The 52960-nt window shown below is 70.5% G+C and carries 40 protein-coding genes and 4 pseudogenes; 22 read left to right on the forward strand and 22 right to left on the reverse strand.

The genetic code is table 11. The features are described from left to right. The 3 genes from CKY47_RS35325 to CKY47_RS35335 form a co-directional block, all read right to left on the reverse strand. Window positions 1-1557, reverse strand: a 1557-nt coding sequence (locus tag CKY47_RS35325) for a transposase domain-containing protein (RefSeq protein ID WP_306750741.1), incomplete at its 3' end; no start/stop codon positions are given. A 27-nt stretch (window positions 1558-1584) separates the two neighbouring features. Continuing rightward, the gene (locus CKY47_RS35330) at window positions 1585-2154 is read right to left on the reverse strand and encodes a hypothetical protein (protein WP_306750742.1); all 570 of its coding nucleotides are present in this window, start codon (window positions 2152-2154) and stop codon (window positions 1585-1587) included. Between the two features lie 681 nt (window positions 2155-2835). After that, window positions 2836-3090, reverse strand: a complete 255-nt coding sequence (locus CKY47_RS35335; RefSeq protein WP_306750743.1) for a WGxxGxxG family protein — start codon at window positions 3088-3090, stop codon at window positions 2836-2838. A 623-nt stretch (window positions 3091-3713) separates the two neighbouring features. Between CKY47_RS35335 and CKY47_RS35340 the strand changes: the two genes are divergently transcribed. Continuing rightward, window positions 3714-3905 (forward strand): hypothetical protein, encoded by a 192-nt coding sequence (locus CKY47_RS35340; RefSeq protein ID WP_306750744.1) that lies wholly within the window; start codon window positions 3714-3716, stop codon window positions 3903-3905. A gap of 862 nt (window positions 3906-4767) precedes the next feature. On the opposite strand, the gene CKY47_RS35345 is transcribed toward CKY47_RS35340, so the two are convergent. Next, complete coding sequence (locus CKY47_RS35345) at window positions 4768-5040, reverse strand: GlsB/YeaQ/YmgE family stress response membrane protein (protein ID WP_306750000.1); 273 nt, start codon at window positions 5038-5040, stop codon at window positions 4768-4770. Between the two features lie 357 nt (window positions 5041-5397). Between CKY47_RS35345 and CKY47_RS35350 the strand changes: the two genes are divergently transcribed. The 3 genes from CKY47_RS35350 to CKY47_RS35360 all read left to right on the forward strand — a co-directional run bounded on the left by CKY47_RS35350 (window position 5398) and on the right by CKY47_RS35360 (window position 9009). Then, complete coding sequence (locus tag CKY47_RS35350) at window positions 5398-5562, forward strand: hypothetical protein (protein ID WP_306750745.1); 165 nt, start codon at window positions 5398-5400, stop codon at window positions 5560-5562. Between the two features lie 769 nt (window positions 5563-6331). Beyond that, complete coding sequence (locus CKY47_RS35355) at window positions 6332-7852, forward strand: protein kinase domain-containing protein (protein WP_306750746.1); 1521 nt, start codon at window positions 6332-6334, stop codon at window positions 7850-7852. 11 nt (window positions 7853-7863) lie between these two features. Further along, window positions 7864-9009, forward strand: coding sequence for an FHA domain-containing protein (locus tag CKY47_RS35360; protein ID WP_306750747.1), 1146 nt, complete (start codon window positions 7864-7866; stop codon window positions 9007-9009). A 72-nt stretch (window positions 9010-9081) separates the two neighbouring features. Here CKY47_RS35360 and CKY47_RS35365 read toward each other — a convergent pair. The 3 genes and pseudogenes from CKY47_RS35365 to CKY47_RS35375 form a co-directional block, all read right to left on the reverse strand. Continuing rightward, a pseudogene (locus CKY47_RS35365) lies at window positions 9082-9219 on the reverse strand (transposase); the annotation flags it as partial. Continuing rightward, window positions 9171-9437 carry a hypothetical protein gene (locus CKY47_RS35370; RefSeq protein ID WP_306750748.1) on the reverse strand — a complete coding sequence of 89 codons (267 nt, stop codon included), beginning with the start codon at window positions 9435-9437 and terminating at the stop codon, window positions 9171-9173. The pseudogene CKY47_RS35365 and the gene CKY47_RS35370, both read right to left, overlap by 49 nt. Further along, entirely contained in the window at window positions 9386-9589 is a 204-nt protein-coding gene (locus tag CKY47_RS35375; protein ID WP_306750749.1) for a hypothetical protein, read from the reverse strand. The genes CKY47_RS35370 and CKY47_RS35375 overlap by 52 nt, the downstream gene beginning before the upstream one ends. Window positions 9590-10905: 1316 nt before the next feature. Between CKY47_RS35375 and CKY47_RS35380 the strand changes: the two genes are divergently transcribed. Together CKY47_RS35380 and CKY47_RS35385 are read left to right on the forward strand one after the other, a co-directional pair. Then, a complete protein-coding gene (locus CKY47_RS35380; protein WP_306750750.1) occupies window positions 10906-11169 on the forward strand; it encodes a hypothetical protein in 264 nt (87 codons plus the stop codon). A gap of 195 nt (window positions 11170-11364) precedes the next feature. Beyond that, complete coding sequence (locus CKY47_RS35385) at window positions 11365-12135, forward strand: Calx-beta domain-containing protein (protein WP_306750751.1); 771 nt, start codon at window positions 11365-11367, stop codon at window positions 12133-12135. Here CKY47_RS35385 and CKY47_RS35390 read toward each other — a convergent pair. Continuing rightward, entirely contained in the window at window positions 12119-15064 is a 2946-nt protein-coding gene (locus CKY47_RS35390; protein ID WP_306750752.1) for an AfsR/SARP family transcriptional regulator, read from the reverse strand. The two genes, CKY47_RS35385 and CKY47_RS35390, sit on opposite strands and share 17 nt — an antisense overlap. Before the next feature lie 90 nt (window positions 15065-15154). On the opposite strand from CKY47_RS35390, the gene CKY47_RS35395 reads away from it, so the two are divergent. Continuing rightward, window positions 15155-16390, forward strand: coding sequence for a hypothetical protein (locus tag CKY47_RS35395; RefSeq protein WP_306750753.1), 1236 nt, complete (start codon window positions 15155-15157; stop codon window positions 16388-16390). Between the two features lie 1006 nt (window positions 16391-17396). Here CKY47_RS35395 and CKY47_RS35400 read toward each other — a convergent pair. Further along, window positions 17397-18338 carry a LysR family transcriptional regulator gene (locus CKY47_RS35400; RefSeq protein ID WP_306750754.1) on the reverse strand — a complete coding sequence of 314 codons (942 nt, stop codon included), beginning with the start codon at window positions 18336-18338 and terminating at the stop codon, window positions 17397-17399. Window positions 18339-19785: 1447 nt separating this feature from the next. On the opposite strand from CKY47_RS35400, the gene CKY47_RS35405 reads away from it, so the two are divergent. Further along, the gene (locus tag CKY47_RS35405) at window positions 19786-24987 is read left to right on the forward strand and encodes a type I polyketide synthase (protein ID WP_306750755.1); all 5202 of its coding nucleotides are present in this window, start codon (window positions 19786-19788) and stop codon (window positions 24985-24987) included. Here CKY47_RS35405 and CKY47_RS35410 read toward each other — a convergent pair. After that, window positions 24965-25219, reverse strand: a complete 255-nt coding sequence (locus CKY47_RS35410; RefSeq protein ID WP_306750756.1) for a hypothetical protein — start codon at window positions 25217-25219, stop codon at window positions 24965-24967. The two genes, CKY47_RS35405 and CKY47_RS35410, sit on opposite strands and share 23 nt — an antisense overlap. 89 nt (window positions 25220-25308) lie before the next feature. Here CKY47_RS35410 and CKY47_RS35415 point away from each other — a divergent pair, with 89 nt between their 5' ends. Next, complete coding sequence (locus tag CKY47_RS35415; RefSeq protein ID WP_306750757.1) at window positions 25309-25908, forward strand: hypothetical protein; 600 nt, start codon at window positions 25309-25311, stop codon at window positions 25906-25908. Window positions 25909-26245: 337 nt separating this feature from the next. On the opposite strand, the gene CKY47_RS35420 is transcribed toward CKY47_RS35415, so the two are convergent. Together CKY47_RS35420 and CKY47_RS35425 are read right to left on the reverse strand one after the other, a co-directional pair. After that, the gene (locus CKY47_RS35420; protein WP_306750758.1) at window positions 26246-26677 is read right to left on the reverse strand and encodes a DUF6892 domain-containing protein; all 432 of its coding nucleotides are present in this window, start codon (window positions 26675-26677) and stop codon (window positions 26246-26248) included. 244 nt (window positions 26678-26921) lie between these two features. Further along, window positions 26922-27071 (reverse strand): annotated as a pseudogene (locus CKY47_RS35425) (ATP-binding cassette domain-containing protein); the annotation flags it as partial. A gap of 236 nt (window positions 27072-27307) precedes the next feature. On the opposite strand from CKY47_RS35425, the gene CKY47_RS35430 reads away from it, so the two are divergent. Further along, complete coding sequence (locus tag CKY47_RS35430; protein WP_306750759.1) at window positions 27308-28234, forward strand: NADP-dependent oxidoreductase; 927 nt, start codon at window positions 27308-27310, stop codon at window positions 28232-28234. Window positions 28235-28252: 18 nt separating this feature from the next. On the opposite strand, the gene CKY47_RS35435 is transcribed toward CKY47_RS35430, so the two are convergent. The 4 genes from CKY47_RS35435 to CKY47_RS35450 all read right to left on the reverse strand — a co-directional run bounded on the left by CKY47_RS35435 (window position 28253) and on the right by CKY47_RS35450 (window position 30106). Beyond that, window positions 28253-28660 (reverse strand): MerR family transcriptional regulator, encoded by a 408-nt coding sequence (locus tag CKY47_RS35435; protein ID WP_306750778.1) that lies wholly within the window; start codon window positions 28658-28660, stop codon window positions 28253-28255. Window positions 28661-28931: 271 nt separating this feature from the next. After that, window positions 28932-29135 (reverse strand): hypothetical protein, encoded by a 204-nt coding sequence (locus tag CKY47_RS35440; protein WP_306750760.1) that lies wholly within the window; start codon window positions 29133-29135, stop codon window positions 28932-28934. A 185-nt stretch (window positions 29136-29320) separates the two neighbouring features. Continuing rightward, entirely contained in the window at window positions 29321-29608 is a 288-nt protein-coding gene (locus CKY47_RS35445; protein ID WP_306750761.1) for a hypothetical protein, read from the reverse strand. A 78-nt stretch (window positions 29609-29686) separates the two neighbouring features. Next, a complete protein-coding gene (locus tag CKY47_RS35450; RefSeq protein WP_306750762.1) occupies window positions 29687-30106 on the reverse strand; it encodes an acyltransferase domain-containing protein in 420 nt (139 codons plus the stop codon). Between CKY47_RS35450 and CKY47_RS37145 the strand changes: the two are divergent. Next, a pseudogene (locus CKY47_RS37145) lies at window positions 30073-30213 on the forward strand (hypothetical protein); the annotation flags it as partial. The gene CKY47_RS35450 and the pseudogene CKY47_RS37145 sit on opposite strands and share 34 nt — an antisense overlap. 133 nt (window positions 30214-30346) lie before the next feature. Here CKY47_RS37145 and CKY47_RS35455 read toward each other — a convergent pair. Next, window positions 30347-31381: a LacI family DNA-binding transcriptional regulator gene (locus CKY47_RS35455; protein WP_306750763.1), complete on the reverse strand. Its 1035-nt coding sequence runs from the start codon at window positions 31379-31381 to the stop codon at window positions 30347-30349. Window positions 31382-31825: 444 nt separating this feature from the next. Here CKY47_RS35455 and CKY47_RS35460 point away from each other — a divergent pair, with 444 nt between their 5' ends. Both CKY47_RS35460 and CKY47_RS35465 read left to right on the forward strand, forming a co-directional pair. Then, complete coding sequence (locus tag CKY47_RS35460; RefSeq protein ID WP_306750779.1) at window positions 31826-34441, forward strand: exo-rhamnogalacturonan lyase family protein; 2616 nt, start codon at window positions 31826-31828, stop codon at window positions 34439-34441. A 36-nt stretch (window positions 34442-34477) separates the two neighbouring features. Next, window positions 34478-36370: a DUF2264 domain-containing protein gene (locus tag CKY47_RS35465; RefSeq protein WP_306750764.1), complete on the forward strand. Its 1893-nt coding sequence runs from the start codon at window positions 34478-34480 to the stop codon at window positions 36368-36370. Between the two features lie 10 nt (window positions 36371-36380). Here the strand turns inward: CKY47_RS35465 and CKY47_RS35470 are convergent, their stop codons facing one another. The 3 genes from CKY47_RS35470 to CKY47_RS35480 are packed head-to-tail and all read right to left on the reverse strand — an operon-like array spanning window position 36381 to window position 39944. Then, a complete protein-coding gene (locus CKY47_RS35470) occupies window positions 36381-38024 on the reverse strand; it encodes an extracellular solute-binding protein (RefSeq protein ID WP_306750765.1) in 1644 nt (547 codons plus the stop codon). Window positions 38025-38070: 46 nt separating this feature from the next. Further along, entirely contained in the window at window positions 38071-38958 is an 888-nt protein-coding gene (locus tag CKY47_RS35475) for a carbohydrate ABC transporter permease (RefSeq protein ID WP_306750766.1), read from the reverse strand. After that, a complete protein-coding gene (locus CKY47_RS35480; protein WP_306750767.1) occupies window positions 38955-39944 on the reverse strand; it encodes an ABC transporter permease in 990 nt (329 codons plus the stop codon). Before CKY47_RS35480 ends, CKY47_RS35475 begins: the two co-directional genes overlap by 4 nt. Window positions 39945-40178: 234 nt before the next feature. On the opposite strand from CKY47_RS35480, the gene CKY47_RS35485 reads away from it, so the two are divergent. The 4 genes and pseudogenes from CKY47_RS35485 to CKY47_RS35495 all read left to right on the forward strand — a co-directional run bounded on the left by CKY47_RS35485 (window position 40179) and on the right by CKY47_RS35495 (window position 44163). Continuing rightward, window positions 40179-41192 (forward strand): hydroxyacid dehydrogenase, encoded by a 1014-nt coding sequence (locus tag CKY47_RS35485; protein ID WP_306750768.1) that lies wholly within the window; start codon window positions 40179-40181, stop codon window positions 41190-41192. Between the two features lie 100 nt (window positions 41193-41292). Then, complete coding sequence (locus CKY47_RS35490; RefSeq protein ID WP_306750769.1) at window positions 41293-42081, forward strand: sugar phosphate isomerase/epimerase family protein; 789 nt, start codon at window positions 41293-41295, stop codon at window positions 42079-42081. A gap of 216 nt (window positions 42082-42297) precedes the next feature. Further along, window positions 42298-42567 (forward strand): annotated as a pseudogene (locus CKY47_RS37150) (discoidin domain-containing protein); the annotation flags it as partial. A 444-nt stretch (window positions 42568-43011) separates the two neighbouring features. Continuing rightward, on the forward strand, window positions 43012-44163 hold the full coding sequence (locus CKY47_RS35495; protein ID WP_306750770.1) for a glycosyl hydrolase 53 family protein: 1152 nt from the start codon (window positions 43012-43014) through the stop codon (window positions 44161-44163). Between the two features lie 248 nt (window positions 44164-44411). Here CKY47_RS35495 and CKY47_RS35500 read toward each other — a convergent pair whose 3' ends face one another. Together CKY47_RS35500 and CKY47_RS35505 are read right to left on the reverse strand one after the other, a co-directional pair. Then, window positions 44412-44645: a hypothetical protein gene (locus tag CKY47_RS35500; RefSeq protein ID WP_306750771.1), complete on the reverse strand. Its 234-nt coding sequence runs from the start codon at window positions 44643-44645 to the stop codon at window positions 44412-44414. Between the two features lie 300 nt (window positions 44646-44945). Continuing rightward, window positions 44946-47192 (reverse strand): rhamnogalacturonan lyase family protein, encoded by a 2247-nt coding sequence (locus tag CKY47_RS35505; protein ID WP_306750772.1) that lies wholly within the window; start codon window positions 47190-47192, stop codon window positions 44946-44948. A gap of 1154 nt (window positions 47193-48346) precedes the next feature. Between CKY47_RS35505 and CKY47_RS35510 the strand changes: the two genes are divergently transcribed. The 5 genes from CKY47_RS35510 (at window position 48347) to CKY47_RS35530 (ending at window position 52901) form a co-directional block, all read left to right on the forward strand. Beyond that, the gene (locus CKY47_RS35510) at window positions 48347-49549 is read left to right on the forward strand and encodes a family 43 glycosylhydrolase (RefSeq protein ID WP_306750773.1); all 1203 of its coding nucleotides are present in this window, start codon (window positions 48347-48349) and stop codon (window positions 49547-49549) included. A gap of 530 nt (window positions 49550-50079) precedes the next feature. Continuing rightward, complete coding sequence (locus tag CKY47_RS37155; RefSeq protein ID WP_371320792.1) at window positions 50080-50232, forward strand: carbohydrate-binding protein; 153 nt, start codon at window positions 50080-50082, stop codon at window positions 50230-50232. A gap of 11 nt (window positions 50233-50243) precedes the next feature. Further along, complete coding sequence (locus tag CKY47_RS35520) at window positions 50244-52481, forward strand: CBM35 domain-containing protein (protein WP_306750775.1); 2238 nt, start codon at window positions 50244-50246, stop codon at window positions 52479-52481. 118 nt (window positions 52482-52599) lie between these two features. Then, entirely contained in the window at window positions 52600-52758 is a 159-nt protein-coding gene (locus CKY47_RS35525) for a twin-arginine translocation signal domain-containing protein (protein WP_306750776.1), read from the forward strand. A 5-nt stretch (window positions 52759-52763) separates the two neighbouring features. Further along, entirely contained in the window at window positions 52764-52901 is a 138-nt protein-coding gene (locus CKY47_RS35530) for a hypothetical protein (protein WP_306750777.1), read from the forward strand. Window positions 52902-52960 lie beyond the last annotated feature (59 nt).

Genomic DNA, 52960 nt, shown 5'->3' on the forward strand with positions numbered 1-52960 from the left:
GATCGGGGATCTGCCCTTGCGGGTGCTCACGCGTGGGTGTCGGGGCGGAAGGAGTGCGGTCAGGAGACGATGCGCGATGACCCCGGATTCTTCGTTGCCGTCGACGATGATTCCTGTCGCCTGGACGGCCTGGTCGCGGGCGGCGTGCGGGGCGATGGTGAATCCGCAGCGGTCGGGATCGGTGCCGGGCAGGGATTGCGCGGTGTCGACCATGACGGTGCGCAGGAGTTGGTGGAGCGTGAGCAGGGACCACATCTCCTGCTCGAGCCCGGCCCGGTCGCCCGAGCGCAGGACGCGTCCGGCGGTGATCGTGTGGCGCAGGGCGTAGTACGCCGATTCGTGTTCCCACCGCTGGTGGTGGAGGGCGACCAGGGCGGCGGCCGGGTGGCGGCGCGCGTCGGTCGGGGTCGTGACCAGACGGTAGGTCCCGGTGAAAGTGGTCCCTCCCTTTATGGTGACGGTGATCCGCGCGTCGATGACCCGTACCCGGAGGGATCCGATGGTCGACAGGCAGGAGCCGTCGCCGAGACGGGCCAGGACGGGGATGCGCCGGTTGTCGCGCAGCCGGCCCAGGATCCGCGCTCCGGTGGCGTGCACCTCGGAGAGGAAGGCGTTGCTGTCGAAACCCTTGTCCCACAACACGAGCATGTCCGGCTGCAGGAGGTGCAGCAGGCGGCTGGCGTAGTCGGTCTCGCCTTCACGCGTGGGACCGAACACCGCGCCGATCAGCGCTCTCGTGCCGGTTTCGACCAGGGTCATCAGCTCCCCCAGGGGGTGGCCGCCGTTGCCTGGTGAATCGAGCCAGGCCCGGTTGCGGGCGGTGTCGGCGACCTTGATCGAGCTGCAGCCGTCGAAGGAGACCGTGCGGTAGGACCCGAACCGCACACCGGGCGTGCGGGGTCGGGCCAGCGGCCCGGACAGCACCTCGAACAGGCGGCGCATCGGCGCGCCGCCGAGTCCGCGACGCAGGTCCCGCAAGGCTTTCGCGGACGGCTCGGCCACCGCAAGACCGGCCAGTCCTCCGGTCAGTTTCTGCCAGACCAGCCGGTAACCGACCTCGGGGAACAGGCACATCGCCAACAGGAAGTAGACACCGACCCGCGAGGGCAGGTCCCGTAACCGACGCTGTACGCGCCGGGTTTCCCCAGGATCGCGTCGACGAGTTCGAACGGGACCACCCGCGTCAGTTCCCGGGTGCCCGGAGCGAACCGGCCCGCTGCCACGGTGATCGTGCGGGTGATGGCCGTCAGCGCAGGCGGCAGGACACAATGAGAGGGCAACGGAGCTCCTTGGGACAAGCTGTCCTGGTCGACTTCCTGTACCAACGAACTCCGTTGTCCTGCGTCGTGATTCCTGCAGCTCGGTCGTGTGACCAGCAAAACGCTGACTACCCGGCCTTGGGTCATGTCCCGTGTACGGGAGGGACGTGATCACCCGGACATGCTCCCGGCACCGTAGTACCCGCTCTGCCGGCGATGATGACCTTTCGAGCGGCACAACCCACTCTTCGGGCCATCGTCGTCTGGACTGCCTTCGCGGTGGACCGTCGTGACGCACCGGTGCGGCCGGATCACCGCGGCCGGCTCACGCTCCGCGGTGGAGCCACCGCACCTGCTTGTCGGACATCCCGCCCGACCGCTGACCCGGCCGCAGCTGCTCCCCCGCCAGGGCCGTGAGCACCGAGATCCCGCCGGTGAGGGCCGGGATCAGCCATTGGCAGATGTCCAGTTGCCGCTGGGCGTTCGCGATTTCCGGCGGGGTGGATTCCGCCGGGGTGGTGCCGCCCTCGACCACGACGCCGTCGGCGGCCTGCAACTTCTTGCCCAGTACCCTGCTGTAGCCGGTCACCGCCAGCGCGGCTCCGGTCAAGACGAGCTTGGCCCCGGTCTGTGCCGCTACTCCGCGCTGACCGGCGACGCGGTCCCTGTCGGCCCGCAGCAGCGCCGTCCCGCCCACCAGGTGCATGCCGATGGCCACTGCGTTCACCGGTGTCCAGCGCGCCCAGCCCGCGTTGGCCACTTTCAGCCGCAGCCTGTGGTCCGGGATGTCGGCGGCAGCCCCGTTGACGGCCACCGCCCCGGCGAGAGACCCGCCGAACCAGGCGGCGAGGCCGATGTCGTGCATGGCTCGGACGAGAGTGTTGCGCTGGGACATGATCTTCCTTCGGCTTGGGCCGCGTGCGTCGGCGCACGCGGGAATTCACACGATCGGGATGACACGACTGACACCGGGTGGCGGGACCCGGTCGGTCGGGTGCACAGCGGGTGGCGGGGTGCGACCGCGGTGGAGCCGCATTCCCGCCCGTCTCGGCTCTGCGCCGAGGTAGTCCGAGTCGCCTGCTCTTCGTGCCGCCGCGTCGGGGTTAGGGTTCGACGGTGCCAGGTACGACCGGCGCGGTCGTCGATCCGTCGGGTGCTTGTAGCCACGTGGCAGGGGTGTGATCATTTCATCGCCTCGATAGGGGCCATCGACGAATCAACAGCACCGTCGTCCGTCGCAGCACAGCGCGGAGGTGGGGGCAGGTTGCGACCTCTGGTTCATGGCCGGTACTGGGCGCAGGTAGGCGGCAGGCGGGTGCATTGGATTGCTCGGTGTACGGCTTCGGTGGTCCGAGTAGTGCGGAAAGGATTAACGGACAGCCCCGGAGCCACGTCTCGGCGGCATCCCGTGCTGAAGCCTGACGGGCGGGTCGTCACAGCAGGGCATTGAGCAGGATGGTGAGCAGGACCGACGCCACGACCGAGATGCCAGCATCGTCAGGCAACCGGCGCGGCCGCCCAGGAATTCGATGCGAGTGTTGCCGAAGCGCATGACGAACCTGCAGTCCTGCTCAGGTCACCGCCCGGTGGTGTGGCGGTCGGTGACGTCGTGCTTCTTGCGGCCCGCCAGTCCGGCCAATCCCAGCAAGCCGAGGAGACCCCACAGCCCCCAGTTGCCGCTGTCGTCATCGGTGTTGTTGTCATCGTCCTGGCCCATCAGCACTACCGTGGTGTGCGGCTCGATTGCATCGGCAGATGCGGCAGCAGTCGGAACAGCCGTCAGGGCTGCCCCGACGGCAAGTGCCGCTATGAAGTACTTGATGTTGCCCATGTCGTTTCCTCCGGTCTGTCAGTGGTCGAGACGCTGTGGGTACCGCCGGAGAGTTCACCCATGCAATCCTCCGCGAGATACACCCCTTCAGGTGAAGGCGGCACTGCGTGTGGGGACCGCGCGTGTACGCTGATGCCGGTGTCAGCGCCCGGTGTGCCGATGGTGCCACGGGCAATGAAATCATCGCGTCTTGCGCGCGGGCCGGATGCGCTGATGGTCACGTCGGTGCGCGGTTATTCGGTGGCCGCCGACTTCGCGACATCGTCCGCGGCCGGCGCCGACGGGATGCCGTCCTGGCCGGGTTCGTTCTGCCTTTGCCCATAGATCAATCGATGACATCCCGGCAATGGCTCCATCGCATCGAGTACTGGGATGGCGTCGAATCAGCGGTGAATTCGGCGCCGAGGCGGTTGGCCTGTGCCGCTCGGAAGTTTCCGCTGCTGGTCAGGCGGCCTGTCTGTATTCGTTGACGAGGCCGCCGAGGATGCGGGTGCGGAGCACTGTGCGGGTGTCGAGGTCGTGTGCCGCGGCGGGGTGCTGCTGGGCCTCGGGTGGTGGTTGGTGGCGGGCCTGGTGGGGTCGGTGCCGGTTGCAGTGGTGTTCGTAGGTCTTGGGGACGTGTCGTGCGTGGCCTCTCCCGTGATGAGGATGTGGTCGAGGGGTTCGCGTCGGATGGTGCCGATGACCCGTTCGCAGTGGGCGTTCATCCGCGGTGCCTGTGGTGCGCTGTTGATGATGCGGAGGTCGTCGGCGTGGAAGACGGTGTCGAACGTCCGGCTGCACTTGCCGTCGCGCTCGCGGAGCAGGAAGCGTAGGGGGTTCCATGCGGGCTCCGAGGTCGGAGGCGAGGTTCCTGGCCTGCTGGGTCGTCCATGTCTGCGTCGGGTGGGTGGTGACGCTGGTCATGTGCAGACGTCTGGTGCCGTGTTCGAGGAACGCCAGTGCGTAGAGACGTGTGCCGAACACGGTGTCGAGGTGGAGGAAGTCCGCCGCGATGATGCCCTGGGCCTGGGCGGTGAGGAATTCTCGCCAGGTCGGACCGCACCGGCGTGGTGCCGGGTCGATGTCCGCGTCGTGCAGGATCCGCCAGGTGGTCGAGTGGGCGATCCTGTGGCCGAGTCGGCCAGTTCGCCCTGTACCCGGCGGTGCCCCATCGTGGGTTGTCCTCGGCGAGTCGCGGCACGAGCGACTTGACCGCCGCTCGTGCCGGTGGGCGTCCGATGCGTCGACGCGCGGAGCAGTCCACTTGCGGGCCGCGAGTCTGCGGTGCCGGCCGGGCAGGGTGCCGGCGTGACCGGAAAGACCTCCCGCCACCGGCGACGATCCACCAACCCGGACAGGGCGGCGAACCGGAACCGATCGGCGGGCTCGCAGCGGACCGGACCCGCGAGCTGCCGGCGCAGGACGGCGTTCTCGTGCCGCACGACGAGCAGTTCGGTGTCCTTCACCGTCTCGCTGCGGAGAAGCACCGCCGGGACGGACAGCAGCTTCCGGGTCACCTTGGGGCATCGGACCTTGGTCGACTGCTGTCCTGCCGGGAGCCTCACCCACTCCGCTCCCCACCGCTCAGCCCACGCCGCGACCTGCGACGTCACGATGGAACGGCTCAGTGGTGCGCGGTGTTGAACACAGGCCGGGCCCGCCGGTGGCTGACCGGCGGGCCCGAGTGGTGTGGTGTCAGCGGTGGGCGCGGTGGCCCCGCTTGGTGACGACGTGGTAGACGCCGAGCACGATCAGCGAGCCGAGGATGGCCAGCAGCCAGGTGCTCAGGTCGAAGAAGCTGCCGATGTCGGAGCCGAAGATCGCGCGGCCGATGAACCCGCCGAGGATGGCGCCGACGATGCCGAGCAGCATGGTGATGACGATGCCGCCGGGGTCCTTGCCGGGCATGACGGCCTTGGCGATGGCGCCGGCGATGAGACCCAGAACGATCCAACCCAGGATGCCCACGGTGCTTCCTTGTCCTCGTGCCACGCCGTCTCCTGTGACGCGGCGTGATCGTTACCGGCACCGGGTTGCCCATCCCGCACGGATTTCACACCTGCGTGGGTACTTCGCGGTGGAGGCGATGCCGAACCTGGCCTGTCAGGCCGGGCGGGACGTGGTACGGGTGCCTCCCGGTCGGGTGGCGTGTCGTGGGACGAGTTGCGGGCGGAGTCGGGTCTGTAGTCGCCGGTGGTCGGGGCGGCGGTCGACGACGATCACGGCGCACACCCTCGACATCGATCCTGACGCGCGGGGCAGATCCAGGCCCTTCCCTCCGAGGCGCTTGCCGCGCTCGGTGAGGCGTTCGAGGTCCTGACCCCGGTGCCCGAGCGGGCCGGTCCGCTCGACCCGGACGATCCGGATGGCGGGCTGTTCCACCTGACGCTCGACCAAGGGCGTGGAGTGATCACCTACCTGCTGCTGACCACGCACGACCGGCTGGACGTGTTGCTGGTGACCCGGGTGTCGTTCGACCACGACTCCTGATCCGGTCGACAGCCCTCGCAAGGCCCCGGCAGGTAAGGGGAGTGGTCGACGTGTCTGCTACGGACTTCCGGAAGTCGGCTACCTCCCTGAACGGTGCAGCGGGCTGCTGCGGATTCGTGCCCGTTGATCAGGCAGTCGAACCTTCGGCGTGACGCTGGTCGGGTTCGTCGCATCGGGTGCCGGTTCGAGTCCTCAAGGAGCGGGTGGGAGCGGGTCGGGGAGCAAATCGGGGGCCGTCGGAGGCGTTCAACGGCATTGAACTGCGTTCAACGGCTCCCGGTAGTCGTAGCCAGGCGTCAAGTGCTGGAACCCCACGCGTCCGCGAGTTGCCGCGGGGGACCGCGTTCTCGGGGTGTAGTACAACTTCGGCGTTCTCCGCAGCCTTGCCGCGCTGCAGCGCTGACGGCCCGGACAGCGACTTCCGGGGCATCTCGGACAGTGGAGACGTGATCATCGAGCATGTCGCTTAAGCGGATGTCTGCGCCGCTCTGCCGGCAACGACAATCTTCCGGCGGCACGGGTCCGGTATCCGCAATTCGGCGTAGACGTCGAGCGACCTCGACACGATGGTCTACTCCACTGGCAGGGAATCCACTCCGCGGCACTCGGTGTGCACGGTCGGCGTGCTACACATGTGTGTTCGCCTTGTCGATCACGCTTGGTGGATCAGCACCCCGGTTCGGGATGCCCCCGGGTTCGCGTCCGGACTCCAACTGCGGCCCTGTCCTGCACGGCCCGGTCATCACTGCAAGGAGCGGAAGCACGCGGTATGGAGAGCTTCTTCGTAGGGCCTGACGGCAGCCCTGACAAGTACCAGCTGTTTCACCACGTCGGTGGGGGCGGCGAGGCGACCCTGTGGAAGGCGTCCGTAACGCTCGCCGGCGAAGAAGAGCTGGTCGCGGTGAAGATACTGAGGATTGATCACCTTGGTGACATCGACCGCTGGCGAGCGCGCTGGCAGGAACAGGTCGACCTGCTGCGCCTGGTGGCGAGGCCGGGGGTCGTGGGGGTGCACGACAGTTTCGAAGGCGACTCGATGCACCCCCGCGGCCGGCCCGGTTCGGGTGAACGCGCGCTGTACCTCGTCATGAACTGGGTAGAGGGCGTCACAGTCCAGGACTGGGTCTCACAGGGGCCGACGACGGGGGAGCGGTTCCGGCACTTGGGACAGGTGGCGGAGACCCTTGACGCGCTCCACGGGGGTCAGGCGACCCCGTCGGGTAGGCCGGTCGTGCACGGGGACATCACCCCTGCAAACATCATCATCAATCGGCGCGGACAAGCCACGCTGGTCGACTTCGGCCTGTTCCGCGTCGCACGCCACGTCACCGAGTTCCCAGCCGGCACACCCGGCTACCACGCTCCGGAGGTCGCGAGGTCGGGGGAGTACACCCCGGCCGCGGACAAGTACTCGTTCGGCGCCCTCACCTACTTTGTGCTCACCGGTGGATACCGGCCGTTGTCCCCGCCCGACATGCGTCACGGCCTCGCGCGACAGGGGCTGTTCGAGGGGGACGAGGCCCTGGACTGGTTCATGGCGATCCTCGACGACAACCCCGAGCGGAGGCCTGACGCGGGCGCGTGGTTGCGTGGCCTGCGAGGTGCGACGTCCACCGCTCTGCCCCGATCCGGTCCGCTCCCACCGCCTCCCGCCCCCGCTCGGACCACCGATGCGCTGCGGCCTCCGGCACCGAACTCTCGTGCCGGCGGGTGGCTCACGCCCGGTCGCAAGAGAGGGCTCGTCGCGTTGGGCGCCATCGCTGCCGCGAACATCGCTTACGGGGCATTATCGGGATCGTCGGACCGCGGCGCGGAGCCTGGGGGCTCGACGGAGACCACCACCGCCACGGTGACCCCCACCTCCGGCACGACTGGTCAGCTACCCGCCACCGTCAGGAACGACGGCCCGAGGTCGTTGATCGACATGGCGGTGATCGAGGACGAGAACTCCTATGACATCGGGCCGGCCCGGGTCGACAACAAAGTCTTCCCCAGGACGCTGATCAGCGGCGCGACCAACTACTGCGGCTCCCGCTCGACGTGGGACCTGGGGCGTGCCTTCACGAAGTTCGACACGGCGATCGGCCTGGACGACAAGACCACGGGATCGGCGCCCATGGTGTTCACGGTCTGGCTCGACGGTGAGCAGCGCGTCGCGGAGACGATCTCGGTGGGGGAGGTCCGCACCCTTCGCCCTCTGGACGTCACCGGTGTCTCCCGGATCGCGCTGGACATCGACACCGACTGCGCCTCGGGCCAGGGCGTATGGATCGACCCGACGGTTTCCTAGGCTGGAGTGTTGTGGGAACGCTGGTTTTGGAGTTCGACGGTCAAGTGAGGGAGTTGCGCGACGGGGCCGCGGTGTTCGGGCGCGATCCCACCTGCGCCGTGGTCGTAGGTGCTCGCGACCACGGTGTCAGCCGTCGGGCAGGGCGCGTGAGCAGGAGCGGCGAGTACTGGGTCCTGACCAACCTCAGCGACAAACGCGTGCTGCACGCGGCCGACCCGACCGGTTTGGTAGTGCCTCTGCCGGTCGCCCTCCCGGGTGGCCCGCCGGTCCGCAGGTTGATCGATCAATCACCCTTGACGGTGCTGGTGCCCGGGGACGAGGCCACCTACCCCCTCACGGTCACCGTCGACGGCGTCGGTGGCGCGCAGCGCAGCGACTTCGAACCCGAGAGCGTCGACAGCACCCGCGCGCAAGCGCCCCTCCTCGACGAAAGGCAGAAGGAGGTCGTGGTGGCGCTCGCTCGCGGCTACCTCAGACCGTTGCGGGAATACGATCCCCGACCTGCCGGTTACTCGGAAGTCGCTGCTGCCCTCGGCCTCACCCGAGCCCAGGTCGAACACCGCCTCCGGACCGTCCGCGACGCGATGGAGCGCACGGGCATCCGACTGCCCGGCGACGCTGACTCCGCCTCCCGGCGGCAGATGTGCGAGTGGCTGCTGGCGCTCCGCGCGGTGACCCCCGCTGACCTCGCCTGGTTGGAAGGGCGCACAGCCGACCACTCGTCTGTGGCGACGCCCGCCGACCTGGCCCGCGCCGCGGCACCGGCATGGCCGTCGTCCACCGACTTGTCCCAGCGTCCGCACGCCAAAATCGTCAGGTCGGCCGAACGGGCGGGCGCGGTGGTCAAACCCGTCCTGCGCGCCAGGTTGCGCTCCTACCACGGCCCGCAGTGGCTCAACCTGGTGAACCGCGTCCGACGGCATCGCGGGGGCATGGTCAACTACAGCCTCGATGACGAGCGCTTTTGCTTGTCCCTGCTCGCGGGCGACGAGGCGACCCGGGATTGGGCGCCGGACGAGATCCGGTCCGCCGCACAACGACTCCTCCGCCTGACGAATCAGGCCCACCACAAACGTGCCATCACGACGAGTGATGTCGACGAAGCGGCTCGACTGGCCGAGCACATTCGGAATTGGATCTTGACCGTGCGCCGGTGACCGACGCGGTGTGCTTGCCGAAACGCCGTCCGTGTAGGACGACGTCTCACGTGGCGAGTTCGGCGAGTTGTTGAAGCAGATCGGTGCTGAGGCGAGGGTGAGGAAGGCGCGGTAGCTGTCGGCGTGGCGTTTGTAGCGGATGGTCAGGCGGCGGTAGCCGGTCAGCCGGGAGATGGTTCGTTCGACGGTCCAGCGGTGCCGGCCGAGTCGTCACCCTCCCGGGTCGCGGTGTCGGTCTTGACGGCGTCCCCGAGCAGGTCGGACGTCTCGGACGGGTAGCTCGACACCGACGACCAAGTCCGCGCCATGCCGTCGAGCGTCTGCTGGTCACCGGTCGACCAGTCCAACGGCTCGCGCAGGAAGCTCACGTGCTCCATCAACCAGCCGAAGCCCGCGCTGAACAGACCGGCCAGCGGGTCGGCCTGCAAGGTCCGACGCCGCCGGCCGCGCTCGCGACGTTGAGCAACCCCTCGGCCCGGTTGCCGTCGGCGAAGCCGGTCAGCGCTTCGGTGGCGTCGTGGAACAGCCCGGCGCCTTCGGTGGCCGCGGCGCCCTTCCCCTCGCGCACCAGCGCGGTCATCGCCATGTGCTGCGCGGCGGTGCACACGCCCATGAGGGGAATGCCGAGCAGCCGAACGCCTCGGGGTTCGACGCGGCGTCCCCGCGACCAGCGCCGTGTTCACCATCTGTCCCGCGTCCTCCGACTTCTTGGCGCGGGCGTTGTGCTTGCCGAGAACGTCGTCCGTGCTGGTCAGGCGGCGTGGTGGTACTCGTTGAGGATGCCGCCCAGTCGTGGCCGTCGGCGGATGTCGAGTCGGGTGACCGCTGCGTGGTCGGTGACGGCTGTGGCAGTGGTTGTAGTGGTCGGGCGTTGTCGGTGCCTCGGTGGGGTCGGTGGGTGTTGTGGAACTGCTCGTACTCGTGCAGGGCGTGGAGCAGGTGTCGTTGGTTCCGGATGAGGGTGCGGTCGAGGAGTTCGCGACGGCAGCTGGGGAGCCGGCGTTCCATGATCGCGCTCATGCGGGGGATGCGGACTCCGCTGAGGACGACCTGGATGTCCGCGTCGGCGAGGGCGGTGCCGAACAGGGTGGGAACTTCCGTCCCGGTCGCGGATCAGGAACCGGGCAGGGCTGCCGGCGTGTTCGATCACCACGAGCACGTACAGACGGGTGCCGTTCAGGGCGGTGGTCTCGAAGAAGTCGCAGGCCGGGAGCGCGTCGGCCTGGGGGCGGAGGAAGGCGGAGCAGGTCGTCGTGGTGCGTTCGGGTGCCGGGTCGATTCCGGCGTTCTGGAGGAGTTGCCGGACGGTGGAGGCGGCGACCGTGATGCCGAGCACGAGGAGTTCGCCGTGGATGCGGCGGTGGCCCCAGGCGGGGTTCTCCCGTGCCAGGCGCAGCACCAGGAGCCGGATGGAGCGGACGGTTCGTGGTCGGCCAGGCCGTTTGGGGCGGGACTCGACTGCGTGGCGGTGGGCGAGGGGGTGTCGGTGCCGGCGCAGTACCTCCCGTCTCCGGGCGCACCGGGAGATGGAGCCGATGGAGCGTGGCGGCCGGGAGTCGGTGCAGCAGTGCCACGAGGAACGCCCGGTCGCCGGGGCAGAACCGCGGACGGGCGTTGCCCGGTTGGCGCTCCAGAACCATGATCTGGTGCTGCGGTGCCAGGATTTCCGTGTCCTCGTCCCGGTTGCTCCTGGGCAGTAGGCGCAGTAGCGCGAAGGCGTTGGTCACGCCGAGGTAGGCCAGTCGGAGCAGCACAGCCGGTCATCATGCCGTGTTGGCGGACGGCGTGGTGGACATGCGGCCGCGCCCACAAGCACCTCGGCCCTACACGCTGTACACGGCTTCAACCTGCATGGATAGGTTATCGGCAGGCACAACGCCATGACCGGTGGCAGACGTGACTTCTCCCGGTCACGGGATGCACGGCGGTCCAGCACCACCGCAGGTGGCGTTCGTCACCTGCGTCGGCGAGGACGGCGCCGAACGGGGCGGTGAACTGGCCGGCCCGGTCGCGGACGAGGAACCGGAAGTCATCGACGCGGTCGCCGAGGGCATGAGCAGGTTGCGGGCTCGTTGCGTCTTCCAAGGGCCGTCGGGCTTGGTGGTGGTGCCGAGGATGCGGACGCAGCGCGTGGCGAGTTCCATCACGAAGAACACGTAGACCCGCTTGAGCAGAGCGAGAGGAGGTGATTGCATGGGAATGGCCTGTGCGGCCCTGTTGGCCGGGTGGATTGGGCGCAGGCCGTTCAGCGCTTCGCCGTTCGGTTCCACCGCCGTTCGGCATGCGCGCCCCGTCCTGACCTGTGGCACAACCCATCCACAACCGGGCGCACCTAGAAATCACACCATGAAGTTCATGATGAGACGACTGGTCCTGGCGATGGCCGTGATGGTCGGGGTGGTGTCACCCGCGTCGGTCGTGCAGGCCGCGGAGTGCTCCCCGGCTCGGGTGGCGGTCGCGGAAGCGAACCAGTACGAGGGCACCGAGGTGGCCGACAACCTCACCTTCCAGGTCACCGCTACGGCCGACGCGGGCTGCACGCCCAGTGGTTCGGTCCACTACCGCGTCGTCGGCGACACCGCCGACCCCGAGCAGGACTACGTCAAGGTCACCGGCACGGTGGTGTGGACGGCCACCTCGTCCAGGACCCAGGCGGTGTCGGTCCCGATGCGCAACGACCCCATGCCAGAGTTGGACGAACGGCTGCTCCTCGAGCTGTTCGACGCCACCGGGCTGACGGTGACCGAGGGGACCGCGGTCGGCTGGCTGCGCGACGACGACGGCCGGGTGACCAGGTCGGTCGAGACGACCGTCGAGGGCGGGAAGATCTGCTGGGTGCCGGACACCTGCCGGGTCCGGATCAGGTTCTCCGTGCCGCTGCGCGCGCCGGTCACGGTCCACTACCGCACCCGTGACGTCACGGCCGTCGCCGGTTCGGACTACGTCAAGGTCGTCGATGCCAAGGTGACCGCGCAAGCGGGCGCGACGACCGTCTTGGCCCCGGTCACGCTGCTGTTCGACCAGACCGCGGAGCCCGCCGAGGTGTTCGAGCTGGAGATCTTCGCCCCGACCGCGGGCCGGGTGGTCGGGGGCGTCGCCCCGGTGACGATCAAGTCCGGCCAGTAGCCGCGGCCTCGGCCGTCGCACCGACCTGCCGGTACAGCCGGATCGCCCGGTCCCAGTGCCCGCGCGCGACGGCCTGGTCACCGCGGCGGATGGCGAGGTCGCCCAGGTCACGGTGCACGTGGGCCTCCTCGAACGGGTCCGGCACGCGGGAGCGCTCGGCCAACGCGGCCGTCAGCGCTCCCGTTGCCGCATCGAGGTCGCCCGCCCGCAGGTGTGCTCGCCCGAGCAGGTCGAGGACGGTGGCGACGCCGTGGCGGTCGTCCACCTCGCGGCTGATCGCCAGCGCCTGCTCGAGGTGCTCGACACCGTGCCCTGCCCGGTCCAGGTGCGCGACACCGATGTCGGCCAGTACCTCCCACTCCAACCACCGGTCGCCGCTCTTGCGGCTCAGGTCCAGGGCCTGCTCCAGGTCGCGCAACGCCACGTCCGGCTCGCCGCGAAGCAGGTGCGCCTCGCCGAGCGTGTCCAGCGTGCCCGCTTCCAGTCGGATGTTGCCCAGCTCGCGGAACACCTCCAGGGCCCCGTGGAGCGGTGCGAGGCTCGTTTCCGCATCACCCATGCGGATGTAGGTGTGCCCGAGGTTGCGCTGGGACAGCGCCAAGCCGAGCCGGTTTCCCGCGCGGGTGCAGCAGTCCACCGCGCGCAAGTGCGACCGCACCGCCTGGTCGAACCGCCGCAGCTCGGCCAGGGCGTTGGCGATGTTGTTGTGCACGTGCCCTTCACCGGCCAGGTCACCGATCCGCCGCACGATCGCCAGCGCCTTGTGGTTGACGTCGATCGCTTCCGCCAGCCGGCGGGTCATGAACAGCGCGACACCCCACGCCCGCAGCATCTCCGCCTCGGCGGCCTGATCACCGAGCCTGCCGGCGGCGTCGGTGGCGACCCGGCACAACTCGACTCGTTCGTGCCAGTGCCCGGTCACCTCGTAGAAGCCGGTCAGCAGGTAGGTGAGCTGCCAGGCCACGGTCAGCTCGCCCCGGTCACGGGCGAGCTGCACTACCGGCAGCAAGTTCTCGCGCTCGCCTTCGAGGAACGTGACGGCGGCGTGCCGGTCCGGCTGGAACGGGGGCTCGCGCCACGGGTGACGGATCACCGGCCGCACCAGGTCGCGCGCCGGGTTCGCCAGCTGGTTCACCTCGTACGCGGCCTGCGTGTACCAGTCCAGCAGGCGCGCGGTCGCCTGCGCCTCGTCGTCGCCGGTCAGCTTGCTCCGGGCGTACTCGCGGACCAGGTCGTGGAACCGGAAGCGGTCCGGTTCGACCTCGGTCACCAGGTGCGCCGCGCCCAACGAGGCCAACGACTCGCGCGCCGACCCGACGCCCGACAGGGCCGCCGCCAACCAGGAGCTGAACGTCGCACCCGGCACGACGCCGGCCAGGCGGAACACGCGTGCCGGTTCCTCGTCCAGCGGGTGGTAGGCGCTCGCGATGACGGTGCGCACGGTCCGCGAGTCACCTTCCACGGCGAGCCCGTCCAGACGGGCACCGGCCAACTCGGAGACGAACGATTCGACCGTCCTGCGCGGACTGCCGAGCAGTCGGGCCGCGGCGATCCGCAGTGCGAGCGGCATCCCGCCGCACTGCTCCGCCAAGGCCGCGATCGCTTCCGGCTCCGCCTCGACCCGCCGCCCACCCAGCACGGCGCGCAGCAACGTCACCGACTCTTCGTGCGACAGGGCGTCCAGCGGTACGGCGTGGACGGCGTGCCAGGCGGCCAGCGCGGCGGCCGAGCGCCTCGTCGTGACGACGAGCAGGGTCGCGCCGCTGCCCGGCACGAGCGGCAGGACGTCCTGCACCGCACCTGCGTTGTCGAGCACGATCACGCACCGCCGGTCGTGCACCAGCGTCCGGTACAGCGCCGCGCGCTCTCCCCCGTCGGCGGGGATGCGGTCTTCGGGCACGTCCAGCACGCGCAGCACGTGCGCGAGCGCTTGGGCGCCCGACAACGCGTGCTCCGGATCGTGACCGCGCAGGTCGAGGAACAGCCGCCCGCCGGGGAACCGGTGCGCGACCCGGTGGCCCCACTCCACCGCCAAAGAGGTCTTGCCCATCCCGGCGGGACCGGAGATCACCGCCACCGGCAGGTCACCGCCCTCCGCGAGGAGCTGGTCCAAGCGGGCGAGTTCCTCGACGCGTCCGGCGAAGTGCCCCACCCGGGCGGGCAGCTCGGCGGGCGCCCGACCGGCCGGCGGGTCCAGGGCCGGGTCGCGGCGCAGGATCGCGGTGTGGAGCTCGACCACGTTCGGGCCCGGGTCCACGCCGAACTCCTCGGCGAGCTGCCGGCGCAGCCGCTGGAAGGCGTCCAGCGCGTCGGTGTGCCTGCCCGACCGGTACAGCGCCAGCATGTACAGCCTGGTCAAGCGTTCACTGGTGGGATGGGCGGCGAGCAGGGCGGGGAGTTCCGCCACGGCCTCGTCGTGCCCGCTCGCGCGCAGCTCCGCGTCCCACAGGTCCTCCCAGGCCGAGAGCCGCAGCTCGTGCAACCGGTCCACCTCGCGCAGCGCCCACCCGGTCAGGGCGACGTCTGCGAACGCGTCACCGCGCCACAACGCCGTCCCGGCGCGGAACAGCTCGGCCGCGCGAACCGGTGACCGTTCACCGCGCCCGGTCCGGATCAGCGCCTCGAACCGGCGCACGTCGACGTCACCGTCCACCAGCAGGTAGCCGGGCTCACGGGTGAGCAGCACGTCGTGCAACCCGGAGTCGGCCAGTGCGCGGCGGATGCGGGCGACGTGGCTGTGCAAGGTCTTGATCGCAGTGCGCGGCGGGTCGTCGCCCCACAACGCGTCCACGAGCCGGGTGAACGGCAGCACGCTGCCGGCGTGCAGCGCGAGCACGCCCAGCACCGCCCGCTGCCGTGCACCGATCAGCGCCACCGTGCCGAGCGGACCGCGCGCCTCGACCGGTCCGAGCAGGCTGATCTGCGGCACAACCGGTCCGCAGCCGGTCGACAGCCCACCGTCCGTAGACCTTTCACCACGACGGTCCGCGTGATCGTCCACGAACAGAAAGGTACCCGGATGAACACCAGAGCCCGCAGCCGCTTTTCGGCGCTGCGCCGCGCGTCCGTGCCGCTGGTGGTGATGGCCGCGGCCCTCGCCGGGCCGGGTCAGGCCATCGCGAACGCCCAGGTGACGGCCGCCGCGAGCACGCAATTGCCGCCGACTCCCGGACCTGCGTCACCGGAGCGGACAAATCCGCAGGTCTTCGCGCTCGCTCAAGACGCCAACTTCGCGTTGCGGTACTCCTTCGCGGCGGTGGCGGCCGACTTGGGCAAGACCTACCCCACGGGCACGGTCGAAGCAGACCTCAGGACCGGTCTGCTGACCCTGCCGACCGCTCGGCGCGACCCGATCGTCGCGGTGGCCAAGCAGGCCGTGGCCGCCGGTGCCCAGACCAGGATGACCCAGTTCGGCAGGCATGGTGCCCTGACCGTCGAGCAGTACCGGTCGCTGGGCTTCACGGGCGCGTTCTCCTCGGCGCGGATCGACGCCACCGCGCTCAAGGCGGCGATCAACAGTCGTGCGCAGGTCCTGGCGCGGGAGGGCAAGGCCGCCGAGACCGCGGCCAGGAACGCCGCGGCCGAGCGCTTGCTCGACCTGATCACGACGCCCAAGGTCAAGGCGCTGGACTTCCGGGTCGACCGGGTGACGGCGGTTGACGAGACCAACCCGGAGCTGGGCGGGGACTCGATCCTGCTCGGCGGCCTCAGGACCGACAACCTCGGTGTGACCGGCAAGGTCGGCCAGTGGATGGTGCACGACGACTTCGACGACGGCGAGGTCGTCAACTACGACGACCCCGGCAAGGCGTTCACCCAGTTCTCCACGACCACGACCGGTGGATGGCCGCGCAGCTTCGTGGCCGTGGTGATGATGGCCGAGGAGGACAGCGGTGGTTTCGCGAGCGCGGTGAACTCCGCGTGGGTCAAGGTCAACGAGAAGGTGAAGGAGAGGATCGCCGCAGAGGTCGCCGACGCGAGCTCCGAGCACGTCGCCGCGGCCATCGCCGAGGCGATCGGCCAGGTCGTCGCCTGGCTCGTCGGCGCTTTCGTCGACTGGTTGCTCAGCTTCTTCGAGGACGACCTGTTCGAGGCGCGGACCGCGCTGGTGACGCTGCCGCACCGGTACGGCTTCCTCTACCGGGACTCCTCGGATCTCGGCTGGACCAACCTCCGGCTGCCGCCCACCGAGATGCAGTTCGTCGGCCACGGCGGTGACTACCGGGTGAAGGTGCACTGGCAGGTCCACCTCTGATCGACCACCAGTGGGGCAGGCCTCCCCGACGCGAGCCGGGGAGGCCTCGGTCGTGTCGCCACCGGTTCATCGCAGCACGCGACCTCGTGCCGTAGCACCAGAAGTTCCACGTCCTCGGCCGCGGAGGACCGGCCGAGGAGCACCAACCAACCGCCAGTTCGACGAAGATCGGGTACAGCGGTGGTAACGCCACACCTCAGGATCGCGCTTTGTCGGCCGAAGGGCCGGGATCGCTGCGGCTCAGCGTTCCGGTGCAGGGTTCCGGCACCTCGCGGGCGCGGTTCCTCGACCAGGTGCTCGGTGCCGCGGCGGTGGTCTTGCTGCGGCTGCGGGCCGGGATTCGACGATCACGGTGGGCGCGGTGCGTCGCCGGGCGTGGCGTACTGTCGCCCGATCCACCGGCCAGCCGTGGAGGACCGTGGGCGAGAAGGAGATGAACCCCTCGACCCGCAAGTGGGAGATCGACAGGGTGCCGATCACCTGCGAAGCGCTCCTGGATCACATCCTCCGGTGATCGACTGTGGAGGTCCGGTCACGCTCGGCGACGGCCGGCTGAGTGGAGTGCGGTTGCGGGATCAACGCTGAACGGGGCCCTTCGGTACAGGCTCCGCCGACAGTGGGCGTTTCATCGTGGTTGGCTGATCCCCACGCCGTTCGGCGGAGTCGGGTTGCCGCAGTTCAGGCTACTGGAGCGATCCCGGTGTGTCGGAGTTCGCACTCGATTGACGTGAGCACGCCGAGTGCGGTGTGGCGTCGGCGGCCGTACCAGGAAGTTCCTCGACCCGCGCGCTGTGCGCGGCTTCAACCTGCATGGGCGGAGTTGTCGGCCACACGGGTTCCACGACACCGAACGCATCCAGAAGGACCTCGGCTGACTCGGCTCCGACGAGTACGAAGCCGCCTGGCGCACCGCCCAGCCCCAGCCGACCACCATCCCGGCATCACCGACCGCATCCAGGTAACAACCACCTCGGGTTGTCGGGGAAGATCACGTTCGCGAGCCGGGTCAAGAGGGTCCGAGTGCGGCGGCGGCCCGCACGCGGGACCGCAGCCACTGGTGGGCGGGTGAACGACCGGTGCGGGGGTGCCAGTACATCGTCATGGTCAGTTCGGGCAGGGTTGTCGCCATCTCGACCTCCCGCAGGCCGAGAGCCTCGCGCTTCAGTTCGAACAACCGGCGCTGGACCGTTGTGACGAGGTGGGAGCGGGACACCACTTCCAGAGCCAGCGTGAACGAGCCAACGGTGACCACGGGGGGTGCCGCCGACTCGAGAGCGGCAACCAGGTCGATCGTGTTGTCCTGGGACGTGAACGGAGTCAGTCGCACGCGCGGTGTTGTCGCCAGCTCTGCCGCGCTCAGCGGGTGGTCGAACGAGGTGCTGTCGCGCGCGGCGGCCAGCACGAACTCATCGGTGAACAAAGGGGCGCGCGGGAATCTGTCCAGCTCGGAGTTCAGCAGGTACGACGGCCAGAAGAGCAGGTCGCACCGCATCGAGCGGACGGCGTCGACGTAGTCGGGCCCCGGTGGCGCGATCTTGATCCGCACACTGGGCGCCTCGGCCAGCAGGCGGGGCAGCAGCGGTCCCAGGAGGACGGTCGTGGTGTAGTCGCTTGCGATGACGGTGAACGTGCGCTTCGACACCGCGGGATCGAACTGCCGATTGGCGTTCACCATGTCACGGGCCGAGAGCATCATCTCCTGCACCGGTTGGCGCAGTGACTCGGCGAAGGGGGTGAGCACGAGCTCGCGGCCGTCGCGCACGAGCAGCGGGTCGTCGAAGACCCGGCGCAGTTTGGCGAGCGCGGCGCTCATCGCGGGCTGGGTGACGAAGATCCGTTCGGCGGCTTTCGTGACGTTCCGTTCGATCAGCAAGGCGTTCAGCGGGATGAAGAGGTTGAGGTCGAGCCTGCTCCAGTCCTGGGACGCCGGCTTGTCTTCTCCCGTCACGTTCGCACGCTCCAACCGACATGGACGAAGGTCACCCGCACGTCGGCTCACACGAGCGCAGGACGCACTACTCCGCAGCATCGCTGTCGGGCTGGGCTGATCGTACTAGGCGAGAGGTCCGTTTGCTCGCCCCTGGGCGTTGTCGTCGCGACCGTCGGGAAGCCGCCTCGCGCAGGACCGGACCGCGGTCGGACAGGAGTCTCGACGAGACCCGGCCTCCGCGACGCGTTGCGCTCGGGTCGAGCGAACCAGGGCGGTTGCTGCAGCAACACCACGATCAAGGTGTGATGCATGACATGTCGATCCGGGGAGCTCGACCCTTGACATGGTGAAGACTCGTTGAGCCGTTCCGCCCGCGGTCGGTGGTCACCGCACCGCCATCGGTGACAGCGGCGGTCCGGCGTGGTCGGCCGTACTGGGTCCTCGCTGTTCATCGCTTGGTTGGTCGAGGTGATGGCGGACTCGGTCACCCGGATCGCGGTGATGGAGGACCGCGGCCTCCGCGGCGCGATGAGCCGGGCCGAGGACCGTGCGCACCTGCCGGCCGCGCGTGGGGCCACCTGGGCGGCGGGGACGGTTCCGGTCGGCAGCGACCGATCTGCTGGAGGCGGACGAACTGCGGACCGCTCGGCACGGGCTGAACCCGCGTGCGGTGATGTGGCGCGCTTCGGCGGCTTCGCGCGCACCGGCGATTGCACGCGCGGACCAGCAGGGCACAGCCCGCCCGCGGCACGCGATCAAGCTGGTCGCTCCCGGTCCTGTCCGGGGGGCAGGTGCGGATGTGGGCAACACCACCAGGGGAACAGCACTGCCGCGCCGTGCGGACCTCGCCGCCGCGCCGCGACCGGCTGAGCGGTCAGGGGATCACCACCGCCTCCCTGGCCGGGGCTTGCCCGTCCGACCGCGAGATCGCGGATCAGCTCGACCTCACTGCTCGCACGGTGGAGCACCGTCCGACCGGCCCTTGCCCGAGCTGGGCATCCCCTGCTGCGGCGACCTCGCGTTCGCGCTTGCTTGACCTGCGGGGCGTGCGTGTCGCGCCACGCATCCAATCTGCTTATGCACCCCATACGAACGACCGGGTTCTGAGAGCCGAGCCGGGTGGCTACCGTCGTAGCCGTCAAATATTCCCCGTGACCGCGCCACGACCGAAGCGATCCAGCCGTGAACACCGCGTCGTCGCTCCGAGCGACGAGCGCCAGCCCTGACCGCCCACGTCCATCCGGATCGCGGAGACCGCGCTCGACAGCCCGGACTGCGTGAGCCATGTCGCGCGCTTCCGGGAACGAACCGGGACGAGCATGGCCGCGAAATCGCGTTCCAGGCCGTGGAACGGTTTCCGGGTCGGCTGAAGCCGCGGGTTCGACTTCGATCGCCTATCGAGCCGGCCAAGTGAAACCTGATTCCGCGCCATGTGGGCGGCCTGCCCGAGATCTGTGAGGTATCAATGACGCGTTCAAGTTCTGGCAGCCCTGCCAACGACGTTGCCGTCGTGGGGCTGGGCCTGCGGTTGGCTGGTGGCATCTGTGAACCGGCGGACTTCTGGGCCGGCTTGATCGCGGCACGCAGTGAGGTCGGGAACCTTCCCCAGGATCGGTGGTCGGCGTACCGGGCACACGGTCCCGCGGCCGTCGCCGCGGTGAATCGAGCAGTACGTCGCGCCGCCTACCTGGAGGACGCGGCGAACTTCGACGCCGAGTTCTTCGGCATCACACCCAAAGAAGCGGTTCTGATGGACCCGCAGCAGCGTCTCGTGCTGGAAGTCGTGTGGGAGGCCCTGGAACACGCCGGTATTCCGCCTCTGTCGCTCGCCGGCAGCAACGCTGCGGTGCTGATCGGCGTCGGTGGTGGTGAGTACGGGCAGTTGCTGCTGAGCGATCCTGAGCGGATCGGCCCGTGGAGCAGCATCGGTGGGGCCTACTGCGCCGTCGCAAATCGGGTTTCCTACTTCCTCGACCTGCGCGGCCCCAGCCTGGCGCTGGATTCCGCGTGCTCGTCATCGCTCGCGGCGATCCACTTCGGACGGCAGGCGCTGCTCTCCGGAGAATGCGACGTCGTGATCGCGGGCGGGGTGAACCTGATCGCCGCACCCGCGCAAACTCTGTCGCTGGGAGCATCGGGAGCGTTGTCGGTCGACGGCAGGAGCAAGCCGTTCGCGACCTCGGCCAACGGTTACGGGCGAGGCGAGGGTGCGGGTGTCGTAGTGCTCAAGCGGCTGGACCACGCCCGGCGCGACGGCAACAACGTTCTGGCTGTCGTTCGCGCCAGCACGGTCCGGCAGGACGGTCGCACCAACGGGATCATGGCGCCCAACGGAACCGCACAGCAGGAGATGCTCCGATCCGTCTACGAAAGAGCCGGCATCGACCCGTGCGCCGTGGACTACCTCGAAGCGCACGGCACTGGTACGCCCCTCGGTGATCCGGTGGAGGTGGCCGCGGCTGCGGCGATCTTCGGAGCCGGTCGGGCGCAGGGCTCCCCTCTGCTCATCGGGTCGGTGAAGGGCAATGTGGGGCACCTCGAGGCAGGTGCCGGAGTGGTCGGCATCATCAAGACGGTGCTGGCCATGCGTGCCGGTGTCCTGCCTCCCACGGTGGGGGCGCGGGACGGCGTCAGTGCGAAGGTCGAGGCAGAGCAGTCGATCAAGGTGGTGGCCGAGCCGACCGCCTGGCCCGAGGTCGCGGGCAAACCGAAGCTGGCCGGTGTGTCCAGCTTCGGGTACGGGGGCACCATCGCGCACGTCTGCCTGGCGGAAGGCGACCCGCTGGAACCGGGCACCGAGCGAGGCGGCACCGGTGGTCCGTCCCTGCTCGTGCTGTCCGCCGCCACCCGGGAAGCGCTCGCGCCGACGGCGAGCAGGCTCGCGGACGCGTTGGAGACGGGTGATCAGGACGTCGGGGCGGTGGCGGCCACGCTGGCGCTGCACAGGTCGCACCTGCCGTGGCGGACCGCCGTGCTCGCCGGCGACTGCGGCGAGGCGGTCGATCGGCTCCGGGCGTGGTCCGCGACTGGAAGAGTGCCGGGGGTCGTGCACGGTCGAGCGGCCGAGCAGGCCGCGGGACCGGTGTTCGTCTTCTCCGGGCACGGTTCCCAGTGGGCGGGCATGGGACGTGAGCTGCTCCGCGTGAGCAAGCCGTTCGCGTCCCTGTGCGAGCAACTCGACCCGATCTTCCGCGAAGAGGCGGGATACTCGCTGATCGCCGAACTCGAAGAAGGGGACTGCACGCAGACGGACCGCGTTCAGGCGACGTTGTTCGCCATGCACCTGGGCCTTGCTCAGGTGTGGCGGTCCTGGGGTGTCGAACCGGTGGCGGCACTCGGTCACTCCATGGGCGAGATCGCCGCGGCCGTGACCGCGGGCGTGTGGAGCGCCGCAGACGCCGCGCGGTTCGCCTGCCGGCGCGCGAAACTGCTCAAGACCGTTGCGGGCCGCGGTGCCATGGTCCTGCTCGACGTGCCGTTCGACGAGCTGGAGGAACGGCTCGTGGGCAAGACCGGCTTGGCAGCGGCGATCCAACCAGCTCGCGGGTGGTCTGTGCTGGCTGGTGACGTGGCTGCGGTGGAGGAGTACGCGACCCTGCTGGCCGGTGAGGGCCGTGTGGTCCGCCGAGTGGCCTCCGACGTCGCCTTCCACAGCTCGCACATGGACGAACTCGTCGACGATCTCGGCGCGGCTGCGCATGGGCTGTCGATCAGCTCACCGTCGTTGAGGCTGTACGGCACGGTGCTCGACGACCCGCGTTCCGACGCGCCGCGGGATTCCGGCTACTGGCAGCAGAACCTCAGGCGCCCGGTGCGGTTCGCGGCGGGCGTGGAAGCCGCGGTCCACGATGGGCATCACCACTTCCTGGAGATCTCGCCGCACCCCGTTGTCGTCCACAACATCGCCCAGATCGCGGAATCGCTGTCCGTGCCGGCGGTCACCACGGCGCACTCGTTGCGTCGTGAGCAGCCGGTCCTCGAGGAGATGACCGAACAGCTGGGCAGGCTGCACTGTGCCGGCGTCCGGGTCGACTGGCGGGCCCATTGGCCCCGCTCGGTAGCGGTCGCGTTGCCGCGCACGGCTTGGCAGCACGACCGGTACTGGCTTCCCGAGGCACCGGCGGACCGGGGCGCAGGCGGTCACGATCCGGAGTCCTTCACCCTGCTCGGTTCCCGGATGGCGGCTGCCACCGTGCCGCCCTCGGCTGTGTGGCAGACGAACCTGTCGCCTGGGAACAGGCCGTACGATGCTCCGCACACCGTGCACGGGGTGGACATAGTTCCCGCTTCCGTGCTGTTCTGCACGCTCGCCGACGCCATCGCGGGTGAAGCGGACGGGCCGCGTCATCTCCGTGACGTCGTCCTGCGCACACCTCTGCCGGCCGAGCAGAACCGCGCCGTGCAGGTCGTTTGCCAGGACGGCAGGGGGGTGCTCTCCTCCCGCCTCGAGGAGGCGTCCGAGGGGACGTCCTGGACCACGCACACCTCCGCTCGCGACGGCGGTGCCGGCACGTTGCGCGCCGACCCGTTCGAGGTGGTCGAAGACTCGGTGCCCCCGATGCTTCCCATCGGCACCGATGGGGTGCTCGAGCTGCTCCGGCCCCTCGGGGTTTCCGGTCTGGCCTTCGACTGGCAGGTGGATCAGCTCCAGCACGACGACGACGTGGTGCACGCGACCGTGTCGACGCCTGGTCGTACGCCCCACTGGGCGGTGGTTCTCGATGCCGCCACCACGTTGTCCTCGCTGCCGCTGGCCCGGCAGGGCATCCACCGCATGCCCGCTTCCGTCGAGTCGGTCGAGTGGACTGGTCCTGCCCCGTCCTCGGCCCACCTGGTCGCACGCCTGCGGAGCGGCACCGTCGACACCATCGATCTGGACCTGCGAGGGGCCGACGGGCGGTCGGCTGCCAGAGTCACCGGACTCCGGTTCGGTGTGCTCGACGCGGACCAGACGTTGCTCGCCGACCCGCGGACCCTGTTGCACGGCCTGTCCTGGCAACCGCTGGAAGTCGCGGCTGTCGAGACACCCGCGGCCACGGTCACGTTGGTCTCGACCGAGCCGTCAGCGATCGCCGAACGGCTCGCCGAGCACCTGGTGCGGGCCGGCCTGGGGTGCACGATCGTCGGAGCCGCGGACGCCATCTCATTGCCGATCGGTGACGAGCCGCACCACGTGTTGTACCTGGCACCGTTTCCCGGACGGGGACACGAGTACGACGCGACAGTCCAATACCTGACCGATTTCGCCGGCGTGACCCAGTCCGTGGTCGAGGCCGACCGGCTGGGAACCAGGTTGTGGGTCCTCACGCGGGAAGCGCTGGCCTGTGCCAGTCCCGCCGCCCTCACGCATCGACCCTTGTGGGGAGCGGCACGGGTGATCGCCACCGAGCACCCGGAGTTGCGCGGTGGCGTGCTGGACCTGGGGGAATGCGACGACGCCGCGTTCGAACTGCTGGCGAGGGTCCTCCACGAACCCCCGGCGGAGGACTGGTTGGTCGTCCAGAACGGGGGACTGCTCACCGGTCGCGTAGTGCCTCGACCGGACCGCGTCCGGACGTCGCCGGTGAGCCTGCGACCCGACGCCACCTATCTGGTGACCGGTGGTCTCGGAGCACTCGGCCTGGAGGCGGCGCGTCACCTCTGTTCCCGGGGTGCCCGCCGGCTGGTCCTGACCAGCAGGCGGGGACTGCCGCCGCGGTCCACCTGGGACGAGCAGCACGACGCCGCGACCCGGCGCGCGATCGGCGTTGTCGAGGAGCTCGAGAGCCAGGGGGTGAGCGTTCTCCCGCTCGCCCTGGATGTGACCGACGCCGACGCCGCTCGAGCGATGCTGACGCCCGACTTCCTGCGCATGCCACCCGTCCGAGGCGTGGTTCACACGGCCGGAGCCGTGCGCGGCCGCCTGGTGGACGACTTGGACGAGGACGCGATCCGAGAGACGCTGCACGCCAAGGTGCTCGGGGCGTTGGTGCTGCACGAGCTGTTCCCGCCGGGCAGCATCGACGAGATGGTGCTGTTCTCCTCCACCGCACCGCTGGTCGTGTTGCCCGGCTGCACCGCCTACGCCGCGGCCAACTCGTTCCTGGACGGCCTGGCTGCACACCGGCGGCACCAGGGCGGGAACACCACCTCGATCGCCTGGACGGTCTGGCGCGACACGGGCATGGGCAAGCTCACCGCTGACGGACTCCAGAGCATGGTGGCCCAGGGCTTCGGTGACATCACCCCGTCAGAGGCGCTGCGTGTGTGGAACTGCCTGCACACCACGGATGACGGCTACGCGTTGGTGGTCAAGCCGACCACGCCCCCGCCAGGAGGACGTCGTGCGCTGTTCGAACACGTTCGTGATCCCCGGAACGGCGAGTCGGGCGAGGGAACGGCGACGACGGAGTCGGCCGCTCTCCTGCGTGAACTGCCTGCGGACGAGGTGTACGACGCGGCGATGGCCGTGATCCGGAGCGTGGTGGCGGCTGAAACCGGTGTTCCGGAGCACCGGATCGAACCCGAACGACCGTTTTCGGACATCGGCCTGGACTCGGTCATGGGTATCGCCATTCGGGGCAAGCTGCAGCAAAGCACCGGGATCGACCTACCCGCCAGCGTCCTCTGGGCCCATCCCACGCCAGCGGCTCTGACGCGCCACCTCAGCGCGATGGCGGCGCGTTGAGTTCCCAGCGCCGCGTCAGGCGGCGTTCGCCCTCAGGTGACACGCTGCTGTGGACGTAGCGGGTGGCGACCTCCATCACGAAGAACACGTAGAGCCGCTTGAGGGTGACGGCGCAGTCGACGTGGAGGAAGTCGCAGGCCGACGTGCCGGATGCCTGGGCGCGCGGGAACCTCCGCCAGGAGGTGTCGGTGTCGCGCCGGGGAGCGGGCGGTGTCCGCAGGCGCACGAGCACGCGCCGTAGGGTCGAGTCGGCTACCCGGTGGCCGAGCTTGAGCAGTTCGTCCTGGGTCCTGCGGTAACCCCAGCCGGTGTTACCGACCTGTGCTCGTGCGGCCGTCGGGGGAGTCGGCGGACCAGCGCCGCGAGCACGGCGCGATCGGCCCGGTCCAACCGCGGGCGGGGGTTGGACCGGCGCAGCACGGCGACCTCGTGCCGCAGCATCAGCAGTTCGACGTCCTTGGCGGCGGAGGAGCGCCCGAGGAGTGCCGGTCAACCGCCGAGTCAAGCGAAGATCAGGTACAGCAGTCGTGGCGTCACGTCCCACGATCATGCCGCCGTGGCGCATCGGGCACGATCACCGCAGGTCAGCGGCCCAGCGCAGAATTTGTGGCACCCCGCAGGTCGAGCACGACCCCCCAGCAGGCGCTGGACCTGCTGGAGATCGCGTGGACCTTCGACCCGCACAACGAGTTGATCTGCCGCGACATCATGCGACTGCAGGAACGCCTCGGACAACTCGACGCCATCCCGCGCACACTTACCCTGCTGACCAGCAGACTCGCCGAAGTCGACGACCGGCCCACCCCGCGGGTGATCAGCCTGGCCGACCGGCTGCGCCACCGTGACGACACCACCGCCGACACCCTTCAGCAGTCAGGGACCGACCGACGCGATACGACACGACACGACACGACAGGGTGACGAACCCGACGAAGCGCTGCACCGACCGGAAACGTCCGAGACCCCTACGGGGCGTGGTGTCGTGGACACCACGCCCCGTGCTCGGGACGAGTTTCGCCGTCATCGCTTTCGCGAAGTGGCAACTGGAGGACGAGCCGTCAGCCGACGCGGATCGACTGCTCGCACCGGTGGTGGACTCCGGCGATGTCGACTGGACGCGGTTGCACCGCCCGGGCGCGTTCACGACACCTGACCTTGGAGCGCTCGCCGCGCGGACAGGTCCCGGGGAGGAAAGCCTTCGGGAGTTCTTTCCGCGGGGGCGCAGGAGCCGTTGAGAGGGGGCGATGGACGCGGCTGCTCATCCCACGGCGATCCCGCGGGCCTTGAGGGTGTCCTCGGTGCCGGGGGCGGCCATCATGGCCTCGTCGCCGCCGTGGATCACGCGGAGGTTGGGCAGCAGGTCGAGGTCGTCCAGTGAGGTGACGTCGAAGAGGTCGTCCTCTCCGTCCCAGAACGGCGAGCACTGGTGGTAGATCTCCAAGCCGCCGTCAGTGGTCAACTCCTCCACAGCGGCCAGTTGGTCGGGGGTGATCTCCAAGTCGGTGAAGTACTGGCGGGCCTCCTCGAGGACGGTGTACAGCAGGTCCTGTTCGTACAGGTACTTCCACAAGTCGCCGGTGGCGCCCTTGGCGTGGAGAACGTCGGCGATCCGGAAACGGGGCTGGATCACCTTGTCCTGGTACATGAGCTTGTCGATGACCAGCAGCTTGAAGTTGAAGTCGCGGAACACGCCCCACTACCTACCAGACCGCCCCGACAATCCGGGCAGCCGACCCACGCCTCCTGATCGGCGAATCGTGCACGCTGACGCCGCCCCGGCGGACAAGTCGAGCTGACCGCCGACCGGGCGGCGCCCCTTTGCGGACTCCGGCCGGCCGGCACGTGCGGGCGGGGGCTCGGCCCTGAGGACACCGACCACGGCCGCGGTGACGTCGGTCGGCACAGCAGCACCCCGATGTCGGCGGTCAGCGCGCCTCGACGCACTCGACGGTCGTGGTCTTGCCGGCCCCGTTGGGGCCCAGGATGCCGAAGATCTCGCCCTGCTCGACGGCGAAGCCGGCCCCGTTCACCGCGGTGTGGTCGCCGTAGCGCTCGACGAGGTCGTGCACCTCGACGATCGCCATGCGGAGAAGCCCGCCGCCCGCGGGGACGCGCCGGATCGACCACGCGGGCGGGGATCGACGCGGACGCGGTAGACCCCCTCCATCCTCCGATCGGACGATGGAGGGCGGGGTCCGGAGCCGGAAGCCCCGGTGTTCCCCGCGTCACACGGACTGGAACCTGACACCGGTGTCACGCCTTAGCTTCGTGACGTCCTCGGGCTGAACGCCGAACGAGGACGACGAGAAGGGAATCCGTGATGAGCACAGCCCTGGGGTACCGCACTTTCGGTTCCGCCGACGTCCAGGAGTTCTTCGACCGGCCCGACCCGGCCCCTGGTCCCGCCGAGGTCCTGATCCGCGTCATGGCGGCGGGGGTCAACCCGATCGATCACCTGCTCCGTTCCGGCCACGTCCGCGAGCTGAACGGCCACCTCCCCTTTCCCCAGGTCCTGGGCATCGAGGCCGCCGGCACGGTCCTGGCGGTGGGGGACGAGGTGGCCGGCCTGGCCGTCGGCGACCGGGTCACCGGGTTCGCCCTGACCGGTGCCGGCACGTACGCGGAGACGACCCTGCTGCTCGCGGAGTCCACGGCCCGCATCCCCGACGCGCTGCCGGAGACCTGGGCGGCGACCATCCCCGTCGCCGGCACCACCGCGCTCGACGTCCTCGACCAGCTCGCCCTGCCCGCCGGGGCGTCGCTGCTGGTCAACGGGATCGGCGGCGGTGTCGGCACGGCCGTCGCCCAGATGGCGCGGGACCGCGGCCTGGTCGTGGTCGGCACCGGCAGCGCGGCCAAGCGGGACAGCGCGACGGCCACCGGGGCCGCCTTCGTCGACTACACCGCCGGTGACGTCGTGGCCCGGCTGCGGGCGCTGGCCCCGGACGGCTTCGACGCCGTGGTCGACACGGCCGGGGGCGACTCGTTGCGCGCCGTCGCCCCGCTGGCGGCGAGGCCGGACGCGCTCGTCTCCGTCGGGGACGGGTCGGTGACCGAACTCGGCGGCGCGCCCGTCCACCGCCGCCTCGACCGAAGCGGCCTGGAACGCGTCGCCGCGCTGATGGTCGCCGGGCGGCTCGACCCGAACGTCACGGCGACCTACCCGCTCGCGCGGGCGGGGGAGGCGCTGGCCCTCGTCGAGTCCCGCCACGCGGCGGGCAAGCTCGTCATCGACACGGGGCTCTGACCTCACGACGGGGTGACCTCACGACGCGCGGTGAAGACCCTCCTCGGCGGGACCGGGACCATCCCGGTCCGCGCCGAGCCGGTACCGGGTGTTCGCCTCGATCAGCGCGTCGAGGGCGTCCCGGGCCTCGGCGAGCCGGGTGATGTCGGCGGTCAGGCGGTCGCGTTCCCCGATCATCGTGCTGAAGGCGCCTTCGGCGATGTCGGGGTCGTCGCTGTCCACGCAGGGCAGCAACCGGGCGATCACCCTGCTCCCCAGCCCCGCGTCGAACAGCCGCCGGATGATCCCGACCCGCGCGATCTCCGCTCCGGTGTAGTACCGCTGGCCACCGCTCGACCGTGTGCTGTGCAGCAGGCCCTGCTGCTCGTAGTACCGCAGTGACCGGGCGCTGACCCCGGTCAACCGGGCCAGTTCGCCGATCCGCATGGTCACGGGGGGAGACGTCGTGGTCACGAGGTCCCCGTCCCGCGCACAAGCCGATGCCGCCACCCCCGCAGTCTAGTGCCGCGTCCCCGGGCCCGACCCGGGACGCGGCCGGCCTGCTCCAGCCGGCCGCACTCGCGCCAACCCGGCCCACGACCCGCTTGAGGTGCCGGAATGGCGGAGGACGGGTTCGTCGAAGTGCGCGGGGCCAACCGGGCGACAACGTGGTCCCGCACCTCGTCGCCGTGGCGTTGCTGGTCACCGGACCGATCGTCTACGCGGCCGACGACGGCGGCACCGTCGGCATCGTGCTCATCGTGGTGCTGCTGCCGCTGGGCATCGCCGTGTGGTGCGGTGTCGCGCGCGCCAAGCGGCGGCTGCTGCGCCTGGACGAGGTGGGTCTGCCCGCGACCGTCGTGGTCCTGACCGTGGAGCCGAGCAGCGAGGACGCCACGGTCAGGGTCCGGCTCCTGGTCAAGGGCCCCGACGTGCCCGAGTTCGTGGTCGAGCACGACACCCGGTACGACCCCGGCCTGAGGCCGGGGAACAAGCTCGTCGCGTCGGTCGACCCCGACGACCACCGCGACTCGGACTGGACTACCGGGGAACGCCGCGGTGCCCCACGAGGCGGGTGCCGCCGGGCCGGGCCGGTGGGGGCCGGGGTCAGGCCCCGGATTCGCGCCGCTCGGCCATCGTGTCCGGGGCGGACTCCGGGACCTCGGTGCGCAGGTCCGAGTCGCGCAGCACCTCGCGGGCCTGGGCCTCGGGGTCGGCGCTGCCGGTCTCCAGCTCCTCCGGCAGCAGGTTGGCGCGCGTCCGCGTCCGCTCGTCGACGCCGTTGCGCCGGTCGAAGACCTCGGGGCGGTCCAGGTCGTGCTCGCGCCGGAGGCGGGCCTCCTCCTCGGCGGACAGCTCGGTGGTGCCCAGGTCCAGCGGTTCTCGTTCGGTCACCCCCCTGCCGTACCCCGGACGGGGGCGTTCCACGCCTCCCCGGTGGCTCGGCGCTTCGGTGGCCCGGGGGACCGCCGGTCACGTCGGGTGATCGGCCAGGTCCGGGACGTGCCCGTCGAACGACGCGCCCCACTCGACGGGCACGCCGTGCGCGTGCGCCTTCGCCACGGCGGTCAGGAAGCGCCGCCGTCCGCCGTCGTGCCTCCGGAGCGTGGCGATCACCGCCGGGTCCTCCTCGCGCGGCGTGTTCGCGATCGCCGGGGCCAGGATCGGGTGCGGGCTCGCCTCCACGCACGTGCCGTGGCCGTCCGCCCGCAACGCCCTGGTCGCCTGCTCGAAGCGGGCGGTCCGGCGCAGGTTGCGATACCAGTGGTCGGCTCCCGGCACCGTCGTGTCCGCGAGCGGGTCGCCCGTGACCGTGGAGCAGAACGGCGTCCGCGCGCGGACGGGCGACGGGATCTGGCGGCGTGGTGGCGGGCGAGAAGGTCTCGGTGCCAACCTCCGCTCCGCCGGCGACGATGACCTTCGAGCGGCACACGTTCTGGAGCGTGGCGTGGTGGGCGTGGGCGGGAACTCGGGGAGGTGGCGAACATCTCCGCCCATGAGCGTGACGCCGGCGGTCCGCCGCCACCGGTCGACCTGTGGCGAGCCGGACCGCATCGCCGGCAGACGTCGTCCGAACTGGGGCGTGGGCGCGCCAGGACCACCGTGCCGACTGCCGACGGTACCGGCGGACCTCTACTGGTGGGCCGGAGACGTGGCGTGGATGAGGGAGCGGACCGAGTCGCGGATGACGATGTGGGTGCCCAGCATGACGTGCTCGGCCGTCCGGGACTTGTCCCGTGCGCGTTGCAGGGCCATGCGTACGGCGGTGCGGCCCAGCTCCTCGTGGGGCACGTGGACGGTGGTGAGGTCGATGTCGGCGGCGGGGGGCAGGTCGTCGAAGCCGACCAGGGAGACGTCGTCGGGGATGCGCAGGCCGTGTTCGCGCAGTGCCTGGCGGGCGCCGGCGGCGATGAGGTCGTTGCCGGCGAAGACGGCGGTGAAGTCGCGCGGCCCGGCGGCGAGCCGTTCGCGGATCATCCGATGGCCCTCGCTGCGCTCCATCGTGCCCTCGACCTCCAGGCCGGGCTCGTGGGGCACCCGGTGGTCGGCCAGGGCCTTGCGGTAGCCGGTGATGCGGCTCTCCGGCGTGCTGTAGCCGTCACGGCGGCCGAGGAACAGGATGCGCCGGTGGCCGGCCGAGAGCAGGTGGCTGGTGATGGCGTAGGCGCCACCGGTGTTGTCGTACTCCACGACCAGGGCGGGCACGTCGGGGCCCAGCGGCGGGCGTCCGCACAGGACCAGCTGCGAGCCGGCCAGGGCCAGCGCGCGGGCGTAGTCCGCCATGCGTTCGCGGTAGGCGTCGTCGGCCACGACGTTGCCGACGAGGATCACGCACTCGGCGTGCTCCTCGCGCATGAGCTGGATCGTGGCCAGCTCCCGTTCGGCGTCGCCGCCGGTGGTGCCGACGATGCACAGCTTGCCCTCGACGGCGGCCTGGGTCTGCACGCCCTGCGCGACGTGGGCGTAGTGGGGTGAGATGACGGAGTTGACGATGATGGCGACGCTGCGGCTGCTCGCGCCGGCCAGGCCACGGGCGTTGGCGTTGGCCACGTAGTCGAGCTCGCGCACCGCCCGCATGACCTTGGTGCGGGTGGCGGGAGCGCTGGGGTAGGTGCCGGAGAGGATGCGCGAGACGGTGGCGACGGAGACGCCCGCGTGCGCGGCCACGTCGCGGATCGTCGTGGGCCGTGGCCCACCGTTGTCGGCCGCCGCGCGCCGAACCATGTCGCCCCCTGCTGCTGAAACCCCGTGGTAAACCGCTTACACCGATGCTTCCTGCCGGCTGTCGGCCTGTCAAATCACCCGGGTGGCCCCGGTCGGAGCGGGTGTTCCCGCGGTCGAACGCCCGCTGTTCGGCCGAAGGTAACCGCATCCTGTCGAGGTTCGGCAGTATTGACACGAACCGCTGAAGGTGCTGCGATCGAACTCTTGTAAACGGTTAAACACGTGGTCGTCCCGCCATCGCAACTTCCACCTCGTGGAGCCCTCATGTCGATGATCTCCCGACGCAACCTCCTGCTCGGCGCGGCGGCGGTCGGCGCGGCCGAACAGCTCGTCCACCAGGGGGGCCGGGCACGTGCGGAACCCGCTGCGGGTACGCGGGCGGTTCGGGTGAGCGGCTTGCCCGGGGACGGTGTCCAGCTCAGGTGGTTGGAAGGTGGCGCCCCGGGGCAGTTGGCCGCCGGCTGCACGTGGGGTGTGCCGTGGCCCGAAGGCGCGGTGCCGCCGGACCAGGCGTTCGCACTGCGGACCGCGACGGGGCAGCAGGTGCCGGTGCAGACGTGGGCGACCGCCTACTGGCCGGACGGTTCGCTGAAGTGGACCGCGCACGCCCTGGGCGCCGACGTGCCGCCCGCCGAGCAGTACGTGCTCGCGGCGGGGACGTCCGTCGCGCCGGCGACGGCCGTGACGGTCGAGGACGGTCGCGACGAGGTCGAGGTGAGCACCGGCGTCATCCGGTGCGTCATCGCGAAGAAGGGCGATCACCTGGTCCGCGCGCTGGTGCGGGGCGACCGCGAGATCGCGCGCAACGGCCGGTTGGTGTGCCTGCGGCAGGGGGAGCCGGGTGACGACGAGGGCGGCTCGGTGAAGTCGGAGCGGTTCACCGGCCGGGTGGAGAAGGTGACGGTCGAGCAGTCGGGCCCGGTCCGCGCGGTGGTGAAGGTCGAGGGCGGGCACCGGCACGGCCGGCGGTCCTGGCTGCCGTTCACCGTGCGCCTGTACTTCTACGCCGGCAGCGACGGCGTCCGCGCCGTGCACAGCTTCGTCTACGACGGTGACGCGGAGAAGGACTTCATCCGCGGCCTGGGCATCCGGTTCGAGGTGCCGATGCGCGACGAGCCGCACAACCGGCACGTCCGCTTCGCCGGCCCCGACGACGGCGTGCTGTCGGAGGCGGTGCGCGGCATCACGGGCCTGCGTCGCGACCCCGGTGCGGAGGTCCGCCGGGCGCAGGTCGCCGGGCAGGCCACCCCGCCCACCGCGACCTGGGACACCCGGGTCGGTTCGCGGCTGCACCTCGTCCCCGCCTTCGGCGACTACTCGCTGCGCCAGCTGTCCGCCGACGGCTTCCAGATCCGCAAGCGCACCAAGGCGGGCCACGGCTGGATCCCGGTCGACTCGGCCGGCCGCGCGGGCGGGCTGGGTTACGTCGGCGGCCCGAGCGGTGGGTTCGCGTTCGGCATGCGCGACTTCTGGCAGCTGCACCCCACCCAGCTCGACGTCCGGGGAGCGGCGGGCGAGGCGGCCGAGGTGACGGTGTGGTTGTGGTCGCCCGACGCCCAGCCGATGGACCTGCGCTTCTACCACGACGGGATGGGCCAGGACACCCACCCGGAGCAGTTGGAGGGCCTGGAGATCACCTACGAGGACTACGAGCCGGGGTTCGGCACGCCGTACGGGATCGCGCGCACCACCGAGCTGCTGTTCTGGGCGTTGGACGCCACACCGGCTGCCGCGAGGGTGGCGGAGCTGGCCGCGGCGGTGCGGACACCGCCGCTGGTCGTCGCGTCACCGGCGCACCTGCACGCGGCGGGGGTGTTCGGCGACTGGTCGCCGGTCGACCGCTCGACCCCGGCGAAGGCCCGCATCGAGGACCGGCTGGACTTCCTGTTCGACTACCACCGCGGGCAGGTGGAGCAGCGCTCCTGGTACGGCTTCTGGGACTACGGCGACATCATGCACAGCTACGACCCCGACCGGCACGTGTGGCGCTACGACGTCGGCGGGTACGCGTGGGCCAACTCCGAGCTGTCCCCGGACCTGTGGCTGTGGTACCACTACCTGCGCACCGGTGGAGCCGAGGCGTTCCGATCCGCCGAGGCGATGACCCGCCACACCGGCGAGGTCGACGTCTACCACCTGGGCAGGTGGCAGGACCTCGGGACACGGCACGGCGTGCAGCACTGGGCCGACAGCGCCAAGCAGTTGCGCATCAGCACCGCCGGCTACCGGCGCTTCCTGTACTTCCTCACCGCCGACGAGCGCACCGGCGACCTCATGCGCGACCTGGTCGACTCGGACAAGACGTTCCTGGTGCTGGACCCCCTGCGCAAGATCCGCACCGGGCCGTACGAGCCGGACCCGCACGCCCTCAGCGTGAGCACCGGCACCGACTGGAGCGGCCTGGCGCTGGCCTGGCTGACCGAGTGGGAGCGCGGTGGCGACCCGATCGCCCGAGAGAAGCTGCTCAACGGCATGCGCACCATCGCCGCGATGCCCAACGGCTTCGCGCAGGGCAGCGGCCTGTACGACCTCGACACCGGGAAGTTCGCACCGGCCCGGCCCGCGGTGAGCGTCGGCTCGCTCGGGGCGGTGTTCGGCCTGGTGGAGGTGTGCAGCGAGCTGATCGACCTGACCGGCGACGAGACGTTCACCAAGGCGTGGCTGCAGTACTGCCGCCTCTACAACGGCACCGCCGCCGAGCAGCAGGCCGAGACCGGCCAGGCGTGGGGCAGCCTCAACCTGCGCCAGGCCCACTCCCGGCTCACCGCCTACGCCGCCGCCAAGCTCGACGACCCCGCCCTGGCGGCACGGGCCTGGCGGGAGTTCGACACCGGCCACGCCGGCTATCCGGCGACCCGGGAGTTCACGTCGGTGCGGGTGCGGGGCCCGAACGTGCTCAGGCCGGTCGACGAGGCGGCCTTCGTCTCCACCAACGCCAGCTCCCAGTACGGCCTGGCCGCGATCCAGTGCCTCGCCCTGGTGGGGGACCACCTCCCCGCGTGACCCGACCCGGGCACTTCCCGCACTGGAGGCCGCGCCGTGGACCACCCCGCGTTCGACCTGCCCCCGCTCGACGCGCGGAGGTCTCCCCGCACCGGGTGGACCCGGGCGCACTGGGAGGCCGTCGCCGACCACCTGCTGGCGTCCGTGGCGCCGTACGCGACGGACGACTTCGCCCAGTACCGGCTGCCCGGCAGGCCGAGCAGGGCGGGGGAGGTCAGCGACGGGCTGGAGGGCTTCGCCCGGACGTTCCTGCTCGCCGCGTTCCGGATCGCGGGCGCGGGCGGCGACGTGCCGCCCGCCCTGGTGGAGCGGTACGCGCGCGGCCTGGTGGCCGGGACCGACCCGGCGCACCCGTACGCGTGGCCCGTCCTGGTCGACATGTCCCAGCAGCTCGTGGAGGCCGCCTCGGTGGCGTTGGCGCTGCACGAGACCCGCCCGTGGCTGTTCGACCTGCTGTCGCCCGTCGAACAGGAGCGGGTGGTGGCGTGGCTGGCCGGGTTCACCGGCAAGCGGACGCCGGACAACAACTGGGTGCTGTTCCGGGTGGTCGTGGCGCAGTTCCTGGCCGGGGTCGGCGGCCCGCACGAGCCGGACGGGATCACCGGCGGGCTCGAGCGGATCGAGGACTGGTACGTCGGTGACGGCTGGTACTCCGACGGCAAGGGCAAGAACTTCGACTACTACTGCGGCTGGGCGATGCACCTGTACCCGTCGCTGTGGGCGCGCATGGCCGGCGACACCGCCCGCCAACAGCTCTACGCGGACCGGCTGGGCCTCTTCCTGGAGCAGTACCAGCACTTCTTCGCCGCCGACGGCGGACCGGTGCACCAGGGGCGGTCGCTGACCTACCGGTTCGCGACGGTGGCGCCGCTGTGGCTGGGCGTGCTGACCGGCGCGTCACCCCTGCCACCGGGGCGGACCCGGCGCATCGCCGGCGGCGTGCTGCGCCACTTCGCCGACCGCGGCGTGCCCGACGACCGCGGGCTGCTCACCCTGGGCTGGTACGGGCCGTTCCCGCCCACCGCGCAGGACTACTCGGGCCCGGGGTCGCCGTACTGGGCGAGCAAGGCGTTCCTCGGCCTGCTGCTGCCCCCCGACCACCCGGCCTGGACCGACCCGGAGGAGCCGGCGCCGGTGGACTCGGCGGACCAGGCCCTGTCGATGCCCGCACCGGGGTGGGTGCTGCACGCCACCCGGTCGGACGGCGTGGTCCGGCTGGTCAACCACGGCAGCGACCGCGACCGCGTCCAGCGCGCGGACGGCGTGCCGGACCCGCACTACCTCAAGTTCGCCTACACCAGCCACACCGGGCCGGAGCTCGGCGGAGCCGCGTCGGGCGTGGACAACCACCTCGCCGTCATCGCCCCCGACGGGGCCGCCTCCACCCGCGGGCGCATCGAACCCCTGGCGGTCGGGGACCGGTTCGCCGCCTCGGCCTACCGGGACGGGGCCGTGCACGTGCTCACCGCCTCGGTCGTCCACGGCGCGGCGGAAATCAGGGTCCACCGGGTCACGGCCCCGGCCGGGCACCGGGTCCGGGACGGCGGTCACGCCCTGGGCGCGCCGGTGCCGCCCGAAGTGCACGTGGAGGCGGACGTGGCGCTGGCCCGACGCCCGGACGGGCTGACCAGCGCGGTGCGTTCCCTGCACGGCTACACGGGCGCGGGTGTGCTGACCGCGCGTGGCGCCAACGCCTTCGGCGAGCACTCGGCCACGCCGTACGTGATCGCCGACGACCATCCCGGCGGAACGGCGGTCCACATCAGCCTCGTGCAGGTCGGCGTGGCGGGGGAGGAGCCGCCCGCGGTCGGCGTGCGGGTCGGGGACGGCCTGGTGGTCCTGGAGCTGCCCGGCGCGCAGACGGCGACGGTCCGCCTGGGCGACGTGCCCACCTGTGAGTGGACGGTTCAGGGGCGTGACCGCCCCTGAACCGCGGGGCTCACCGGTTCGCCGCGTGCTCCGCGGCCAGCTCCTCCGCCACTCGGTCACCGCCGGCCTGTCGCCACTGGGCCACGACGTCCTTCCAGACCGACGGCGGCTTGCGGCCGAAGGTGATCGCCGCGATGCCGTCGCCGACGATCTGGTTGAGCTGGGCGCCCTTGCTCGCCTCGGTGGCCGAGCGGAGCCCGGTGGCGGGATTGCGCACGCTGCGGGGCAGGGACGCCTTCTGCCACTCGTGGACGGACTTGGCCACATCGGGGTAGCCGGGCAGGTAGAGGACCGCCGGCGCGGTGCCGATGTACTTGGTCGGCAGCAGGGAGTTGTTCTCCTGGCCGTAGAGGCCGGTGGTCTTGATGCCGTCGGCGTCCTTGGTGAAGTGCTCACCCTCCACGCCGTAGTTGGCGAGCTCGTACTCCTCGGTGCCGAACGGGGCGCTGAAGTAGTCGACGATGCGCAGCAGCAGCTTGATCCGGGCGGACTCGGCCTTCTTGAACGTGACGTAGCCGAAGACGCCCGGTCCCTGCCAGGGTGTGGCCTGGGACCCGTACGGGCGGCCGAGGTCGAGCGCGAACCGACCGTTGATCTTGTTCAGGGTGGCCGGGCTGACCGAGCCGAAGCCGTCGTTCATGGAGGCGACGGTGCCGTTGTGGAAGTGGCTCTGCATGTCGGTGGAGCTGACGGTGAGGCTGTCGGGGTAGTGCGTGCCCGCTTCGACCAGTGTGCGCATGACCTCCAAAGCCTGCTCGAACCGGGGGCTGGTGAGGGTGGAGGTGAACTCGTCGCCGTCGACCGACCAGGTGTTGGGCGCGCCGAGTGAGCCGGCGTGGTAGGTGATGCCGCCCAGTCCGCCGAACAGCGTCTTGAACCAGCCCACGCCCCACCTGCGGTCGGCGGTCAGCTCCTTCATGGCGTCGAGGTACTGCTCGGTGGTCCAGTCCTTCGGGATGCCGGCCGTGTCCATGGCGGTGCGGTTGACGAACAGGCTGTTGGCGGGCATCGGGCGTTCCAGCGGGATGCCGTGGAGCTTGCCGCCGATGCGGCCCATGCCCTTCCAGGCGTAGGTGGGCAGGTTGGCCAGGTTCGGGAACGCTTTGACCGCGTCGCCGCCGACGAACTCGGACAGGTCGGCGCAGCGGGCCTGGACGAACTCGGCCGCGTGGGGCATTGCCAGGTTGGTGAACATGATCATGTCCGGCAGGTCGCCGGTGGAGGCCATCAGGGTGGCCATCTTCTGCCCGTACTCCGGGTCGGGCACGACGGTGACCTTCAGGTTGACGCCCAGCGCGGCGTTGATCGCCTGCCAGTACCGGTTGTCCTCGACCGGCTTGGGCGGCGCGCCGTAGGACACGACCATCACCGTGACGTCCGAGCCGTCACCCACCGGGTCGTGGACCGACTGCACGACCTGGTCGGGGTAGTGCAGGAACAGCGGTTGCACCCCGGAGTCGTCCCCCGGGGCGTCGGGGGACGGGCCGGGGAGCGGCACGTGGGTCGGCCACGGAGCCAGGTCCTTGCCCGCGTTGGAGACGCCGCCGCCCGACGGGCCCGCTCCGCACGCCGTGAGGAGGGACGGGAAGGTCAGGCCGAGCGTGCCGACGCCCGCCAGCCGCAGCAGGGAGCGGCGGTCGATGCGGTGGTCCATGTCGAGGTTCCTCTCCCGGCGTCGTGCTGAAAGGAGCGGGGGGCGGTCAGGCCTTCACGGCTCCGGTGACGACGCCCTTGACGAAGTAGCGCTGCACGAAGGGGTACACGCACACGATGGGCAGCGTCGCGAGCATGACGACGGCCATCTGCACGGACTGCGGTGAGGCGGTGGCCAGTTCCCCGGAGGTCTCGGCCAGCGAGGCCCCGCCGGTGACGTACTGGCGCAGGACGGTGCCGACCGGCCACTTGGTCTGGTCGTTGAAGTAGATGATCGCCTCGAAGAAGCGGTTCCAGTACGCGACCGCGTAGAACAGGCCGATCACCGCGATGACCGCCTTGGACAGCGGCAGCACGACCAGGCGCAGGATGCCCAGCTCGCCCGCGCCGTCGATGCGCGCGGCGTCGACGAGCTCGGGCGGGATGGACTGGAAGAAGCCGCGCATGACGACCAGGTTGAACACGTTGACCAGGAAGGGCAGGACCAGCGCGGCGTAGGAGTCGAACAGCCCGGTGCCCTGCACGACCAGGAACAGCGGCACCATCCCGGGCGGGAACAGGAAGGTGAACAGCACCAGCAGCAGCATGGGCTTGCCGCCGTAGACCTTCGGCCTGCTCAGCGTGTAGGCCAGACCGATGGTGCAGACCAGGCTCAGCGCCGTGCCGACGGCGGTGACGCCCGCGCTGACCAGCAGCGCGCGGGTGATGATCCCGCCCTGGAGGATCTCGGCGTACGCGTCGAACGAGAAGTCCTCCGGCCAGACCACCCAGCCGCCGTTGGCGATGACGTCCTGCGGACTGGCCAGGCTGGTGGCCAGCACCGTCCACAGCGGGAAGACCACCAGCGCGACCACCGCGGTCAGCGCGACCGCCTTGGCGACGCGCACGGCGGGGGTGGGGCGGCCCATCCAGGCCGGTGCGGATGTCCTGCTCATGCCTTGTACACCCCCTGCTCGCCCAGCCGGTGCGCCACCTTGTTGGCGGTGTAGATGAGCACCACGCCGATCACGCCCTTGAACAGCCCGACCGCCGCGGCGTAGCCGAAGTCGCCGTTCGCGAAGCCGGTGAAGTAGACGAACGTCTCCAGCACCTCGCCGGTCTCCGGCCCCACCGACTGGCGCTGGAGGAAGAACTGCTCGAACCCGATCGACAGGAACTCGCCGAGCCGCAGCACCAGCAGCAGCACGATGACCGGCCGGATCGCGGGCAGCGTCACGTGCCACACCCGCCGCCACCAGCCCGCGCCGTCCAACGCCGCCGCCTCGTACTGCTGCTCGTCCACCTGCGACAGCGCCGCCAGGAAGATGATCGTGGCCCAGCCGCACTCCTTCCAGATCAGCTGCGCGACCACCAGCGGCCCGTAGGCGTCGGGGTTGCCGATGACCGAGATGCCGCTGAAACCCAGCGTCGACAGCCAGCCGTTCACCACGCCCGCGCCGCCCAGCATCTGCTGGAACAACGCGACCACGATGACCCACGACAGGAAGTGCGGCAGGTAGACCACGCTCTGCACGAACCGCCGGATCGTGTCGCCGACGACGCTGTTGAGCAGCAGCGCCAGGGCCAGGGGTGCGGGGAAGAAGAACACCAGCTGCAGCACGGCGATGACCAGGGTGTTCTTCACGGCGTTCCAGAAGGTCGGATCACCGAACATGCGCTCGAAGTGCGCCAGGCCCACCCACCGGCTGCCCCCGATTCCGAGGAACGGGACGTAGTCCTGGAAGGCCGGCACGTTGCCGAACAGCGCGCCGTAGTGGAAGACGAGGAAGTACGCCAGTCCCGGTAACGCGACGGCCAGCAGCACCCGGTCCGCCCGGATGCGGCGGAGGTGACCGGTGCGGGTGCCGGCGTGCTTCGGCCGGTCGGGCGTCCCCCCGGGCGGCGAGCTGGTACCGCCGGCACCGCCCCGGACCCGCGTCATGCTCACAGGGAACGCCCCTCTCGCGGGCACATGCCGACACAAAGTGTTCACAAAGTAAACCGCTTACATAGCCTCGTCAACAGTCCTCCTGTGCGGATATGTGCGCGTTTCCAGCTGCGCGTTGAGGACTACGGGTGGACATCGTTGTCGACGGGGAACCGGGCACCGTAGAGTGACCGTCGTCGGTAACCGTTTACGTTGGTCTACGCCGATCCATCGAGAGGGGTCCACACGGTGCCACGGCGACCCGTCGCGGTCTTCGCCCTCGCCTCATGGGCGCACCGCGACATCTTCCCGGCCGATCTCGTCACCCGGTTGCGGCAACTGGTCGACATCGACCCGATGACGACGTTCACCTCGTTCCAGGGGGCCGGTGCGGCCGCTGCCCTGGCGGAGGCGGACATCCTGCTCACCGGGTGGGGCGCCCCGCGGATCGACGCCGACGTGCTGGCCGCCGCACCGAGGCTGCGGGCCCTCATCCACGCCGCCGGCACCGTGAAGGCCCGGGTGGACCCGGTGGTGTTCGAACGTGGCCTCGTCGTGTCCTCCGCCGCCGAGGTCAACGCCGTCCCGGTGGCCGACTACACCATGGCCATGCTGGTCCTGGGCGCGAAACGGGTGTTCGACCGCGCGAAGCGGTACGCGACCGCCGTCGACGGCGCGCCCCCCGACTGGCTCTCCGGCGACGGCACCGGACTGCACGGCTGCACCGTCGGAGTCGTGGGCGCCTCCAGGATCGGGCGCCTGGTCCTGGACCGGCTGCGGTCGTTCGACGTGCAGGTCCTGCTCTACGACCCGTACGTGTCCCCGGTCGAAGCGGTGCGACTCGGCGCGGAGCGGGTGGACATGGACGACCTGTGCCGCCGCAGCGACCTCGTCACCGTGCACGCCCCCGCCCTGCCCGAGACCCATCACCTCCTCGACGCCCGCAGGCTCGACCTGCTGCCTGACGGGGCGGTCGTCGTCAACACGGCCCGCGGGTCCCTGGTCGACACCGAGGCGTTGACCCGGCTGTGCCTCACCGGCGCGATCTCCGCCGTCCTCGACGTCACCGATCCCGAGCCGCTGCCGCCGGGGCACCCGCTCTTCACCCTGCCCAACGTCCTGATCACCCCGCACCTGGCCGGCGCCCAGGGACGCGAGCTGCGCCGCCTGGGCGAGTTCGCCGTCGCCGAGGTGGGCCGGTTCGTCAAGGGCGCACCGCTGCTCGGGCGAGTGGAGCCCGAGCAGCTCCCGTACATCGCCTGACGCGCCACCGCTGCCGACCGAACGGCATTCGCCGAGCGATGACCCGCGAGGTTCCGACGTGGCTCTGTCCGGTCCATCCGACGAGCGAGGTGAGGTGCACGTGACCGCATCATGGCGGTTCGCGGTGAGCACGCTGGGCATGCCCGGCGTCCCGGTCCGGGACAGCGCGCGGGTCGCGGCGGAGCACGGTTGCCACGGCCTGGAGATCCGGGTCCACCCGGACGAGGAAGTGCGCCTCGGCCTGCCGTCCTCGCGGTGGGCCACGGTGCGCGCGCAGGTCGAGGACGCCGGGTTGGCGGTCGCCTGCCTGGCCGGTTATGCCGCGGTCTGCGCGCCCGGCCCCGACGAGCCGGTCGTGGCGGAGTTGCGGGCGCTGGTGGACCTGGCGTCCGGGCTCGGGGCTCCGGCCGTTCGGGTGTTCCCCGGCGGGGTGGACGGCGACGTCGGCCGGGCACTGGAGCGCATCGGAGCCGTCCTGCCCGACCTGCGCGACAGCGGCGTCCGGCTGCTGGTGGAGACCCACGACTCCCACCCGACGGGTGAGGCGGCACTGCGCCTGGTCGAGCCGTTCGACGCCCCGGAGCTGGTCGCCGTGCTGTGGGACGCGGTGCACCCGTGGCGGGCGGGGGAGCACCCCGCCCGGACGCGGCGGGTGCTGGGGGAGCACCTCGGGTACTTCCAGCTCAAGGACGTGACGGAAAGCGACCCCACCCCGGTGCCGCCCGGCGAGGGCGCCGTGCCGCTGGACGAGTGCGCCGAGTCGCTGCGGTCGTGGTCGGGCTGGGTCTCCCTGGAGTGGGAGCGCGCGTGGTACCCGGGCATCTCCCCGGTCCCGGTGCCGTTGCGCGCCGCCCGGACCTGGTTCGAGAGGTGGTGCCCACGCCCGTGACGCACGGGAGGCCACCTGCGTGGGGGCTCGCCGTGGGGATGCCCGCGTGGCGGGCTCGATCCGGCGAGCGAGGAGCACCCCTGCCCCGGGGCTGACGACGGGCGCGCTGTCGTCCGAGCACGACACCTCCAGGAGGATGGTGTGCGCAACAGGAGCCCGGTCCGCGGCATCGCGGGCCTGACGACGTTGACCACCGCGGTGTCCGCGGGTTTGCTCGTGGGGGTCGCGCCGGCCGCCGCGATCTTCGGAACCGCGGACATCAAGCCGATCGAGAGCAACATCGCGGCCAAGCCCTGGAGCTCGGCGACGGCGAGCAGCGGTTCGTCGAGCGCCGGACTGGCCGTCGACGGCGATCCGACGACGTCGTGGTACCCCGATCGCGTCGGTTCCCGGCAGTGGCTCACCGTCGACCTGGGCGGCGCCTACGACAACCTGCGCAAGGTCGAGGTGCTCTTCCCCGACCGGGACGCGGTCCACCGCTACGTCGTCGAGGCGTCGCCCCGACGGCCACCGGTGGAAGGCGATAGCCGACAGGTCCCACAACCGGACCGCCTCGCGCGGGGAGGTGCACCTGTTCACCCGGCCTGGCACGCGCTTCGTCCGGTTGACGTTCACCGGTGTTCCGGGTCGTGCCCGGGCCGGTGTCAGCGAGCTCCAGGTCTTCGACTACCTGCGCGACGACCTCGTCCTCGGCGCCGACACGTCCTGGGTCGACGACCACCAGGACCGGGAGTACTGGGTCGCCCCGCCGGCCGCCGACCGGGGCGCCGGGCCGCACCTGCTCGACGTGGCCCGGGACCGCGGCGTGCGGTACTCCCGGCTGCGCATCTTCAACGAGCCGCGCAGCGAGAGCACCGGCCAACCGACGCCGGTCCCGCGCCAGGGCCCACAGCGCTCACTGGCGTCGGCGCGTGGATCGAGCAGCGGGGGATGGGCCTGGGCATCGACTTCCACTGCGCGGACTCGTGGGCGGACCCGAGCAAGCAGCCGAAACCCCGTGCCTGGGCCGGACTGGAGTTCGAGGACCTGACCCGGTCGGTGTACGACTTCACCGCCGACTACCTGCACCAGTTGATCCGGCAGGGCACCACGCCGGACAAGGTCGCCGTCGGCAACGAGATCGTCAACGGGTTCCTGTACGGCAGCGAGGCCGCCCTCATCGGCACGACGGACCCGCCGTACTTCGTCGACCAGGCCGACGTCTACCAGTCCAAGCCCGGCGGTGGCCTGTTGTGGCGGTACTGGGGCTCGACCGACCCGGCCGAGCAGCGGCTCCACGACCAGGCGTGGGACCGGTTCACCACCCTGGCCGCGTCGGGGATCAAGGCCGTGCGCGACGCGTCGCCGACGTCGAAGGTCGAGATCCACGTGATCGTCGGCAAGGACCGGCTGGCCAAGACCACGGAGTTCTGGCACCAGTTCCTCACCCGCGTGAAGGCCAAGGGCCAGAACCCCGACGTGCTGGCCATCTCGTACTACCCGGAGCGGCACGGCACTCCCGAGGCGCTGGACCCCAACCTGAACACCATGGCCACCACCCACCCCGGCTACGAGATCGAGGTCGCCGAAACCGCCTACCCCGCATCCGGTGGTGACGGTTCACCGATGCCGAACTCGCCCTTCCCGCGAACGGTCCAGGGACAGGCGGACGCCATCCAGCGGGTGTTCCAGGCCGCCAACGACGTGGTCGACAACCGCGGTGCCGGCGTGCTGGTCTGGGAACCGGCGGGGTTCCAGGCGATGTTCCGGGCCGTACCCGGGCCGGCGAACACGTGGGAGCCGCACGCCTCGATCGACGTCTTCAACGCCAGCCGCGCCGAGCGCGTCCTCCAGGACACCGCGTACACCGCCACCGCGGTGGGCACCGCCCCGAAGCTGCCCTCTTCCGTCCACCTGCTCACCACCGCGACCAACGAGATCACCACCGTCCCCGTCCGCTGGCGACCGCTGCCACCCGGCGCGGGCGACGCGCCGGGTGAGGTGACGGTCACCGGCACGACCGGAGCGGGCCCGGTCACGGCGGTCGTCGACGTCGTGCCCCGACGCGGGAACCACGAGCGGTTCGACGCGGCCACGCCGTGACCGGACACCCCGGCACACGACCTCGTCCGTGATGTCGACCCCACGGCGACAGGAGCAGGCGAGGGCTCGCGTCCCCGGGCTGTGCGACTGCCGGGTGTCGGTCCTCGACCGGCACCCGGCACGACCGGACCACCTGGATGAAGCACCGGAGGTGTTCGTCGGTGCGGAAGTCGCGGGTGCGCGCGTAGTGGATGCGGTGCTTCCTGATGCCGTCGAGGGTGGTGTTCGTGGCCCGGTAGACGACGTGGTCACCGGTCGCCGGGTTGCAGCGCGGGCGCGCCGTTGTTCAGGTGCGTCCAGCGCAGGCCGTCGCGGCTGTGCGCGAAGTAGATCTGCTCGCTGGTAGCGGACTCGCCGGTGAAGTGCGCCATCAGGTGGCCGGCGAACGGCTCCGGCGCCTCGGCGCACCGGTCGGTGGTCACCGGCCGGGACGTGAACAGCAGGGCCGCGGCGTCGACCGGCACGCCAACCGCCCGGGACACGGGTGACATCCCTTGATCACGGGGCGAGGACGATCGGTGCGATGGTGCCGTCGTCGTCGAACGCCACGCGGTCGACGACCTCGTGGTTGGTGTCGTCGCCGGCGGGCACGGCAACGCGGTGGTGGGCGACGAGCCGGGTGTCGCTGCCCGGCGCGTCGAACCGGCCGAGGTGGTCGGCGTGCCGGTCGGCCGGATCGTGGCGCCGGCCGGTGGGCCGTGTGGGGGAGGATCGGCCCGGGCTGCCGCGGGAGACACCCGCGGCAGCCCGGGCCTCGGTCCACCTGGTGGTGCCGGACCCGCCTACCTGGCTTGGTAGGTGATCCTCGGGCGGGGTGGGGTGGTCATGCCGTAGCCGATGAAGTAGTCGACGTGGTGGGACTGGATGTAGCCCTTGAGGGTCATGGCGTTGCGGTAGGCGGGGTTGTGGGCAAGCGTGTAGAGCCTGGTGTTGCTGGGGCGGTCGGTGGTGAAGATGATCAGCTCGTTGAAGGCGGCGTTGGTGTAGAGGACCTCTTCGCGCCAGTCGCCGAGGATGTCGCCCTGCAGGACGGGGGAGTTGCCCTGGGCGGCGTCGACGGCGCCGTAGTTGGCGGTGGTGAGCAGGCGCGGCGTCCGGTTGGTGGGGGTGGGGTTGTTCGGGTCCCACTTCTCGAACTTGCCGTCGTTGAGCAGTTCCATGCCGGTGTCGCCGTCCCAGTACAGGCCCAGTTGCGGCCAGGGCTGCAACGAGGTGTCGGAGTGGGTCAGCCGGTTGGTGGCGGCGTTGTAGACGCCGGAGAAGGCCCAGACCTCCATGCCGGGGTGGCGCGGGTCGATGTCGCCGGCCATGCCGCGGCCGACGTCCGCGGTGCCGGACGCGGTGTGTCGCCAGCTGACGTTGCCGTTGGCGGCGTCGTAGTAGTAGTCGCGCAGGCCGCTGGGGTTGTCCTGCTGCACGCCGTAGCCCTCCAGCCCGGGGCGGTTGGGGTCGAGGTCGGCGATGTGGAAGCGGTCGCCGTGCACGACGCCGGCCGGGCCGAGGGTGTAGCGCAGGGTGCCGTTGCCGTTGAGCACGAACCCGATCTCGGCGATCTCGTCGCGGCCGTCGCCGTCGACGTCGACGATGCGGGTGTTGTGGCCGTCGGGGAGGTCCTGGTTGCCGCGCAGGAACTTCCACTGCATGGTCAACGCGCTGCCGGTGAACCGCCAGGCGGCGAACACGAGGTTGAAGCCGCCGTTGCCGATCCGGTTCTTCATGAACGCGACCAGGCTGGGGTTGGCGCCGTCGAGGTAGCCGACGCCGAAACGGGCGTACATCGGCCCGTCGGCCAGGTAGTCGGTCGGCACCGGGGCGGTGGCGCGGGGCGCGCCGGTCATGCCGTCGAGGATGGCGATGTGCTGGCGGTTGTCGTTGCTGTCGGTGAACCGGACGCCGTCGCCGAAGGTGACGCCGTTGGCGATGCGGACGGCGACCTCGGCGCGGCCGTCGCCGTCGAGGTCCTGGACGGTGACGCCGTCGTTGTGGCCGACGTTGACGGTGGAGGAGCCGCCCTCGATGTTGTTCTGGTTGGTGCTGTTGGGGCCCATGTCGACCTGCCAGAGGAACCGGCCGTCACGGCGGTACGCCTCGATCTTCTGCGGCGAGGTCTGCCGGTCGAGCACGTAGTCGTACTCGCCGTCACCGTCGAGGTCGCCGACCCACAGGAACTTCACCGCGCCGCCGGCGCGCAGCGGCACCCGGACCACCGGCTCGGTCGCGGCGTTGGCGCGCAGGCTGAACGCACCGCTGGGCGCCTGCTCCACGCCACCCACCACCGGGCGGACCCGGTAGCTGTTGGACTGCGACAGGTTCGCCGTCGAGTCGGTGTAGTTGGTGCCACCGGTCAGCACGGACCCGTTGAGCTTGACCTCCGCGCCGCCGCCGGTGGAGCGGTAGACGTCGAACCCGATCCCGGCCGGGTCCAAGCCCAGCAACCGCCAGGAGACCATCACCTGGTTGCTGCCGGAACGCACGGCCACCACACCGCGGTCCAGGCCCTCCATCCTGCGGCCCTCACCGGGCGGGGTGGTACCGCCGTCGACCTCGACCATCCGCCACTGCTGGTTGATCCCACCGTTGTCGGTGTACTGCGAGATGCGGCCACCGTCGGCGGTGGACCGCTCCCACACGTCCATCGCCTTGCCGCTGTTGCGGTTGACCAGCTTGACGTGCCCGCTGTCGGTGTCGAGCACCCGCCACTGCTGGTTGGCGGCGCCGGTGTCAGGCCACTGGACCAGCTCGGCGCCGTCGGCTGTGGACCAGTCCAGCACGTCGACGACCTTGCCGGAGTGGCGGGCCTTGAGCCGGTAGTAGCCGTCACCGGAGGGCAGGAACCGGAACTGCTGGTTGGCCTGGTTCAGCGGTGCCCACTGCTGGACGCACGCGCGGTCGGCGGTGGACTGGTCGTACACGTCGACCGCTTTGCCGCTGTGCCGCGAGACGAGCTGGTACCACGCGTTGGTGTCGATGGTGGCCGCGGCGGCAGGGGTCGAGGCGACTGCCGCCGCGACACCTGCCACGACGACCATCACGGTCGCCAGTACGGTGGCGCGCCATCTCCGGCGTGCCGGGTTCGAGCGGATCACGGAGCTCCCTTTCGGTGGTCGAGGACGTGTCGTGTCGGCATCCGGCTGTCAGCGGCCGGTCGGCATCCGTGTGGTCGGACCACCTCGGTAGGAGACCTGGTTGCTCGCGGCGGTGGCGGCCGCCGCCACTCCGCTGCTGGTGGCCCGAAGGAGAAGCGCGCCTGCGGTGCGCGGGTGCGCGTCCACCGGATCAGGTCGACGTTGCTGTCGCGGATCATTCGCCCGCCGGCCGCGGAGCCGGTCGTGAGCAGTCCGGAGTGCGGGTCGCGGTACCGGGCCAGGTACCACTCGCGGTCCCGGCGCGCGGCGTGATGGCGGGTCGGACCGCAGCCGGCTGGCGACGAGTACACGATCGCCCGCGGTTATGTTAGCGCTAACAAGTATCGGCGACCAGGGTCGGCCCTCAGAGTGAACCACTCCTGTGGAGAGAGGTTCGACAAAGAGATTCCGAGTTGTGGCTGCTGGAGCACGGAGGCTGTGCGAGCAGCCTTCACGTCATGCGAATACGACTCAAACGGCAGGATTGCACAGTTCTGCGCATGTCGCCTCCTTGCGACCGGGACCCTGAGCGTCCATCGCCACGTGTCGATCTGTGCGAGCTGGGAGCGCTCCCAGGCGGCCGTGGCGCAAGGTTTCGACGTTGACAAGACCAGTGAGGCCGGTAGTGGAATACGTTAGCGTTCACAACCAACGCTGGAGATCGTGCGTTGTTCGATCGGGTCGCACCTCGTGCCGGCGTGATCGGCCGTCGTCTGTTCGTCACGTCGGCCTCCCGTCGTCATCGGCGGTCGCCTGGTGGGGGCGAGGTCAACAAAACATAAAGCGTTTACCTGGAGTCGTCAACCCTTTGACCGCCCCGGATCATTGCCTCTACCGTAGATGCGCAGTAAACGTTTACACGGCAAGCCGTCGGTCCACGCGGCATCGGATCGACCGTCGCCCGAGGACGGCGCAGTCCGGTGCGTGGACTCGCCGGGAGGCGGGGGCGCGCGATAGGTCCCGCTCGCGGGGAGGTGCGGTTGGCGGTGCGTGGAGAACGGGCTCCGGAGGAGTCCGCTTAGTCGGCTTTCGACCCGTTTCGTGATCAGGAGTCACCCATGATGCTTGTCCGTCGGCACAGCGTGGTCCGGCGAGCCCTGGCGCTGGCTGCGGCGTTCGTTGTCGCCGTGTCCGTGATCGTGGCGGGCCAGGACCGCGCGGACGCCGCACCCGGCCCGTCGTTCACCAAACCGGCCGTGCCCGCGCCCAACAGCGCCGACCCGACGTTGGTGCAGCACAACGGCCAGTACTACTACGTGGCCACCACGTGGACCTCCGACATCCTGATGCGCCGGTCCTCCACCATCGTCGGGCTGCGCAGCGCCCCGGAGACGCGGATCTTCACCTCCACCCGGAACGAGGGCTGCTGCACGATGTGGGCCCCGCACCTGGAACAGATCGACAACCGCTGGTACGTCTACTACTCGGTCGAACCCAGGTCGGGCTACGGACAACGGCGCACCCACGTGCTGGAGAGCGCGGGCAACGACCCGGCCGGCCCTTACACCTACCGGGGCATCCTGAACCTGATGCCGGACAACGGGTGGGCGATCGACGGCGCGGTCCTCAAGCTCAACGGCGCGTTGTACTTCCACTTCTCGGCCTTCCACGCCGACGGGCTGCAGTCGCTCTACATCGCGCCCATGAGCTCCCCGACCTCGGTGTCGGCGCACGGCACCCGGATCTCGGCGCCGACGCCGGCGTGGGAACGGCAGGGGCAGCCGGTCAACGAGGCGTCCTTCGCCCTGCAGCGCGACGGCCGCACGTTCCTGACCTACTCGGCCAGCTACTGCGGCACGGCGGACTACAAGCTGGGCATGCTGGAGTACCGCGGTGGTGACCCGCTGACGCGGAGCTCGTGGACGAAGCACGCCAACCCGATCTTCCAGCGCAACAACGCCGCGGGCGTCTACGGTCCCGGCCACCACTCGTTCTTCACCTCACCGGACGGCACCGAGACCTGGATCGCCTACCACGCCAACTCCTCGGCCTCCCAGGGCTGCGGCACCACCCGCACCACCCGGGTGCAGAAGATCTCCTGGAACGCCGACGGAACCCCCGACCTCGGCGTCCCGATCTCCACCTCCACGGTCCTCGCCGGCCCTTCGGGGGAGACCGGGGGGTCCACCCCCCGCGTCCGCATCCGCAACCGCCACAGCGGCCTCTGCCTGGACGACTACGACTTCGTCACCACGCCGGGTGCCGAGGTCCGGCAGTGGACCTGCAACGGTCAGACCAACCAGCAGTGGGTGGTCGGCTGACCGACGGGCGGTCGAGCCGGGCCGCTTGAACGATCGGAAGTCCTCGTCGACAGTGCGGTGCGGCTGCGCGGTCGGCGAGCGTCACCCCGGTGACCGGTTCCACCGGCCGGCACGTCGACTTCGCCTGTGCCGCAAAGCACCCACGGTTCCGTGCCCGGCAGATCCGGTTCGACCGGCTCCCCGTCTGAACCGCCATCGCATCAGGCCGCCGAGCGCGCCTCGCCTCTCCGCGCGGAAGTGCGATGACCGTCGGGCGGTTCACACCGACAACATCGCCGCGTCGACCGCGGTGAAGCGGCGAGCACTGACACACGACCTCCCTGCGAAACCTGCGTTCCGGCCGGGCTCCCCATCTCGAACCAGGCGGGCTTCTCCGGCACCGGGTTCTGCAACGGCACCGCCGCCGTGGGCGCGTACGCCCAGTTCACCGTCACGACATCGACAGCCGGTACGACGACCTCGCGATCCGCTTCGCCAACGGCCACAGCAGCGGGACGCCGCGACCGGCGAACCTCGTGGTCAACGGGTCCGTGTCCGGAACGGTCTCGTTCGAGCACACCGGTACCTGGACGGCCTGGACCACCAAGACCTCCACCGCCTCTTCGAACGCCGGGAGCAACACCGTTCGACTGGAACCGACCACCGCCGACGGCCTGCCCAACATCGATCACCTCACCCTGTGAAAGGCGCCAAGATGACCAGATCGCAACGCACGCCGGTGAAACGGCGCGTGCTGACCGCAGCCGCATTGCTGTTCGCAACGGTGCTGACACCGCACTCGGCGACGGCGGCGCAGCCCGTCACCCACAACGCCCCGGCAGCCGCAGCCACCTCGGGCACCGAGGAAGCCCAGGCCGTCGAGGACGTCGCGGCCGACCCGCACGGTCTCCAGAAGACGGTCGCCGACTACCGGACACGTGTTCCGGCCAAGTACACCACCGAGTCCTGGAAGTCCTTCGCCAAGGCGCTGACCGCGGCCGACGACATCGCGAAGAACCCTTCGGCGAGCGAGACGGAGGCCGCCGCGGCGAAGACGGCGCTGGTCGACGCGGCCGCCGAGCTGGAGGCCGCGGACGAGGGCACGTTCCAGACCATCACCAACAACACGTTCTGGAACGACACCAGCGGCAATCCCATCTACTCGCAGGGCGGTGGGGTCTTCAAGTTCGGCGACACCTACTACTGGTACGGCGTGCACTACCGCGGCGCCGAGAGCTACCGGGCCAACCCGACGCGCAAGTACGACGGCGAAGTCTCGGTCGTGTCGATTCCGGTGTACTCGTCGCGGGACCTGGTGAACTGGAAGTTCGAGAACCGGGTTGCGACGCGCTCGACCGCGATCCACAACGGCAACACCCTCGCTTCGACGGGGTGGCTCGGGCGGCTCGGGGTGTCGTACAACGAGAACACCGGCAAGTACGTGCTCGCCACCCAGGCCTATGTCGGAGGCGCGCACGGGGTGCTGTTCCTGCAGGGCAACACCCCCACCGCCAACTTCACCCACGGCTACTTCCAGGGCCAGATCGTGAACTCGCCGACGACCGGCACCGGTGACCAGACCGTCTTCACCGACGACGACGGCAAGGACTACCTGGTCTTCTCCAACCGCGAAGGGCGTTCCCGCGGTTTCGTGGCCAAGTTCCGGGAGTCCGACTCGCTGCGGATCGAGCCGGGTGTGGAGATCCGCCGCGGCGACGGCCGCGAGGGCAACGCCATGTTCAAGCTCGACGGCAAGTACTACCACGCGGCGTCGGCCCTGCACGGCTGGAACACCTCTGTCAACTACGTCAACGAGTCGACCAGCGGCAACATCCAGGGTGCCTACTCGAGTGAGTTCGTTCTTCCCGGTACCGAGATGGACTACAGCCACGTCACCCAGACCGGGTTCTTCGTCACCGTCAAGGGCACCAGGCAGAACACGGTGATCTACGCGGGCGACCGCTGGGCCGACTTCGCCTGGAACGGCATCGGCTACAACCAGTGGGTACCGATCACGAAGACCGGCGCGCGGCCCCGGTTCCACTCGGTCAGCCAGTGGCAGTTCAACGCCACGACCGGTGAGTGGCGGGTCGGGCCCGACAACAACTTCATCCTCAACCCCGACTTCCAGGCCGATCGCATCACCACCTCCACGCTGACCGGCTGGACCAACTTCCGCGAGTCGGGGCCGACCTCGTTCGTGACCAACGTCGCCGGTGCGAACGGGTCCCGCTTCGCGTTGCAGGTCGGCGCAGGGCAGGCCTTCTCCGGGGGCGCGCGGCAGCGGATCACCGTGCCGGCCGGGAACTACAGGGTGTCCCTGCACGCCAAGACCTCCGGTTCGCTCAGCGCCGCGCAGATGACGGTTACCGACGCCGCCGGCGCCTCGCGCACGCTCGACATCCCCGCCTCCAGCGGCTGGACCCGTCGGGAACTCGCGAACATCCCCCTGACCGCCGGCACCGCCACCGTCACCATCCGGGCGGCGAGCGGCAACGGCTACCTCGCGGTCGACCAGCTCGGCCTCGTCAGGACCGACGGGGGAACGCCCGTGGGGCAGCGCTACGAGGCGGAGACCTCGCCGGCTGTGTGCCAGGGCACTGTCGAATCCAACCAGGCCGGGTTCACCGGCACCGGGTTCTGCAACGGCAACGCGGCCGTGGGCGCCTACGCTCAGTTCACCGTCAACGCGACGCAGGCGGGCACGGCGAGCTTGGGCGTGCGGTTCGCCAACGGCCACAGCAGCGGCACCTCGCGACCGGCGAACCTCGTGGTCAACGGGTCAGTGGTCGGGACGGTCACGTTCGAGCCCACCGGCGCGTGGACGACGTGGACCACCAAGACCCTCATCGCCTCCCTGAACACCGGCGGCAACACCATCCGACTCGAACCCACCACCGCGGACGGCCTGCCCAACATCGACCACCTCGACCTCGCGGTGGCAACCGGCTGACCTCCCTGCCCCATCGGGTCGGGACGGAGGTGGCCGGCCGCCCGGCGCGCTGCCGCCGCAGCGGGTCCCACCCCGTCCCGACCCCACGCCCCCTGCATTCGAGAAGTCATCCACGACCATGCGACGACGGACGTTCCTCAGCGCGAGCGCGGTCGGCACGGCAGGCGTCGGACTGTCCCTGCTCGGCGTGGGACAGGCGCTCGCCGCACCGGTCGGGTCGCGCGCCTCGTCGCCGGGCTGGGCGGTTCGGCGCACCCGCGCGGTCACGCCGACGTGACCGCCATGCTCACGGGCCTCTGCCTCGTCAAGCCGGGTGTCGCCGCGCTGCCGTACCGGTGGGCGCCGGGCCTGTTCCCCTCCCAGGCGTCGCCGGTGGCGGAACCCGTCACGGCGCTGGCCGGGCTGGCGGTCAAGTGGTGAGCCGGTGCCCCCGGCGGGCTGGTCGGACACCGGTGGACGGGCAACACCTGGTGCCCCAA

The sequence above is a fragment of the Saccharothrix longispora genome (genome assembly GCF_030852425.1).
Taxonomy (GTDB): domain Bacteria; phylum Actinomycetota; class Actinomycetes; order Mycobacteriales; family Pseudonocardiaceae; genus Actinosynnema; species Actinosynnema longispora.

Excerpts from the sequence above, each read along its gene's own strand:
- CKY47_RS35335 (WP_306750743.1), bottom strand. The coding sequence starts at position 3,090 with ATGGGCAACATCAAGTACTTCATAGCGGCACTTGCCGTCGGGGCAGCC.
- CKY47_RS35470 (WP_306750765.1), bottom strand. The coding sequence starts at position 38,024 with ATGGACCACCGCATCGACCGCCGCTCCCTGCTGCGGCTGGCGGGCGTC.
- CKY47_RS35435 (WP_306750778.1), bottom strand. The coding sequence starts at position 28,660 with ATGCGGATCGGCGAACTGGCCCGGTTGACCGGGGTCAGCGCCCGGTCA.
- CKY47_RS35395 (WP_306750753.1), top strand. The coding sequence starts at position 15,155 with ATGAACACCAGAGCCCGCAGCCGCTTTTCGGCGCTGCGCCGCGCGTCC.
- CKY47_RS35530 (WP_306750777.1), top strand. The coding sequence starts at position 52,764 with ATGCTCACGGGCCTCTGCCTCGTCAAGCCGGGTGTCGCCGCGCTGCCG.
- CKY47_RS35525 (WP_306750776.1), top strand. The coding sequence starts at position 52,600 with ATGCGACGACGGACGTTCCTCAGCGCGAGCGCGGTCGGCACGGCAGGC.
- CKY47_RS35385 (WP_306750751.1), top strand. The coding sequence starts at position 11,365 with ATGATGAGACGACTGGTCCTGGCGATGGCCGTGATGGTCGGGGTGGTG.
- CKY47_RS35330 (WP_306750742.1), bottom strand. The coding sequence starts at position 2,154 with ATGTCCCAGCGCAACACTCTCGTCCGAGCCATGCACGACATCGGCCTC.
- CKY47_RS35505 (WP_306750772.1), bottom strand. The coding sequence starts at position 47,192 with ATGGTCGTCGTGGCAGGTGTCGCGGCGGCAGTCGCCTCGACCCCTGCC.
- CKY47_RS35475 (WP_306750766.1), bottom strand. The coding sequence starts at position 38,958 with ATGAGCAGGACATCCGCACCGGCCTGGATGGGCCGCCCCACCCCCGCC.
- CKY47_RS35430 (WP_306750759.1), top strand. The coding sequence starts at position 27,308 with ATGAGCACAGCCCTGGGGTACCGCACTTTCGGTTCCGCCGACGTCCAG.
- CKY47_RS35480 (WP_306750767.1), bottom strand. The coding sequence starts at position 39,944 with ATGACGCGGGTCCGGGGCGGTGCCGGCGGTACCAGCTCGCCGCCCGGG.
- CKY47_RS35510 (WP_306750773.1), top strand. The coding sequence starts at position 48,347 with ATGATGCTTGTCCGTCGGCACAGCGTGGTCCGGCGAGCCCTGGCGCTG.
- CKY47_RS35520 (WP_306750775.1), top strand. The coding sequence starts at position 50,244 with ATGACCAGATCGCAACGCACGCCGGTGAAACGGCGCGTGCTGACCGCA.
- CKY47_RS35355 (WP_306750746.1), top strand. The coding sequence starts at position 6,332 with ATGGAGAGCTTCTTCGTAGGGCCTGACGGCAGCCCTGACAAGTACCAG.
- CKY47_RS35495 (WP_306750770.1), top strand. The coding sequence starts at position 43,012 with ATGGGCCTGGGCATCGACTTCCACTGCGCGGACTCGTGGGCGGACCCG.
- CKY47_RS35405 (WP_306750755.1), top strand. The coding sequence starts at position 19,786 with ATGACGCGTTCAAGTTCTGGCAGCCCTGCCAACGACGTTGCCGTCGTG.
- CKY47_RS35375 (WP_306750749.1), bottom strand. The coding sequence starts at position 9,589 with ATGACCGCGCTGGTGCGCGAGGGGAAGGGCGCCGCGGCCACCGAAGGC.